64 protein-coding genes and 1 riboswitch (1 of these 65 only partly in view) are annotated in these 54546 nt (G+C 71.5%); of the genes, 39 read left to right on the top strand and 25 right to left on the bottom strand.

Features of this window, described 5'->3' with window-relative positions:
- The 7 genes from lepA to ACLQ29_RS30720 form a co-directional block, all read left to right on the top strand.
- Window positions 1-20 carry the end of a translation elongation factor 4 gene (gene lepA, locus ACLQ29_RS30750; RefSeq protein WP_425774878.1) on the top strand. 1858 nt of this gene lie to the left of the window's left edge, so the window shows 20 of its 1878 coding nt (coding positions 1859-1878); its start codon lies off the left edge, out of view; it ends in the stop codon at window positions 18-20.
- A gap of 531 nt (window positions 21-551) precedes the next feature.
- Window positions 552-836 carry a GlsB/YeaQ/YmgE family stress response membrane protein gene (locus tag ACLQ29_RS30745; RefSeq protein WP_425774877.1) on the top strand — a complete coding sequence of 95 codons (285 nt, stop codon included), beginning with the start codon at window positions 552-554 and terminating at the stop codon, window positions 834-836.
- A gap of 387 nt (window positions 837-1223) precedes the next feature.
- Window positions 1224-1478 (top strand): hypothetical protein, encoded by a 255-nt coding sequence (locus ACLQ29_RS30740; protein ID WP_425774876.1) that lies wholly within the window; start codon window positions 1224-1226, stop codon window positions 1476-1478.
- Between the two features lie 109 nt (window positions 1479-1587).
- The gene (locus ACLQ29_RS30735; protein WP_357077067.1) at window positions 1588-1872 is read left to right on the top strand and encodes a GlsB/YeaQ/YmgE family stress response membrane protein; all 285 of its coding nucleotides are present in this window, start codon (window positions 1588-1590) and stop codon (window positions 1870-1872) included.
- A gap of 248 nt (window positions 1873-2120) precedes the next feature.
- Window positions 2121-3407 carry a sugar ABC transporter substrate-binding protein gene (locus tag ACLQ29_RS30730; protein ID WP_425774875.1) on the top strand — a complete coding sequence of 429 codons (1287 nt, stop codon included), beginning with the start codon at window positions 2121-2123 and terminating at the stop codon, window positions 3405-3407.
- On the top strand, window positions 3404-4390 hold the full coding sequence (locus ACLQ29_RS30725) for a carbohydrate ABC transporter permease (protein WP_393375561.1): 987 nt from the start codon (window positions 3404-3406) through the stop codon (window positions 4388-4390). Before ACLQ29_RS30730 ends, ACLQ29_RS30725 begins: the two co-directional genes overlap by 4 nt.
- Entirely contained in the window at window positions 4387-5217 is an 831-nt protein-coding gene (locus ACLQ29_RS30720) for a carbohydrate ABC transporter permease (RefSeq protein WP_425774874.1), read from the top strand. The genes ACLQ29_RS30725 and ACLQ29_RS30720 overlap by 4 nt, the downstream gene beginning before the upstream one ends.
- Before the next feature lie 34 nt (window positions 5218-5251).
- Here ACLQ29_RS30720 and ACLQ29_RS30715 read toward each other — a convergent pair whose 3' ends face one another.
- Complete coding sequence (locus tag ACLQ29_RS30715; protein WP_425774873.1) at window positions 5252-5566, bottom strand: winged helix-turn-helix domain-containing protein; 315 nt, start codon at window positions 5564-5566, stop codon at window positions 5252-5254.
- Window positions 5563-6042 (bottom strand): hypothetical protein, encoded by a 480-nt coding sequence (locus ACLQ29_RS30710; RefSeq protein WP_425774872.1) that lies wholly within the window; start codon window positions 6040-6042, stop codon window positions 5563-5565. The genes ACLQ29_RS30715 and ACLQ29_RS30710 overlap by 4 nt, the downstream gene beginning before the upstream one ends.
- Before the next feature lie 134 nt (window positions 6043-6176).
- On the opposite strand from ACLQ29_RS30710, the gene ACLQ29_RS30705 reads away from it, so the two are divergent.
- Window positions 6177-6818: an MOSC domain-containing protein gene (locus ACLQ29_RS30705; protein ID WP_425761198.1), complete on the top strand. Its 642-nt coding sequence runs from the start codon at window positions 6177-6179 to the stop codon at window positions 6816-6818.
- Window positions 6819-6962: 144 nt separating this feature from the next.
- The gene (locus tag ACLQ29_RS30700) at window positions 6963-8153 is read left to right on the top strand and encodes a low temperature requirement protein A (protein ID WP_425761199.1); all 1191 of its coding nucleotides are present in this window, start codon (window positions 6963-6965) and stop codon (window positions 8151-8153) included.
- A 25-nt stretch (window positions 8154-8178) separates the two neighbouring features.
- Here the strand turns inward: ACLQ29_RS30700 and ACLQ29_RS30695 are convergent, their stop codons facing one another.
- The 3 genes from ACLQ29_RS30695 to ACLQ29_RS30685 form a co-directional block, all read right to left on the bottom strand.
- The gene (locus tag ACLQ29_RS30695) at window positions 8179-9360 is read right to left on the bottom strand and encodes a low temperature requirement protein A (protein WP_425774871.1); all 1182 of its coding nucleotides are present in this window, start codon (window positions 9358-9360) and stop codon (window positions 8179-8181) included.
- A 191-nt stretch (window positions 9361-9551) separates the two neighbouring features.
- Window positions 9552-10454, bottom strand: a complete 903-nt coding sequence (locus tag ACLQ29_RS30690) for a phytanoyl-CoA dioxygenase family protein (RefSeq protein ID WP_091409805.1) — start codon at window positions 10452-10454, stop codon at window positions 9552-9554.
- Window positions 10455-10676: 222 nt separating this feature from the next.
- On the bottom strand, window positions 10677-11537 hold the full coding sequence (locus ACLQ29_RS30685) for a hypothetical protein (RefSeq protein ID WP_425774870.1): 861 nt from the start codon (window positions 11535-11537) through the stop codon (window positions 10677-10679).
- Window positions 11538-11940: 403 nt separating this feature from the next.
- Between ACLQ29_RS30685 and ACLQ29_RS30680 the strand changes: the two genes are divergently transcribed.
- Window positions 11941-12705 carry an SDR family NAD(P)-dependent oxidoreductase gene (locus ACLQ29_RS30680; RefSeq protein WP_393375544.1) on the top strand — a complete coding sequence of 255 codons (765 nt, stop codon included), beginning with the start codon at window positions 11941-11943 and terminating at the stop codon, window positions 12703-12705.
- A 91-nt stretch (window positions 12706-12796) separates the two neighbouring features.
- Here ACLQ29_RS30680 and ACLQ29_RS30675 read toward each other — a convergent pair whose 3' ends face one another.
- Window positions 12797-13606, bottom strand: a complete 810-nt coding sequence (locus tag ACLQ29_RS30675; RefSeq protein ID WP_425774917.1) for an enoyl-CoA hydratase-related protein — start codon at window positions 13604-13606, stop codon at window positions 12797-12799.
- Between the two features lie 19 nt (window positions 13607-13625).
- Here ACLQ29_RS30675 and hemW point away from each other — a divergent pair, with 19 nt between their 5' ends.
- On the top strand, window positions 13626-14849 hold the full coding sequence (gene hemW / locus ACLQ29_RS30670) for a radical SAM family heme chaperone HemW (protein WP_425774869.1): 1224 nt from the start codon (window positions 13626-13628) through the stop codon (window positions 14847-14849).
- A 66-nt stretch (window positions 14850-14915) separates the two neighbouring features.
- On the opposite strand, the gene ACLQ29_RS30665 is transcribed toward hemW, so the two are convergent.
- Window positions 14916-15557, bottom strand: a complete 642-nt coding sequence (locus tag ACLQ29_RS30665) for a DUF4870 domain-containing protein (protein ID WP_425761204.1) — start codon at window positions 15555-15557, stop codon at window positions 14916-14918.
- A gap of 166 nt (window positions 15558-15723) precedes the next feature.
- Between ACLQ29_RS30665 and hrcA the strand changes: the two genes are divergently transcribed.
- The 3 genes from hrcA to ACLQ29_RS30650 all read left to right on the top strand — a co-directional run bounded on the left by hrcA (window position 15724) and on the right by ACLQ29_RS30650 (window position 18703).
- Window positions 15724-16746: a heat-inducible transcriptional repressor HrcA gene (hrcA, locus tag ACLQ29_RS30660; RefSeq protein ID WP_393375535.1), complete on the top strand. Its 1023-nt coding sequence runs from the start codon at window positions 15724-15726 to the stop codon at window positions 16744-16746.
- Between the two features lie 75 nt (window positions 16747-16821).
- On the top strand, window positions 16822-17967 hold the full coding sequence (gene dnaJ, locus ACLQ29_RS30655; RefSeq protein WP_172862226.1) for a molecular chaperone DnaJ: 1146 nt from the start codon (window positions 16822-16824) through the stop codon (window positions 17965-17967).
- 1 nt (window position 17968) lies between these two features.
- Window positions 17969-18703, top strand: a complete 735-nt coding sequence (locus ACLQ29_RS30650; RefSeq protein WP_425774868.1) for a 16S rRNA (uracil(1498)-N(3))-methyltransferase — start codon at window positions 17969-17971, stop codon at window positions 18701-18703.
- Between the two features lie 293 nt (window positions 18704-18996).
- Here the strand turns inward: ACLQ29_RS30650 and ACLQ29_RS30645 are convergent, their stop codons facing one another.
- A complete protein-coding gene (locus tag ACLQ29_RS30645; RefSeq protein WP_425774867.1) occupies window positions 18997-19290 on the bottom strand; it encodes a hypothetical protein in 294 nt (97 codons plus the stop codon).
- A gap of 357 nt (window positions 19291-19647) precedes the next feature.
- Here ACLQ29_RS30645 and ACLQ29_RS30640 point away from each other — a divergent pair, with 357 nt between their 5' ends.
- Both ACLQ29_RS30640 and ACLQ29_RS30635 read left to right on the top strand, forming a co-directional pair.
- Window positions 19648-20394 (top strand): DUF5753 domain-containing protein, encoded by a 747-nt coding sequence (locus ACLQ29_RS30640; protein ID WP_425774866.1) that lies wholly within the window; start codon window positions 19648-19650, stop codon window positions 20392-20394.
- Complete coding sequence (locus tag ACLQ29_RS30635; RefSeq protein ID WP_124820430.1) at window positions 20382-20576, top strand: DUF397 domain-containing protein; 195 nt, start codon at window positions 20382-20384, stop codon at window positions 20574-20576. Before ACLQ29_RS30640 ends, ACLQ29_RS30635 begins: the two co-directional genes overlap by 13 nt.
- Window positions 20577-20740: 164 nt before the next feature.
- Here ACLQ29_RS30635 and ppk2 read toward each other — a convergent pair whose 3' ends face one another.
- Both ppk2 and ACLQ29_RS30625 read right to left on the bottom strand, forming a co-directional pair.
- Window positions 20741-21652, bottom strand: coding sequence for a polyphosphate kinase 2 (gene ppk2, locus ACLQ29_RS30630; protein WP_425774865.1), 912 nt, complete (start codon window positions 21650-21652; stop codon window positions 20741-20743).
- Between the two features lie 72 nt (window positions 21653-21724).
- Entirely contained in the window at window positions 21725-22486 is a 762-nt protein-coding gene (locus tag ACLQ29_RS30625; protein ID WP_425774864.1) for an SDR family NAD(P)-dependent oxidoreductase, read from the bottom strand.
- A gap of 97 nt (window positions 22487-22583) precedes the next feature.
- Here ACLQ29_RS30625 and ACLQ29_RS30620 point away from each other — a divergent pair, with 97 nt between their 5' ends.
- The 7 genes from ACLQ29_RS30620 to era all read left to right on the top strand — a co-directional run bounded on the left by ACLQ29_RS30620 (window position 22584) and on the right by era (window position 28756).
- Window positions 22584-22943, top strand: a complete 360-nt coding sequence (locus tag ACLQ29_RS30620) for a histidine triad nucleotide-binding protein (RefSeq protein ID WP_124774517.1) — start codon at window positions 22584-22586, stop codon at window positions 22941-22943.
- Window positions 22944-23028: 85 nt separating this feature from the next.
- A complete protein-coding gene (locus ACLQ29_RS30615; protein ID WP_425774916.1) occupies window positions 23029-24396 on the top strand; it encodes a serine hydrolase domain-containing protein in 1368 nt (455 codons plus the stop codon).
- Between the two features lie 131 nt (window positions 24397-24527).
- Window positions 24528-25586 carry a PhoH family protein gene (locus ACLQ29_RS30610; protein ID WP_425774863.1) on the top strand — a complete coding sequence of 353 codons (1059 nt, stop codon included), beginning with the start codon at window positions 24528-24530 and terminating at the stop codon, window positions 25584-25586.
- A gap of 15 nt (window positions 25587-25601) precedes the next feature.
- On the top strand, window positions 25602-26075 hold the full coding sequence (gene ybeY / locus ACLQ29_RS30605; protein WP_425774862.1) for an rRNA maturation RNase YbeY: 474 nt from the start codon (window positions 25602-25604) through the stop codon (window positions 26073-26075).
- The gene (locus ACLQ29_RS30600; RefSeq protein WP_425774915.1) at window positions 26051-27475 is read left to right on the top strand and encodes a hemolysin family protein; all 1425 of its coding nucleotides are present in this window, start codon (window positions 26051-26053) and stop codon (window positions 27473-27475) included. The genes ybeY and ACLQ29_RS30600 overlap by 25 nt, the downstream gene beginning before the upstream one ends.
- Complete coding sequence (locus tag ACLQ29_RS30595; RefSeq protein ID WP_425774861.1) at window positions 27468-27854, top strand: cytidine deaminase; 387 nt, start codon at window positions 27468-27470, stop codon at window positions 27852-27854. Before ACLQ29_RS30600 ends, ACLQ29_RS30595 begins: the two co-directional genes overlap by 8 nt.
- Entirely contained in the window at window positions 27851-28756 is a 906-nt protein-coding gene (gene era, locus ACLQ29_RS30590) for a GTPase Era (RefSeq protein WP_425774860.1), read from the top strand. The genes ACLQ29_RS30595 and era overlap by 4 nt, the downstream gene beginning before the upstream one ends.
- A gap of 25 nt (window positions 28757-28781) precedes the next feature.
- Here the strand turns inward: era and ACLQ29_RS30585 are convergent, their stop codons facing one another.
- Complete coding sequence (locus ACLQ29_RS30585) at window positions 28782-29588, bottom strand: DUF4097 family beta strand repeat-containing protein (protein ID WP_425774859.1); 807 nt, start codon at window positions 29586-29588, stop codon at window positions 28782-28784.
- 102 nt (window positions 29589-29690) lie between these two features.
- Here ACLQ29_RS30585 and recO point away from each other — a divergent pair, with 102 nt between their 5' ends.
- From recO to ACLQ29_RS30560, 5 genes are all read left to right on the top strand, one after another.
- Window positions 29691-30557, top strand: coding sequence for a DNA repair protein RecO (gene recO, locus ACLQ29_RS30580; RefSeq protein ID WP_425774858.1), 867 nt, complete (start codon window positions 29691-29693; stop codon window positions 30555-30557).
- A 4-nt stretch (window positions 30558-30561) separates the two neighbouring features.
- On the top strand, window positions 30562-31374 hold the full coding sequence (locus tag ACLQ29_RS30575) for an isoprenyl transferase (protein WP_393375500.1): 813 nt from the start codon (window positions 30562-30564) through the stop codon (window positions 31372-31374).
- A 71-nt stretch (window positions 31375-31445) separates the two neighbouring features.
- Window positions 31446-31631 (top strand): hypothetical protein, encoded by a 186-nt coding sequence (locus ACLQ29_RS30570; protein ID WP_393375498.1) that lies wholly within the window; start codon window positions 31446-31448, stop codon window positions 31629-31631.
- Between the two features lie 309 nt (window positions 31632-31940).
- Window positions 31941-32141 carry a thioredoxin reductase gene (locus ACLQ29_RS30565; RefSeq protein ID WP_393375495.1) on the top strand — a complete coding sequence of 67 codons (201 nt, stop codon included), beginning with the start codon at window positions 31941-31943 and terminating at the stop codon, window positions 32139-32141.
- Entirely contained in the window at window positions 32138-32899 is a 762-nt protein-coding gene (locus ACLQ29_RS30560; protein WP_425774857.1) for a pirin family protein, read from the top strand. Before ACLQ29_RS30565 ends, ACLQ29_RS30560 begins: the two co-directional genes overlap by 4 nt.
- A gap of 804 nt (window positions 32900-33703) precedes the next feature.
- Here ACLQ29_RS30560 and gndA read toward each other — a convergent pair.
- Both gndA and ACLQ29_RS30550 read right to left on the bottom strand, forming a co-directional pair.
- Entirely contained in the window at window positions 33704-35146 is a 1443-nt protein-coding gene (gndA, locus tag ACLQ29_RS30555; RefSeq protein WP_425774856.1) for an NADP-dependent phosphogluconate dehydrogenase, read from the bottom strand.
- 104 nt (window positions 35147-35250) lie between these two features.
- A complete protein-coding gene (locus ACLQ29_RS30550; protein ID WP_425774855.1) occupies window positions 35251-35550 on the bottom strand; it encodes an MTH1187 family thiamine-binding protein in 300 nt (99 codons plus the stop codon).
- Between the two features lie 291 nt (window positions 35551-35841).
- Here ACLQ29_RS30550 and ACLQ29_RS30545 point away from each other — a divergent pair, with 291 nt between their 5' ends.
- The gene (locus tag ACLQ29_RS30545) at window positions 35842-36294 is read left to right on the top strand and encodes a hypothetical protein (RefSeq protein ID WP_425774854.1); all 453 of its coding nucleotides are present in this window, start codon (window positions 35842-35844) and stop codon (window positions 36292-36294) included.
- Window positions 36295-36531: 237 nt separating this feature from the next.
- Here the strand turns inward: ACLQ29_RS30545 and ACLQ29_RS30540 are convergent, their stop codons facing one another.
- The 3 genes from ACLQ29_RS30540 to ACLQ29_RS30530 all read right to left on the bottom strand — a co-directional run bounded on the left by ACLQ29_RS30540 (window position 36532) and on the right by ACLQ29_RS30530 (window position 39499).
- Window positions 36532-37332: an energy-coupling factor transporter transmembrane component T family protein gene (locus tag ACLQ29_RS30540; RefSeq protein WP_425774853.1), complete on the bottom strand. Its 801-nt coding sequence runs from the start codon at window positions 37330-37332 to the stop codon at window positions 36532-36534.
- Window positions 37329-38759: an ABC transporter ATP-binding protein gene (locus ACLQ29_RS30535; RefSeq protein WP_425774852.1), complete on the bottom strand. Its 1431-nt coding sequence runs from the start codon at window positions 38757-38759 to the stop codon at window positions 37329-37331. Before ACLQ29_RS30535 ends, ACLQ29_RS30540 begins: the two co-directional genes overlap by 4 nt.
- Window positions 38760-38905: 146 nt before the next feature.
- The gene (locus tag ACLQ29_RS30530; protein ID WP_425774851.1) at window positions 38906-39499 is read right to left on the bottom strand and encodes an ECF transporter S component; all 594 of its coding nucleotides are present in this window, start codon (window positions 39497-39499) and stop codon (window positions 38906-38908) included.
- Window positions 39500-39574: 75 nt separating this feature from the next.
- Window positions 39575-39679: riboswitch (TPP riboswitch) on the bottom strand.
- A 106-nt stretch (window positions 39680-39785) separates the two neighbouring features.
- On the opposite strand from ACLQ29_RS30530, the gene ACLQ29_RS30525 reads away from it, so the two are divergent.
- The 5 genes from ACLQ29_RS30525 to ACLQ29_RS30505 all read left to right on the top strand — a co-directional run bounded on the left by ACLQ29_RS30525 (window position 39786) and on the right by ACLQ29_RS30505 (window position 45019).
- Complete coding sequence (locus ACLQ29_RS30525; RefSeq protein ID WP_425774850.1) at window positions 39786-40616, top strand: alpha/beta fold hydrolase; 831 nt, start codon at window positions 39786-39788, stop codon at window positions 40614-40616.
- Window positions 40617-40645: 29 nt separating this feature from the next.
- Window positions 40646-41452 (top strand): aminoglycoside N(3)-acetyltransferase, encoded by an 807-nt coding sequence (locus ACLQ29_RS30520; RefSeq protein WP_425774849.1) that lies wholly within the window; start codon window positions 40646-40648, stop codon window positions 41450-41452.
- Window positions 41449-42198, top strand: coding sequence for a sugar isomerase domain-containing protein (locus ACLQ29_RS30515; RefSeq protein ID WP_425774848.1), 750 nt, complete (start codon window positions 41449-41451; stop codon window positions 42196-42198). The genes ACLQ29_RS30520 and ACLQ29_RS30515 overlap by 4 nt, the downstream gene beginning before the upstream one ends.
- Before the next feature lie 207 nt (window positions 42199-42405).
- On the top strand, window positions 42406-42909 hold the full coding sequence (locus ACLQ29_RS30510) for a DUF6328 family protein (RefSeq protein ID WP_425774847.1): 504 nt from the start codon (window positions 42406-42408) through the stop codon (window positions 42907-42909).
- A gap of 103 nt (window positions 42910-43012) precedes the next feature.
- A complete protein-coding gene (locus tag ACLQ29_RS30505; RefSeq protein ID WP_425774846.1) occupies window positions 43013-45019 on the top strand; it encodes an acyl-CoA dehydrogenase family protein in 2007 nt (668 codons plus the stop codon).
- 116 nt (window positions 45020-45135) lie between these two features.
- Here ACLQ29_RS30505 and ACLQ29_RS30500 read toward each other — a convergent pair whose 3' ends face one another.
- From ACLQ29_RS30500 to ACLQ29_RS30465, 8 genes are all read right to left on the bottom strand, one after another.
- Complete coding sequence (locus tag ACLQ29_RS30500) at window positions 45136-45303, bottom strand: hypothetical protein (protein WP_357244553.1); 168 nt, start codon at window positions 45301-45303, stop codon at window positions 45136-45138.
- A gap of 175 nt (window positions 45304-45478) precedes the next feature.
- Window positions 45479-46087: a hypothetical protein gene (locus ACLQ29_RS30495; protein ID WP_425774845.1), complete on the bottom strand. Its 609-nt coding sequence runs from the start codon at window positions 46085-46087 to the stop codon at window positions 45479-45481.
- A gap of 51 nt (window positions 46088-46138) precedes the next feature.
- A complete protein-coding gene (locus ACLQ29_RS30490) occupies window positions 46139-46537 on the bottom strand; it encodes a Fur family transcriptional regulator (protein ID WP_425774844.1) in 399 nt (132 codons plus the stop codon).
- On the bottom strand, window positions 46534-46833 hold the full coding sequence (locus ACLQ29_RS30485) for an ArsR/SmtB family transcription factor (RefSeq protein ID WP_355030824.1): 300 nt from the start codon (window positions 46831-46833) through the stop codon (window positions 46534-46536). Before ACLQ29_RS30485 ends, ACLQ29_RS30490 begins: the two co-directional genes overlap by 4 nt.
- 36 nt (window positions 46834-46869) lie before the next feature.
- Window positions 46870-47742 (bottom strand): metal ABC transporter permease, encoded by an 873-nt coding sequence (locus tag ACLQ29_RS30480; RefSeq protein ID WP_425774843.1) that lies wholly within the window; start codon window positions 47740-47742, stop codon window positions 46870-46872.
- A 3-nt stretch (window positions 47743-47745) separates the two neighbouring features.
- Window positions 47746-48507 carry a metal ABC transporter ATP-binding protein gene (locus ACLQ29_RS30475; protein WP_425774842.1) on the bottom strand — a complete coding sequence of 254 codons (762 nt, stop codon included), beginning with the start codon at window positions 48505-48507 and terminating at the stop codon, window positions 47746-47748.
- Window positions 48504-49445, bottom strand: a complete 942-nt coding sequence (locus ACLQ29_RS30470) for a metal ABC transporter substrate-binding protein (RefSeq protein WP_425774841.1) — start codon at window positions 49443-49445, stop codon at window positions 48504-48506. The genes ACLQ29_RS30475 and ACLQ29_RS30470 overlap by 4 nt, the downstream gene beginning before the upstream one ends.
- Before the next feature lie 54 nt (window positions 49446-49499).
- Window positions 49500-49757, bottom strand: coding sequence for a hypothetical protein (locus ACLQ29_RS30465; RefSeq protein ID WP_204941554.1), 258 nt, complete (start codon window positions 49755-49757; stop codon window positions 49500-49502).
- 29 nt (window positions 49758-49786) lie between these two features.
- Between ACLQ29_RS30465 and ACLQ29_RS30460 the strand changes: the two genes are divergently transcribed.
- The 3 genes from ACLQ29_RS30460 to ACLQ29_RS30450 all read left to right on the top strand — a co-directional run bounded on the left by ACLQ29_RS30460 (window position 49787) and on the right by ACLQ29_RS30450 (window position 52126).
- Window positions 49787-50128: an antibiotic biosynthesis monooxygenase family protein gene (locus ACLQ29_RS30460; RefSeq protein ID WP_425690065.1), complete on the top strand. Its 342-nt coding sequence runs from the start codon at window positions 49787-49789 to the stop codon at window positions 50126-50128.
- Window positions 50129-50152: 24 nt separating this feature from the next.
- Entirely contained in the window at window positions 50153-50632 is a 480-nt protein-coding gene (locus ACLQ29_RS30455; RefSeq protein WP_425774840.1) for a hypothetical protein, read from the top strand.
- A gap of 114 nt (window positions 50633-50746) precedes the next feature.
- Window positions 50747-52126: a glycine--tRNA ligase gene (locus ACLQ29_RS30450; RefSeq protein ID WP_425774839.1), complete on the top strand. Its 1380-nt coding sequence runs from the start codon at window positions 50747-50749 to the stop codon at window positions 52124-52126.
- Window positions 52127-52229: 103 nt separating this feature from the next.
- Here ACLQ29_RS30450 and ACLQ29_RS30445 read toward each other — a convergent pair whose 3' ends face one another.
- Window positions 52230-52493 (bottom strand): hypothetical protein, encoded by a 264-nt coding sequence (locus ACLQ29_RS30445; protein WP_425774838.1) that lies wholly within the window; start codon window positions 52491-52493, stop codon window positions 52230-52232.
- 340 nt (window positions 52494-52833) lie between these two features.
- On the opposite strand from ACLQ29_RS30445, the gene ACLQ29_RS30440 reads away from it, so the two are divergent.
- The gene (locus ACLQ29_RS30440) at window positions 52834-53160 is read left to right on the top strand and encodes a hypothetical protein (RefSeq protein ID WP_425774837.1); all 327 of its coding nucleotides are present in this window, start codon (window positions 52834-52836) and stop codon (window positions 53158-53160) included.
- 77 nt (window positions 53161-53237) lie between these two features.
- A complete protein-coding gene (dusB, locus tag ACLQ29_RS30435) occupies window positions 53238-54410 on the top strand; it encodes a tRNA dihydrouridine synthase DusB (RefSeq protein WP_425774836.1) in 1173 nt (390 codons plus the stop codon).
- Window positions 54411-54546: the final 136 nt, after the last annotated feature.

The raw sequence follows: 54546 nt of genomic DNA, 5'->3' as shown, positions 1-54546 counted from the left end.
AGGCCGCCGGAAAGAAGTAGTCACTCCCTGGTTGCGCTTGGGTTTCCGCGGGAGCCCACCCGGCTCCGGGGGTCAGGCTTGATCCCTGCGCCGGGCGGGCTCCCGCGGAAACCCGTGGTTGTCGCTGTGCGCCGGTGTGGCGGGGTGGCACCTGGCTGTGCGCCGGTGTGGCGGGCAGTACCTGGCCGAGGGCTGTCCCTTCGGTCCGGTGGGGGCGCCCTACGGGGCGGCGGCTCCGTGGGCCCGTCCCGGTGCGGCGCCTCTGCCCGGGGTCTGTCGGCCGGTCAGGGGTGCCGGTTGGTGCCGATGACTGTGGGGTGGCCGCCGGGTACGGAGAATTTTTCTGGCGCTGTCCTTGAGTGGACGAGTCGACGAAGTGGCCTCCTACCTGTGCGGATGTGCTTCCAGGTCAACCGACGCACCGATCAGGCATCGACGTCTGGCGTTGTTAATCGCGGTGAGTCGGTTTGGGTTTTCGGCGGGTCGGGCACTTAGCGGTCACGACAGGAAGCACACATCGTGTGTCGAACATTCTTTGAAGGAGGGCGACCGTGGAGTTCACCGTCTGGGGCATCATCACTGCGATCGTTGTTGGTCTCATCGTCGGCGCGCTCGGCCGCCTGGTTGTCCCGGGCCGGCAGAACATGCCGATCTGGCTGCACCTGCTGATCGGTATCGGCGCGGCCCTGCTGGGCACGGTGCTGGCGCGGGCCGTTGGCATCGCGACCGAGACGAGCGGCATCGACTGGGCCGAGCTGCTGGTGCAGGTCGTGGTCGCCGCGATCGCGGTCGCATTGGTGGCCGGCGTGGGTGGCCGCCGCCGAGTGACCCGGTAACACAGTGACCCGGTAACACCAAGAACCACAGCTCGTACCACCGCCACACAGTCGATGGGCGCCCGGCCGACAGGCCGGGCGCCCATCGGCGTTCGCCCGGCTGCGGCGGCCAGCCACCGCGCCCATCGAGCGTCCCCTGACGCGCTCCATCGGCATGCCCCGACGCGCAGGATCACCGTGATCGACTCGGGTTCCTTGAACTCGGGGTGTTCCGGTGGGGTTGATGCCGCGGTTTTAGTGGTGTCGTGTTGATCTCGTGGTGGAGCGCTGTGAGGGCGTCCGTGCGTCCCCGTTGGCGCTCTTGGCGCGTCGGATCGCTGTGATCGACTCGGTTTCCTTGATGTCGGGCCGACCTGGTGGGCCTGATGCCGCGACATCAATGAGTCCGTGTCGATCATGGGCGCGGTGGCGCGGTGGCGCGGTGGCGCGGTGGCGCGGTGGCGCGGTGGCGCGGTGGCGCGGTGGCGTGGTGGCGTGGTGGCGTGGTGGCGTGGTGGCGTGGTGGCGTGGTGGCGCGGTGGCGCGGTGGCGCGGTGGCGCGGTGGCGCGGTGGCCCGGTGGCGCGGTGGCCCGGTGGCCCGGTGGCGGTGGGCCTGGTGCGGGGGCGGTCGGTGGAACGTGCTCTTGTCGGCCAAACCGTGATCGTTTGGTGGCCGAAGTCGGTTTGGGATTTCCGTGGGGCGGGCACTTAGCGGTCACGACAGGAAGCACACACCTTGTGTGTCAGACATTCTTTTGAAGGAGGGTGGCCGTGGAGCTCACCGTGTGGGGCATCATCACTGCGATCGTTGTTGGTCTCATCGTCGGCGCGCTCGGCCGCCTGGTTGTCCCGGGCCGGCAGAACATGCCGATCTGGCTGCACCTGCTGATCGGTATCGGCGCGGCCCTGCTGGGCACGGTGCTGGCGCGGGCCGTTGGCATCGCGACCGAGACGAGCGGCATCGACTGGACCGAGCTGCTGGTGCAGGTCGTGGTCGCCGCGATCGCGGTCGCCCTGGTGGCCGGCGTCGGTGGCCGTCGCCGAGTGACCCGATAACGACCTGGCATCACCTGGCGAGGCAGCACCACAGTAGAACAGCACGACTGAAGGAGCGCCCGGCCGAGAGCCGGGCGCTTTTTCGTGCCATGTGTCCTACTTCAGCCCGATGTCGGAGCGTCGTTCGTCGGGCCGCTGCGATACGGTCGCCACGCTTCGATCAGTCCTGCCCACTGTCGTAAAGGAATTCTCCGTACTAGGGTGCGGCGGAGAAGGTTAGTTCCAGGCGGCGCGAGGGGAGAAGTGGCGTGAACAGGTGGAAGCGGTTGGCCCCGGTCACCGCCATGGTGGCCTCGGCCGCGATGGCGCTGACCGGCTGCGGGGGTTCTGGTGAGGACGCGGCCGACGACAGCAAGCTCACGGTCTGGATGATGGGCGAGGGCGGCGACGCGCAGAACGCCTTCCTCGATTCCGTCGAGACCGAGTTCCGCCAGAAGCACCCCGACACCGACGTGGTGGTGCAGTACATTCCCTGGCTCGAGGCGCCCAAGAAGTTCCAGGCCGCGCTCGCCGGCGGTGAGGGGCCGGACATCACCGAGCTGGGCAACACCGAGACCCAGGGGTGGGCTGCCCAGGAGGCGCTCGCCGACGTCAGCGGTCGGATGGGCGGCTGGGCCGACGGCAAGGACCTGCTGCCCGACCTGGTGCGCAATGCCCAGCTCGACGGCAAGCAGTACGGCGTGCCCTGGTACGCGGGTGTGCGCGCGATCTACTACCGCACCGACTGGTTCGCCGAGGCCGGCGTACAGCCCCCGAAGACCTGGGACGACCTGGTCACCGTGGCGAAGGCCGTGCAGGCGAAGAAGAAGGGCACCTACGGCATCGCCCTGCCGGGCAACTCCGAGCTGCCGTTCTACTCCTTCCTCTGGGGCGCCGGCGGCGAGATCGCCAGCAACCAGGGCGGCGCCTGGAAGTCCGGCTACACCACGCCGGAGGCACAGCGGGCCGTCAAGTTCTGGACCGACCTGGTGACCGTGCACAAGGTGGCCCCGCCGGCCGCGGCGGGCTGGAACGAGATCGACGCGCGTACGCAGTTCGCCACCGGCAAGGCCGCGATGGCGTTCGCCGGCAGTTGGCAGCAGAACGCCATCAAGAAGGACAACCCCGAGATCGAGAAGGTCTGGGGTACGTTCCCGATCCCCGGCCCGGACGGCAAGGCGGCACCTGGGTTCGCGGGCGGCTCGGACGTGGCGATCTGGAAGGACAGCGAGCGGCAGGACCTGGCCTGGGACTACCTGACCGTGCTGCTGAACAAGAAGAACTCGCAGAGCTTCGCGAGCAGCCTCGGCTTCTTCCCGGTCTACCAGGATCTGGTCGCCGGTGACACGTACGCCAAGGACAAGGTGATGGCGGCGTTCGCCACCACCATGCAGAACACCAAGCTCACGCCGCTCACCCCGAAGTGGGTGGAGGTCAGCCGGACGAAGACGGTGACCCAGGCGATGAACAGCTCGGTCATGAAGGGTCAGAAGACGGTCGAGAAGGCTACCGCCGACGCGGCCGGTGAGATGGAAAGCATCCTCAACGCCAAGTGACCACGCTGACCGAGGTGCCGGAGACGGCCGCCGCGCGGGAGACCCCCGCGCGGCGGCGTCGCCGGGTGGACCGCCTGCCCTACCTGCTGCTCCTGCCCGCCCTGGTGATCATCGGAGTGCTGCTGCTCTGGCCACTCGGCCAGGTGGTGGTGATGTCCTTCTACCGGCTCAACAGCGTCCGGCAACTGCGCGGCGACCGGGAGTGGCCGTGGGTGGGGCTGGGCAACTACGCCGACATTCTCTCCGACCCGTTCTTCCTGACCGTGCTGCGCAACACGGTGCTGTTCGCCGCGGCGAACGTGCTGCTCACGATGGTCCTCGGCACGCTTGTCGGGCTGCTGCTCAACCGGCTCGGCCGCAAGATGGCGACCTTTGTGGCCAGTTGCGTGATGCTCGCCTGGGCCACGCCGGCGCTGACCGGCACCATCGTGTGGAAGTGGATCTTCGACGACACGAGCGGCCTCGTCACGTGGCTGTTCAACGCGCTGCCGGACGGGCTCTCCAGCAGCCTGTTCGGTCGGAGCGACTGGACCGGCTACGGCTGGTTCAACTCGCCGCTGCTCTTCTTCGCCATCCTCACCCTTGTGGTGGTCTGGCACTCGTTCCCGTTCATCGCGGTGAGCGTGCTCGCCGGTCTCAAGAGCGTGCCGAGCGAGCTGCACGAGGCGGCCCGGGTCGACGGCGCCAGCCCGTGGCGGGTCTTCTGGAAGATCACCTTCCCGCTGCTGCGCCCGGTCTTCGGGATCCTGATCGTGCTCTCCACCATCTGGGACTTCAAGGTGTTCACCCAGCAGTTCGTCCTGGCCGGCGGCACCCAGGACCGGCCGACGTTCATGCTCGCCATCTACTCGTACGCCGAAGCCTTCTCCCCACCGCCGAAGTACGGACTCGGCGCGGCCATCGCCGTGATCCTCACGCTGATCCTGCTCGTGGTGACCGGCTTCTACGTACGGATGGTGCTCAGGCAGGAGGACGAGTCGTGAAGAAGGTCGCCCTCAACGCCGCCGGGTTGCTTGTCGCGCTCTTCGCGGCGTTCCCGGTCTACTGGATGATCTCGACGTCGCTGAAGCCCAGCGACGAGATCTTCTCGGCCACCCCGCAGCCGGTGCCGACCCACCCGACGCTGGCGCACTACCGGGAGATCCTGACCGGCAACCTGATCCCCGGGGTGAGCTTCTTCGACTTCTTCCTCAACAGCGCGCTTGTCGCGGTCTCCACGGTGGTGCTCAGTGGCCTGGTCGCGTTGTTGGCGGCGACCGCGGTGGCGCGGTTCCGCTTCAAGCTGCGGACCAGCTTCCTGATCATGCTGCTGGTGGTGCAGATGATCCCGCTGGAGGCGCTCGTCATCCCGCTGTTCCTGATGATCCAGCGGCTGGGGCTCTACAACACCCTGCCCAGCCTGATCCTCACGTACCTCGGTTTCTCGCTGCCGTTCGCGGTCTGGATGCTGCGCGGCTTCGTCGCCGCGGTGCCCAAGGAGTTGGAGGAGGCGGCGGCCATGGACGGCGCCAGCCGGGCCCAGATCTTCCGCCGGGTCCTGTTTCCGCTCGTCGCGCCCGGCCTGGTGGCCACCAGCATCTTCTCGTTCATCACCGCGTGGAACGAGCTGATCTTCGCGTTGACGTTCATCAACGACCAGGGCAGCTACACGCTGCCGGTGGCGATGACGTTCTTCTTCGGGCGCGACGACACCAACTGGGGTCCGGTGATGGCCGCGTCCACTCTGTTCACCCTGCCGGTCATCATCTTCTTCCTGCTGGTGCAGCGGCGGATGGTCTCCGGTCTGGTGGCCGGCGCCGTCAAGGGCTGACCCGCTGGCCGCGGACGACCGCCGGTTTCGGTGGTCAACCGCCGGGCAGGACGGTGAGCCCCGACCGGGCGACGATTTCCTGTAACGCCGCCACGTGCCCGTCGAACGCCGCCCGACCGGCGTTGCTCAGGGTCACCGAGGTACGCGAGCGCTTGCCCACGAAGCTCTTGCGGATCTCCACGTATCCGGCCTGCTCCAGCGTGGTGAGCTGCTTGGACAGCGCCGAGTCGGAGAGCCCGAGCTGCTCGCGCAGGTAGCGGAACTCCGCCCACTCGGTGGCGGTGAGCAGGCTCACCAGGGACAGCCGGGTCGGCGCGTGGATCAGCTCGTCGAACCGGGGAGTGCTCACCGGCCGCCGCCAAGCGGTCGGGTGGTCATCACCCGGCGAAGGTAGCGCATCAGCGGCAGCCCGGTGGCGGTCATCGCGCCGGCGGTGGTGGCCGCGCCGATCGTCGCGGGCCAGGCCAGGCCGGCCGCCTCGGCGGCGAACCCGGTGCCGAGGCTGAGCGCGACCAGGACGAGCACGTAACCGGCGATGGTGATCGCGCCGTGTACACCGATGAGGCTGGTGCGGACCTGGGCCCGGTGCCGCACCGCGACTCGGCCCACCACGGCGGCCAGGCCGATCGCGTACGCCACCGACCCGACCGCGACCAACCACGGCTGGCGGGTCTCCACGGCGGCGGTGAAGGCAACGATGAGCCCGCCCAACGCGGGCCAGTACCAGTGGGGGACGAGGGTGGCGGTGACCACCTGGTCGCGGCGGGCGCGGATCTCGGCGAGCGCGTCGGTGGCCGACGCGGGAGTGATGCCAGGCTCGGCCATGGCTGCTCCTTGAGAAGAAGGCAAGTGCTTGCCTGTTAGGCAAGTTGAACATTTTCTTGCCTAACAGGCAAGTGCTTTCCTCTTCGGGCAGCAGGAGGCGCTTCCTGGCCTCGACGCGCCGTTAGGCTGACGCCATGACGGGCAGGGTGGCAGCGGTGAACCTCGGCATCGTGACCGAGGCGCAGTGGGCCGGCGACGCGAGCGGTCGCAGCGGCATCGACAAGCGGCCGGTGGACGGCCCGGTGCTGGTCCGCGTCGACGGGGTGGTCGGTGACTTCGTCGGCGAGCGAGCCCATCACGGCGGTCCCGACCAGGCGGTCTACGCCTACGCGGAGGAGGACGCCGCCTGGTGGGCGGCCGAGCTGGGCCGCACCATCGGGCCCGGTGGGTTCGGGGAGAACCTGTCCACCTACGCGGTCGACGTGACCGGCGCGGTGATCGGCGAGCAGTGGCAGATCGGGTCCACCCTGCTCCAGGTCACCAAGCCCCGGACGCCCTGCACCACATTCGCCGGGTTCTGGGGCGTACCGGATCTGATCAAGCGGTTCACCGCGCGGGCGCTGCCCGGGGCCTACCTGCGGGTGCTGCGGGAGGGCGAGGTCGGCCCGGGTGACCCGGTCGAGGTGGTGGAGCGGCCCGCGCACGGTGTGACGATCGGCGAGGTGTTCCGCGCGACCAGCCTGGAGCCGGAGTTGCTGCCCCGGCTGCTCGACGCGGAGGACCTGCCGGAGCCGATCCGGGAGAAGGCCCGCCGTCGCCTCGCCTCCCGCGGTTGAGCGTGCTGCCGTGACGACACGCGGCCCTGCGGTTCGGGTCGGGGTAGCTGGCGGCCGGCAAGAACCCGAGGACGGGACCGGCGGCGCACGGTTGCCCGTATTGTCCCTACCGAGGGCGTGCGGCGGGGGGCCGGGTGAAGCGCGATGTCGACGGCGACGGACAGCGGTGCCGCGGCGGCACCCCCCGATCCGGGCCTGGAGCGTCCGGCCTTCCTGGAACTCTTCTTCGACCTCGTCTACGTCTTCGCGCTGATCACCCTGGCGACCGTCCTGGCCGACAACCTCAGTTGGACCGGCCTCGCCGAGACGGTGGTGCTGCTGCTCGGGTTCACGATGATCTGGGCGCTGACCGTCTGGGGGGCGGACAGCGTCGACCTGACCCGTCCGTCCGGGCAGGGACAGTTCATCTGGGTGGCGGCGGCCAGTCTGCTGTTGGCCGCGCTCGCGGCCGACGCGTACGGCGATCGGGCGCTGCTCTTCGCCACCACGTACGTGGTCATCCACCTGAGCACCTCGGCCTACCACGTCCTGGTCGTCTCGACCGGGAGACTGCCGCGTCGCAGCATCCGGATCCAGATCTGGGAGGCCGTCGCGGGCGTCGGCTGGATCGGTGGGGCGCTCGTCGGCGGTTCGGGGCAGTTGGCGATCTGGGCGCTCACCGTCGTCGTCGAGTACGGCGCAGCGGCGTTGGGCTGGCCGGTGCCGGGGATCGGCCACTCCCGGGCGCGTGACTGGCGGCTGGTCGGCGCCCGGGTGGCCGAGCGGTACCGGCAGTTCGTCATCGTCGCGCTCGGTGTCTCGATCTTCGTAACCGGAACGACCTTCAGCACCAGCGCGTACACCATGGAGCGCGGTTGGGCACTGCTCGTGGTGTTCACCACCGTCGTGTTGATGTGGCGGATCTACATCTACCGCGCCGGTGAGCTGCTGACCGACGCGATCGCCCGGTCGACGAACCCGGCGCTGCTCACCCAGTCCGCGGCGGCCACCCATCTGATCATGGTGGCCGGGATCGTCGGCGCGGCGGTCACCAGCCACCTCGTCGTGAGCCGCCCGTTGGGCGACACCCCGCCCTCGTGGGCGGCGGTCATCCTCGGCAGCCCCGCGCTGTACCTGCTCGGCCGGGGCGTCCTCGACTTCACCGTGTTCGGACGGATCTCCCGGTCCCGGCTGGCCGGTGTGGTGCTGCTGGCGTGCCTGGCGCCGACCACGCCTCTGCTGCCGCCGGTCACGGTCGCGCTGCTCGCCATGACGGTGCTGCTACTGATCGCCGTGGCGAACCTGGTGAGTACCCGGCGGCACGCGCGTGCGCCGGCACCGCCGATGCTGCGGTGACCCGGTACGCGGCGGCCCCGCGTCGTCACGGGGCGGCGGGCCGGACCGGGCGGTTCCGCCCGGCCAGCCCTTCCCCGACCAGGGTGAGCAGCAGGACCAGGTTCGTCAGCACCAGGGCGGTCAGGGGCGGGAGCAGGAGTGTGGCGGGCGCCAGCAGGGCGCACAGCACCGCGATCGCCAGCACCCGGGACCAGAGGGTCCGGCCGGTCACCACGGCGTCGAACAGGACGGTGCCGAGCAGGAACAGGGCCGGTCCGCCGAGGGTGGCGGCCATGACCTCGACCGAGGCGGGGCCGAACGGCCGGTCAATGACAAGCGTCGTGCTTGTCGAGACCAACACCACCCCGGCCACCATCACCAGATGGCTGTACGAGGTGGAGGTGCCGGGGCGGACCCGCTCCACGGTCGTGACGCTGGGCGGGGCGAGGATCCGCTGAACCCGCTGGAAGTAGAGCTGGAACAGCAGGACCGCGCTGACGAACGCGACGGCGCAGGTGGCCACCGGGCCGGCCGTGAACCCGCTGTCGGCCAGCCCCATCCCGATGCTCAGGATCAACTCGCCGAGCGCCACGATGAAGATCGCCCGGTGCCGCTCGGTGAGGTGCATGCCGGTGAAGATCTGGCTGGCGAGTTCGGTACGTCCCAGCCTGGGCGTCGGCCAGCCGATCCGGGCCGAGCCGAGGTCCACCGCCGCCGCGATCGACCAGAGCACCAGTCGAGGCGTCTCGTCCACGAACACACCGGCCACCCAGGGCGCCACCGTGATGCCGAACCAGAAGAACACCCGGATGCTCCTGGCCTGGATCGGGCGGTTCACCCGGGTGCCGGGGATCAGGACGGCGTCGCGGACCAGGTGGATGCCGAAGTACGCGGCGACGAAGAGCCACCCGTACCGGCCGAAGGCGTACGGCGTGGCGATCGCCATCAGCAGGGTGCCGAGCATGACCAGCAGGGCGGTCGCCTGGATGATCGGCAGCCGGGGGTTGAACAGGTCGGTGAGCCACGCGGTGAGCACCCAGACCCACCAGGCGGCCAGCAGGAGGACGGCGGTCTGCAGCGCACCGCGAACGGTGAGGTCGGTGGCCAGGCTGGCGGCCAGCCGGGAGAACATGAAGATGTAGACCAGGTCGAAGAAGAGCTCCAGGAAGGTCGGGTAGGCCGGCTCGCCCCGGCGGCGGAGGATCCGGGGAAGCGGAGCGGACGTCACTGCGACTGCCTCCCGTGCCACCCCGCGCCCTCCGGCGGGGGCGCCCCGACCTGCGCACCCGCCACGCTACCGACAGTGCGGTCTCCGGTGGTCGGGAACGGGCTCGGCCCGGGTGATCGGGCCCCCGCAGACACGAAACGGCCCTCTGCCGTGGTGCAGCGGTGGCAGAGGGCCGTTCTACGAGCGAAAGATCAGCGGAGCCAGGGGATGTTGCGGTCGAGCAGGCCGCGCTCCTTGAGCTCCTTGCGCAGCGGGATCTCGTCGTCGACGTACCCGTCCCAGTTGATGCCCCAGTAGTTGGCGGTGTGGGTGCCCTCACCGATCAGCTGGCGCTGCACGGGGGTGCGGTTGCGGTACCACTCGCCGTTCACGTCGGGGTGCAGCTCGTCCAGCGGACGGATCCACCGGTAGGTGTAACCGACGAAGAGCATCTTGCGGGTGATCGTCGACAGGTTCGTCGAGCGCGAGTGCCACTGCCGGCGGTCGAAGATGAAGGCGTCGCCCGGGTTGGCGGTGATCTCCACCGTGCCCTCCGGGTCGGGGTTCTGGACGGTGAGGTCCGCCGGCCGGGGCAGCGAGTTCTTCAGGTGGCTACCCGGGATGACCTTGGTGGCGCCACGGCCGGTCTCGGAGAGATCCGACAGCACGTACGCGACCTTCAGCGAGAACATCGGCCGGGGCAGGTTCGGGTCCATCGTCTCCGGGTCGGAGTTCTGCCGGTACCCGTCCTGGTGCCAACCCCAGTACGGCTTCTCCGGCTCGGCGGCCGGCGGGGTGACGTCCAGGTGGTTGTGGTGGGTGTAGATGTTCCAGCCGGCCAGCCCCCACATGTACGGGAAGGCGATCGGGTGGGTGAGCAGCTCGCCGAAGAGCTCGTCGCGCTCCAGGAAGCCCAGCAGGTGCAGGGTGCCGTCCTTCTTGGTGGTGCCCTTGGCCTGTTCCTCCGCGTAGACGCGGTCGACAGCCGCCTCCAGCGCCGCCCGGTGGTCCTCCGTCAGGACGTTGCGCAGCAGGAGGAAGCCCTGCTCGTGGAACTCCTTGCGGTCAGTGTCGCTGATCGGTTCGTAACCGGTCCGGTCGCCGTAATCGAACACCGTGTCGTACCCCTCCCCATGAGGTGAAACCTTTTCTGGCACAGGCCGCCGATCGTAACGCGATGGCCAAGCCGTCGGGGAGGGCGTGTTGCGCGTGGGGCCCCGGGCGGAACCCCTCGCAGCGGGAAGGCTGCGTTAAGTGAGATTTCCGTGATCGATAGAGGTCTTTACGGGTTTTTGTCCGATTGTGCGGTGACTGCCGGTTAAGAGATCCGGGGCCGGTCAGCCCTCGCCGAACACCTCGGCCACCACCTGGCCGGCGGATTTCTGCTGGCCGTCCGCCCGGACCCAGGTGCCGCCCCGGGCGGTCCACTCCAGGTCGCCGAAGCTGACCCGCTTCACCCCGTGGTCCTGGGCGTGCGAGACCAGCCAGTGCGCGTACCGCCAGCCGTCCCGCTGATCGCCCGGAGTCACCGTCAGGCCGGTCGGGTCGTTCGGGTCGAGGCCCTTCAACCCCCAGTCCAGCACGAGGTTGCGGGTGAGCTGCGCGGCGGCCGCCGCGCCATGCATCACCGGGGTACGCCCCACCGTGCAGGCGACCGCGCCGGTGGCATCGCCCATCAGTGCCCGGCTGAGCACCTCGGAGTCGCCGGCCCACTTCTGGTAGGCCTCCGGAAAGGCCGAGCGCTGCACCCGCTGGGCGGCGTCGGTGACGCGCATCTTCTCCCAGCCACGGACCTTCTTGAGCGCCGCGTAGAACCGGTTGGCCGCGTAGCGCGGGTCGCGGATCTGCGTCGAGGTGCCCCAGCCCTGACTCGGCCGTTGCTGGAACAGGCCGACCGAGTCGCGGTCGCCGTCGGCGAGGTTGCGCAGCCCGGACTCCTGGTACGCCGTGGCCAGCGCGACCACCACGGCCCGCTCGGGCATGCCGCGCTGGGCGCCGATCGCCGCGATGGTCGCCGCGTTTGCCATCTGGTCGGCGTCCAGGGCGACCCGGCCGTCGGCCCGCACGGTGCACTTGCGTGCCGCCAGGGGCAGTTGTAGACCGCCTCCGACCTGCCGTACGACGAGCCAGATCGCGATCACGGCGACGAGGATGAGGACCACTCCACCCGCTACGGCTGCCCGAGTTCGCACCCACACCCCCAGATCGACAAGTCCGCCAAGCGTACGTCCCTCTCGCGCCCAACGGGTCGTCCGAGCGGGTTCGGGGCTGGCTCGGCGACTCCGTCCCGGTTCGGGTCGGCTCCGCCGACGTGAACCGATCGAGGCATTCCCGCTGCGGGCGCGGTCTCACCTGCCCGTATCGCTCTCCCGCCCACCCTGGCTCAACGACAATCCAAGGCGTGTGGTGCCGGTTGTCGCTGGCTGGCTGGTGTGCGCCCGACGTCTCGGGTCGCCGGCCTGTCGTGCGGGTCACCGCCTCAGCCGGGCCGGGAAGTGGTTGACCGGTCAAGGAGTTACTACGGTTGACATGTCAATCGCTGGCCCGCCCGGTGGTACGCGAAACCGACCGGACCGGGGTCACGGAGCAAGGAGGAGTTCCATGGGAACGCTCGACGGCAAGGTTGTGCTCATCACCGGCACCGGCGGCGGTCTGGGACGCGTCGCCGCGCAGATCTTCGCGCGGGAAGGCGCGAAGGTCGTCGGGGCCGACATCCAGGTCGCCGGCAACGACGAGACTGTCGAACTCGTCCGAGCCGCCGGCGGTGAGATGACCGGCATCGCGCCTGTCGACCTCGCCGATCCGGAGCAGGTGCGGACGTTCGTCGAAGACGCCGCCGCGGCCTACGGCGGGCTCGACGTGGTCTACAACAACGCGGCCGCGCTCCGCTTCGGCCCGATGCCGGACTTCTCGGTCGAGGACTGGCGCTACACCATCACCGGTGAACTGGACATCCCGTACTTCGTGTCGAAGTTCGCCTGGCCGCACCTGGTCCAGCGGGGCGGCGGCGTCATCATCAACGCCGCCTCCATGGCCGGCATGATCGCCGGTCACGTCCCCCCGATGGTGGGTCACACCGCCGCCAACGCCGGCGTCATCGGCCTGACCCGACAGCTCGCGCTCGAGGGCGCGCCGCACGGGATCCGCGCCGTGGCGGTCAGCCCGGGGCCGATCATCAGCCCGGCAAGTGAGCGCGACCTGGGCGACAACCAGGCGGCTCGGGACGCGATCACCGGCAAGACGCTGCTCAAGCGGTTCGCTCAACCCGAGGAGGTGGCCGAGCTTGTGGTGTTCCTGGCCTCCGACCGGGCGTCGTACATCACCGGGGCGAACTACCCGGTCGACGGCGGCGCGACCGCCTGGTGAGCGGACCGAAGGGCCCGGGGACGCCACCGCACGCAGAAGGCGTCCCCGGCGGCCCGGTCCCAGCCGGCCCGATCACCGGCACCCCCGGGTCCTACCCGGCCTGATCACCAGAACCCGCGTCCAGAGCGGCCACCCATCGAGTTAATCGGTTTTCCCGGAAGGCCGTGACCCCCTCGCGTCCCTCGTCGGACAGGAAGTACCCGGTCGACAGGGCGGACAGCCGGGCCAGGTCGGCACGCAGCTCGGCGGCGCCCGGCCGGCGCAGCAACTCCTTCGCCCCGGCCAACGCGCCCGGCGCGCCACGCACCAGCGAGTCGCAGTAGCGCCGCACCACGTCGTCCAGCCCGTCCGCCGGCACGCTTGCCGTGACCAGGCCGATCTCGGCGGCCCGCCGGCCGTCGAAGGTGTCTCCGGTCAGATACAGCTCGGCGGCGGCGCGCGGGTGCAGTCGGGGCAGCACGGTCGCCGAGATCACCGCCGGGATCACCCCGATCCGCACCTCGGTGAACGCGAACGTCGCCTCGTCGGCGCAGACCGCCAGGTCGGCGGCGGCGATCAGACCCAGCCCACCGGCCCGCGCCGGCCCGCCCACCCGGGCCAGCACCGGCTTCGGGCACTCCCACAGCGCCGCGAGCACGTCACCGAGCATCCCGGCGGGCACCGCGCCGCTGGCGTACGCCGCGGCCGTCTCCTTCAGGTCCGCGCCCGAGCAGAAGACCGGGCCGGTGTGGTCCAGCACGATCGCCCGGACCGTCTCGTCGGCGACCGCGTCGCCCAGCCCGGCCAGCAGCTGGGTCATCAGGCCGGTGGAGAGCGCGTTGCGGTTGTGCGGGCTGTCCAGGGTGAGGGTGGTCACCCCACGGGCCGTGGCGACCCGCACGAGGACGTCGGGAGAGGTCATGCCGGGCACACTAGTGGCCATGCCCGGCCTCCTTCCAGATGGTGAGACCGTCCCCGTCGACGGATCGCTGCCCGCCACCGCCACCGCTGCGGTCGGCGCGCGCGGCTTCGGCGTGTACGTGCACGTGCCGTTCTGCGCCAGCCGCTGCGGCTACTGCGACTTCAACACCTACACGGCAGCGGAGCTGGGCGGCGGCGCCAGCCGCGAGGGGTACGCCGACACCGTGCTGGCCGAGCTGGCGCTCGCCGCCCGGGTGCTCGGCGACAGCCCGCCGCCCCGGGTCGACACCGTCTTCGTCGGCGGCGGTACGCCCACCCTGCTCCCCGCCGACGACCTGGCCCGCATCCTCGACGGCATCGACCGCACCTGGGGGCTGGCCGCCGACGCCGAGGTGACCACCGAGGCCAACCCGGAGTCGGTCACCCCGGAATCGTTGAAGCTGCTGCGGTCGGCCGGCTACACCCGGATCTCGCTGGGCATGCAGTCCGCCTCCCCGGGGGTGCTGGCGATCCTGGACCGCACCCACAGCGCCGGCCGGGCCACCGCCGCCGCCCTGGAGGCGCGCGACGCCGGGTTCGAGCACGTCAACCTGGACCTGATCTACGGGACCCCGGGGGAGCGGCCCGAGGACTTCGCCGCCTCGCTGGAGCAGGTCGTGGCCGCCGGGGTGGACCACGTCAGCGCGTACGCCCTGATCGTTGAGGACGGCACCCGGCTCGCCGCCCGGATGCGGCGCGGGGAGCTGGCGTACCCCAGTGACGACGTGGCCGCGGACCGCTACCTGGCCGCGGAGGCCGCGCTCGACGCGGCCGGGCTCTCGTGGTACGAGGTCTCCAACTGGGCTCGCACCGACGACGCCCGGTGCCGGCACAACCTGCTCTACTGGACCGGCGCGGACTGGTGGGGGCTGGGGCCCGGGGCACACAGCCACGTCGGCGGGGTGCGCTGGTGGAACGTCAAGCACCCCTCGGCGTACGCCAAGCGGTTGGCCGCGGGCGCGTCTCCCGGCCTGGCCCGCGAGGTGCTCACCGTCGACGAGACGCACATGGAGGACGTGATGCTGCGGCTGCGGCTGGCCAGCGGCCTGCCGTTGGCGGTGCTCGACGCCACCGGCCGGGCGGGCGCCGAGCGGGCCCTCGCCGGCGGCCTGCTGGCCGCCGACGAGTACGCGGCCGGTCGGGCGGTGCTCACCCTGCGCGGGCGGCTGCTCGCCGACGCGGTCGTGCGCGACCTGCTGCCCTGAGCCAGCCCCGCCGCCCCGGACCGGGGCAGCGGGGCGCCTACCGGCCGGGGGAGCGGCCGGAGGAGGTCACTTGATGAAGTTGACCGAGAGCGGGTAGCGGTAGAGCTGGCCCTCGTTGGCCTTGATGCCGGCGATGATGCCGAACACGGCACCGAGGATGAAGGCCGCCACGACCCCGAGGAAGCCGATCAGGATGCAGGACAGCACCCAGCCGACCAGGCCGACGATCGACCAGAGGAGCTGGAAGTTGAGCGCCGCCACGGCGTGCGACCGTACCGTCGGGGACTGGTTGCCGCGGGCCAGCAGCGCCACCAGCGGGCCGATCCAGCCCAGCACCCCGCCGCTGAGGATCATGCCGGCGGCACCGCCGAAGTGCGCGACGAGCGCCCAGGTCTTGTCCTCGTTGCTGGCAAAGCCGCCACCGGGGCCGCCGTAGGCGCCGCCGGTCGGATATCCGCCAGCCGGGTTGCCACCGGGCGGGTAGCCGCCGGGCGGCGGATAGCCCCCCGCCGGGGGGTAGCCGCCCGACGGCGGTTGGTCACCGGTGGGCGGCGGATAGCCACCGGCCGGGGGATAGCCGCCCGGGCCAGGCGCCCCGGACAGTGGTGCGGTGGGTGGCTCGGCCGACGGGTACGAGCTGGGAGAGGTCGGCTCCGGCGGGTAGTTGCCGGGGTCACCCGCGCCGGGAGGGCGAGGAGGTTCAGTCATGGGTGTCACGGTAGGGGTCCGTGGCAACGCCGCACCAGTGGGCGACCGTTGATCATCGCGCCGGCGGGTACGCCGACGTAGACTGGCACTCGTTACAGTCGAGTGCCAGGACGGCCCGGCCGGGCCCACGGCACCGGCGGCCGACGTGCGACAGGAGGTGCGGAGGATGGGTCTCGACGACCGAAAACTCGCCGTGCTCCGCGCGATCGTCGAGGACTACGTCTCCACCCAGGAGCCGGTCGGCAGCAAGGCGCTTGTCGAGCGGCACCAGCTCGGGGTCTCCCCGGCCACGGTCCGCAACGACATGGCCGTGCTGGAGGAGGAGGGCTACATCCGGCAGCCGCACACGAGTGCCGGCCGGGTGCCCACCGACCGCGGCTACCGGCTCTTCGTCGACAGGTTGTCCCGGGTCAAGCCCCTCAGCCCGGCCGAACGTCGGGCCATCGAGCGCTTCCTGGTCGGCGCGGTCGACCTCGACGACGTGGTGCACCGCACGGTGCGACTGCTCGCCCAGCTCACCCGGCAGGTGGCCGTCGTGCAGTACCCGAGCCTGGCCCGCTCCTCGGTTCGGCACCTGGAACTGGTGCCGATCTCCACCACCCGGCTGATGCTCGTCATGATCGCCGACACCGGGCGGGTGGAGCAGCGGCTGGTGGAGCTGCCCGGGCCGGTGCCCGCCGACAACGTCACCGACCTGCGCCGGCTGGTAAACGAGAAGCTCGCCGGCGCGCGGCTGTCCGACACGCCACCGTTGGTGCAGGCGCTCGTCGAGGAGGTGCCGTCCGAGCTGCGTCCGGCGATGACCACGCTCTCCACGGTGCTGCTGGAGACGCTTGTCGAGCGGCACGAGGAACGCATCGCCCTGGCCGGCACCGCGAACCTCACCCGGGGCGGCCTGCTCGACTTCCAGGGTTCGCTACGGCCGATCCTGGAGGCGCTGGAGGAGGAGGTCGTGCTCCTCAAGCTCATCGGTGAGACCGAGCCGAGCACGACCCGGGTGCTGATCGGCGACGAGAACGAGTTCGACAACCTGCGCGCCGCCTCGGTGGTCAGCACCGGGTACGGCCCGGGCGCCACGATCGTCGGCGGCCTGGGGGTGCTGGGGCCCACCCGGATGGACTACCCCGGCAATATCGCCACGGTGCGCGCCGTGGCACGCTACGTGGGCGAGTTGCTGGCCCAGAACTGACCAGTCAGGGCCGACGGCCGGCTGTTTGCCGCCGGATCGGCGCAACGCGAGACGAACATGAGGACACGGAACGCAGTGGCCAGGGACTACTACGGCATCCTCGGTGTGAGCCGGGAAGCCTCCGATGACGAGATCAAGCGCGCCTACCGCAAGCTGGCGCGCCAGTTCCACCCGGACGTCAATCCGGACCCGGAGGCTCAGGAGAAGTTCAAGGACATCAACGCCGCGTACGAGGTCCTCTCGGACGACCGCAAGCGGCAGATCGTCGACCTGGGTGGCGACCCGCTCGCCCCGGGCGGCGGTGGCGCCGGCGGCCCGGGTGGCCCCGGTGGCGCCGGCCCGTTCGTCGGTTTCCAGGACATCATGGACGCGTTCTTCGGCGGCGCGGCCGGTGGGGCGCGCGGCCCCCGTCCACGGACCCGGCCGGGCGCCGACGCGATCCTGCGCCTCGAACTCGACCTGCACGAGACCGCCTTCGGCGTCGAGGCCCCGATCACCGTCGACACCGCAGTGCTCTGCACCACCTGCTCCGGCGCCGGCACGGCCGCCGGCACCCACCTGGCGACCTGCGAGGCGTGTGCTGGTCGCGGCGAGGTGCAGTCGGTGCAGCGCACCTTCCTCGGCCAGGTGGTCTCCGCCCGGCCGTGCACCGTGTGCCAGGGCTACGGCACGACGATCCCGCACCCCTGCCCCACCTGCGCCGGCGACGGCCGGGTACGCACCCGCCGCTCGCTGACCGTCAAGATCCCGGCCGGCGTCGAGGACGGCATGCGGATCCGGCTGGCCCAGCAGGGCGAGGTCGGCCCGGGTGGCGGCACCGCCGGTGACCTCTACGTGGAGATCCACGAGCGGCCGCACGACGTCTACTCCCGCAAGGGCGACGACCTGCACTGTCGGGTCACCGTGCCGATGACCGCAGCGGCGCTGGGCACCCGACTCACCATCAAGACCCTGGACAGCGAGGAGACGGTCGACGTCAAGGCCGGCACCCAACCGGCCAGCACGCTGCGACTGCGCGCCCGGGGCGTGCCACACCTGCGCGGCACCGGCCGGGGCGACCTCTACGTGCACCTGGACGTGCGCACGCCGACCAAGCTCGACCCCGACCAGGAGAAGATGCTGCGCGACTTCGCCAAGACCCGTGGCGAGGAGGTCGCCGAGTTATCCAAGCAGGGCGGCTTCTTCTCCCGGATGCGCGACGCGTTCAACGGGCACGCCTGAGGTGTCCGCGCCGCTGTTCCTGGTCGAGGCGCTGCCCACCGGTGACGCGTTGACCCTGGACGGCCCGGAGGGGCACCACGCCGCCACCGTGCAGCGGCTGCGCGTCGGCGAGGAGTTGCTGCTCGCCGACGGCCGGGGTGGCACGGCCGCCGCCGTGGTCACCGCCGTCGGCCGGGGCAGCCTGGAGGTCACCATCACCTCCCGGGGGTACGCGGACGCGTCGGTCCCCCGGATCGCCGTGGTGCAGGGCATCGCCAAGGGCGACCGGGGTGAGCTGGCGGTGCAGGCGATGACCGAGGTCGGGGTCGACGAGATCGTGCCCTGGGCGGCGTCCCGCTCGGTCACCCAGTGGCGTGGCGACCGGGGCGTACGCGCCCGGGAAAAGTGGGTGGCCACCGCCCGGGAGGCCGCCAAGCAGGCCCGCCGGCCCTGGCTGCCAGTGGTGGCCGGCGCGCCGGACGAGTCCACCGCCACCGTCGCCCGTCGGATCGCCGGCGCTGCCGCCGCCTTCGTGCTGCACGAGGAGGCCGAGGAGCGGCTCAGCACCGCCGAGCTGCCGCCGGGCGGTGAGATCGTCCTGGTCGTCGGGCCGGAGGGTGGCATCGCCGCGGCCGAGCTGACGGCGTTTCGGGAGGCGGGCGGGCGCGTCGTCCGGCTCGGTCCAGCCGTGCTGCGCACCTCGACCGCCGGCGTGGCGGCGCTCAGCGTGCTCGCCACCCGCCTCGGCCGCTGGTGACCCCGACGCGTGCTCGGTCAGGGGCCGTGTAGTAGCCGGTGGAGAGGGCTAGCGGCGTTCGGCCCAGCCGACGAAACGCGGGGTCAGGTCCGGCAGTGTGGCGTTCGGGTTGAGCTTTGCCAGGTCCGCGGTCGCCTCCTCCTGAACCTTCGCCATGTGCACCAGCAGGCCCGGTCGATCCTGGCGGAACTCGCCAAGGAGGCGCAGCTTCGCGGCCGAGCAGGGCCAGAGAATTCCGCAGTTTGGGCAACGCCACGACGGGCGTAACGGCTTGTGCTCAGGCTCGCCGCGCATCAGGCGACCCCTATTGGGTTGCGGACGACCGGACGGCGTGCGGTCTTCCGGCCGGGCTGAGTCGGCGGGTCCTGCCAGACCAGGCCGGCGGTCATGACGAACAGTGTGCGACGCGCGACCGCGTCTCCGCGCGCCCCCAACTCGTACGCGTCAATCCACAACCACCCGTCATAGGTCGGCCAGTCCAACGGCCGGATCACGCGGACGAGGATCGGCCGCATGAACTGCACACTCGCGGCGCAGGTGAGGCGCAAGACGTCGCCCGTCTGGACCTTCCGCAGGGGCAGCGTCATGCGACCACCAACCAGCCGCGATCAGGGGCACGGTTGCTGAGGCTGACCGGCCAGATCGGAACGACGGTTCCCGGCGGCCACGGGACCGGCGGTTGCGTCGCCGGATCGGTCGGCGGGGCGGGCTGCGGTTCGGGTGGCTTGTTCGGCATGGGTGCTCCCACTGATCGTCGTTTTGGGAAAGGGCCGCCCCCGCGTGTGCTCGCCCACCAGGAGACGGCCCCGCACGAACGCGCCCGCCGGGTCTCGGGGTCCTACCGGCCGCGCCGTCTAGAGAGCACCTTGCCCATTGAAGCTGGACGGCTACACCACGTAGCTATACGTTCTGTAGACGTTGAAGACGTTCGCTCGGAGGTGGGTATGAATCAGGCGCTACGAGCTGCGCTGGCCGATACGGGTGAGACAGTAGAAAGCCTTGCCGAGCAGGTAGGCGTAGACCCGAAGACGGTGGCGCGCTGGGTCAACCCCGGCCGAGTCCCACACCCGCGCCACCGTGCAGCCGCAGCCGCTGCGCTCGGCCGCGAGACTGAGGACATTTGGCCGGACGTCTTGAAACGGCGGGAACCGCCATGGCTACGCCCGTGGGTGGAGACCGAGCTTCAGGCGTCCGCCCTGCGCGCCTTCCAGGTGGCGGTCATCCCCGGCTTGTTGCAAACCCCCGAATACGCCGCGGCGGTACTAGCCAGCGGGGTGCTCGACCCGGACGAGGTCGCGGACTACGTCGCGACACGGCTGCGCAGGCAAAAGGCGGTTCTCGACCGACGCAGGCCCCCGCTCTTCGTCGCGGTGATTGACGAATTCGCCCTTCGTCGTGGCGACCCCGAGATCATGAACCCGCAGCTAGACCACCTGGTAAAGATGGCCCAGCGACCGAATGTGCTCCTTCACGTGCTGCCGCTGGACGCGGGCCTCCATCCCGGGCAGGCGGGACCGTTCGTCATCGCCACAACCGAACACGGCGATGTCGCGTACCTCGACGACCAGGCTGCGGGAAGGCTGACCAACGACACCGCCGCCCTTTGGGCCACCTGGGATACGCTGCGCTCGGTGGCTCTCTCACGCCGCCAAACCATCGACTACCTAGAGGCAAGGTCATGGCTGATCTGACCGGCGCCCTGTGGCGCAAGAGCACCCGCAGCAGTTCCAACGGCGGCGACTGCGTCGAGGTTGCCGACAACCTTCCGGGCGTCGTCGCGGTGCGCGACTCGAAGGACCGGTCGGGTCCGGCGCTGACCTTCCCTCCGGCCGCGTGGGTCGCGTTCGTCGGCCAGGTGGCCGAGCGGTCGTAACCGCCGCTAGACATGGGCCCGCGCCCGTCCCCGATTGGGGGCGGGCGCCTCGCTTGGAGCCGGCGCGTTCCGTCCGGAGCAGTGCCAGCGTCGCCCGAGTGCGCACGTAGCGCATGGAGAACGGCTGTACGTCCTCGGCCGCTGGTGATCGGCCGGCGATCCGCTCAGGGGCGGGGAAACACCGGCACGACCTCTTCCTCCGGACGTAGGTCCAGCCCGGCCGGCCCGATGATCTGCGGATCGGGTGTGCCGACCACCTCGGGGTCCTTGCCGGTGTAGTCGAAGCGGTGCAGCACGTGCCGCATCGCCTCGACACGGGCCCGTTTCTTGTCGTTGCTCTTCACCACCGTCCACGGCGCGTCGGCCGTGTCGGTCCAGAAGAACATCGCCTCCTTCGCCTCCGTGTACTCGTCCCACCGGTCGAGCGAGGCGATGTCCATCGGGGACAGCTTCCACTGCCGGACCGGGTCCACCTGGCGGATCGCGAACCGGGTGCGCTGCTCGTTCTGCGACACCGAGAACCAGAACTTCACCAACCGGATGCCCGAGCGCACGAGCATCCGCTCCAGCTCCGGGGCCTGCCGCAGAAACTCCAGATACTCCTTGCGGGAGCAGAAGCCCATCACCCGCTCGACGCCGGCCCGGTTGTACCAGGACCTGTCGAACAGCACGATCTCACCGGCCGCCGGCAGGTGCGCCAGCCACCGCTGGAAGTACCACTGACCAGCTTCCCGCTCGTCCGGCTTCGCCAGCGCCACCACGGACGCGCCGCGCGGGTTGAGGTGCTCCATGAACCGCTTGATGGTGCCGCCCTTACCGGCCGCGTCCCGCCCCTCGAAGATGATCACCAGGCGCTCGCCGGACTCCTTGATCCAGTCCTGGAGCTTGAGCAGCTCGATCTGGAGCAGTCGCTTGTCGCGGTCGTACTCGTCGCGGTCCATCCGTTCGTCGTACGGGTAGTCCTCCCGCCACGTCTCCACGGGGGTGCCGTCCGGGCGCAGCAGGACGGGGTCGTCGTCGTGGCCATCGGCCACCTGATAGTCGGCGGTGAGGTCCAGCGGCGCGGTGTCGGCCATGTCGGTGAGACTTACCCGCCTCGTGCCGCAACCCACCCCCCTGGCCGGGTGATGTGGGCGGCTGTTCCGCCGTCAGCTACGCAGGTAGGAGGCGCCGTTGAGGTCGACGATCGTGCCGGAGGCCCACTCGGCCTGCGGCGAGGCGAGCCAGTGCACGGCGGCGGCGATCTCCTCCGGCTGACCCACCCGGTCGAACGGGCTCTGCGCCCGGATCGCCGCGCCCCGCTCGCCGTGCAGGTACTCGGTGGTCATGTCCGTCGCCACGAAGCCCGGCGCGACAGTGGCGACGGTGATGCCGTACGGCGCGAGCGCCACCGCCAGGGACTGACCCAGCGCGTTCAGCCCCGCCTTGCTGGCGCCGTACGCCGGCTGGTCCGGCTCGCCGCGGAACGCGCCCCGGGACGAGACGTTGACGATCCGGCCGCCCCGCTCGCGCATGTGCTGGGCAGCGCACCAGGTGACGTTGCCGGCACCGGTCAGGTTCGTCGCCAGCACCTGCTGCCAGCGCTGCTGCCACTGCTCGTAGGAGGCGCCGAAGACCGGGTGCGGATCGTCGCGGTCGCCGTACGTCCCGGCGTTGTTGACGAGCACGTCCAGCCCGCCGAGCAGCTCGGCGGCCCGGTCGACCATGGCCCGTACCGCGTCCGGGTCGGTGAGGTCGGCGCGGACCACCACGTGCCCGGCGCCGGGAAGCTGCGCCCGCAGCTCCTCGGCCGCGTCGGCGGAGTCGCGGTGGTGGATCGCCACCCGGTCACCACCTGCCGCGAACGCCGTCGCCACCGCCCGGCCGATGCCGCGCGAGGCCCCGGTCACGAGTACCGCTCGATCCGTCATGGCGGCCATCCTGCCTCAGCCGCCCCATCCCCGCGAACGGCCGGCGGCCCCTGCTGCGCCGGAGCGCCCCCGGCCCGTCAGTCCCTAGACTGCCCCGATGGGATCCGACTGCCTGTTCTGCCGCATCGTCGCCGGGGAGATCCCGGCCACCGTGGTCCGGGAGACCGACACCACGCTCGCCTTCCGTGACATCGACCCGAAGGCGCCGGTGCACGTCCTGGTCATTCCGAAGGAGCACTACGCCGACGTCGCCACGCTCGCCCAGGGCGACCCGGCGCTGGCCGCCGACGTGCTGGCCACCTCCGCCGCCGTGGCCGAGGACGAGGGCCTGCTCGGCGACGGTTTCCGGCTGATGTTCAACACCGGCGCGTACGGCGGGCAGGAGGTTTTCCACGTGCACGCGCACCTGCTCGGTGGCGCGCCGCTCGGCCCGATGCTCGCCCGGAACCTGGCGTGAGCGGCGGGCTTGGCGTGGAGCCGCGTGCCGGCGGGCGGCGAAGTGGAGCGGCGGCGTGACCGCGGGTTCCGGGGTCGACGCGCGGATGGACGAGCGCCTGGGCCGGCTGGTCCGCAGGGTGCAGGCCGACGCTCGGGTGCCGGCGGTGTCGGCGGCGCTGCACCGGGCCGACCGGCCGCTCTTCAGCTGCGCCGTAGGCGCGACCGGCACCGACAGCCCGTTGGGGCCGGGCACCCAGTTCCGGATCGGCTCGGTCACCAAGACCTTCACCGCGGTGCTGGTCCTGCAGTGCCGCGACGACGGGCTGCTGGACCTGGACGACCCGGTGGGCCGGCACCTGGACCTGCCCGCGCACGGCGAGCTGACCGTCCGCCGGTTGTTGTCGCACACCGCCGGCCTGCAACGCGAGCCGTTCGGTGACGTCTGGGACACCCTGCGCGCGCCGGACGCCGACCGGTTGGTGGCCGAGCTGGACCGGGCCGAGCGGGTGCTGCCGACGGCCCGGCGGTTCCACTACTCCAATCTCGGCCTGGCCGTGCTCGGTCACCTGGTCGCCCGGCTGCGCGGCGAGAGTTGGGCGCGGTCGCTCACCGATCGTGTCCTGACACCGCTGGGGCTGGCCGACACCAGCGTGACCCCTCGGCCGACGGCGGCCACCGGCTTCCTGGTCGACGCGTACTCCGACGAGGCACACCCCGAGCCGCCCACCGACTTCGGCGCGGTCGGCCCGGCCGCCCAGCTCTGGAGCACCGCTACCGACATGGCCCGCTGGGCGGCGTTCCTCGCCGACCCGGCCGCGCTGGATCCGGCCGGCGCGGTCCTCGCCGCCACCACGCTCGACGAGATGCGCTGGCCGGTGACCACCACCGACGAGACCCTCTGGGGCGAGGGATTCGGGCTCGGGCTGATCCTCGTCCCGCAGGGGGAACGGGTGGTGCACGTGGGGCACATCGGGGCGATGCCCGGTTTCCTCGCCGCCGTCTACGGCCGGCGAGGAGGCGACGGCACGGCCGGCGCGATGGGTGCCGCGGTGCTCGGCTCGTCCGGCACGGCGACCGAGGTGTTCGACCTGCCGCACCTGCTGCTCGCGGCGGCCGTCGAGCACGACCCGGCCGAGATCGAGCCCTGGCGACCCGGCGCACCCGCTCCGGCGGCCCTGCGGGGTGCGCTCGGCCGCTGGTGGGGTGAGGGCTCCGAGTACGTCTTCTCCTGGCACGACGGCACCCTGCGGGCGCAGGGTGCCGGCGACCCGGCCGGACGTCCGCCGGCGATCTTCACCCCGTTGCCGGACCGGCCGGACGTGTTCCGCACGGTCTCCGGTCGGGAGACCGGTGAGCTGCTGCGGCTGACCCGGGACGGGGCCGGCGCGGTGGTCCGGATGCACTGGGCGACGTACCGGTTCACCCGTCATCAGGAGACCTTCGACAGGTACGACTTCCGCGCCGGGAGTTGATCGCGGCCAGCGGAAATGGGCGCGATGCCGCCCACGTTGAACAGATACGATGGGTGTAACGTCCGCACGCCGTGCCAGCAGGGCCGGCGCCGAGATCGAGAGCAGGTGCGCAGGGCCCTTCGGCCCAACTTATGACCGGCACCCCACCTCCCGGCCCGCCCCGGGTGCAGACCAGGATCACCGTGCCCGACTCGAAGATCATGGTCAATCTGCTCGGCGCAGGCGACGAGATCCTCCGACTCGTCGAACGCTCGGTCAGCAGTGACGTGCACGTCCGCGGCAACGAGATCACCATCACCGGTGACCCCGCGGACAACGCCCTCGCCGAGCGAGTCTTCAGCGAGCTGCTCGAACTCATCGAGAAAGGCGAGACCCTGACCACTGACGCCGTCCGGCGTACCGTCGGCATGCTCGAGCAGGGCAGTGCCGAGCGGCCCGCCGAGGTCCTGACGCTCAACATCCTCTCCCGTCGCGGGCGCACCATCCGCCCCAAGACGCTCGGGCAGAAGCGTTACGTCGACGCGATCGACACCCACACCATCGTCTTCGGCATCGGCCCGGCCGGCACCGGCAAGACCTACCTGGCGATGGCGAAGGCCGTCCAGGCGTTGCAGGCCAAGCAGGTCAACCGGATCATCCTGACCCGGCCGGCGGTGGAGGCGGGTGAGCGACTGGGCTTCCTGCCCGGCACGCTCAACGACAAGATCGACCCCTACCTGCGCCCGCTCTACGACGCGCTGCACGAGATGCTCGACCCGGAGACGATCCCCAAGCTGATGGCCCAGGGGACGATCGAGGTCGCCCCGCTGGCCTACATGCGGGGCAGGACGCTCTCCGACGCGTTCATCATCCTGGACGAGGCCCAGAACACGACGCCCGAGCAGATGAAGATGTTCCTCACCCGGCTCGGCTTCAACTCCAAGATCGTCGTCACCGGTGACATCACCCAGGTGGACCTTCCCGGCGGGACCAGCAGCGGCCTGCGGGTCGTCCGGGAGATCCTGGAAAACGTCGACGACGTGCACTTCTCCCAGTTGTCCAGCTCCGACGTGGTCCGCCACCGGCTGGTGGGGGAGATCGTCGACGCGTACGCCCGCTGGGACGCCGAGCGGGAGAACCAGCAGGCGCAGGGCGTCCACGCCGTGCCCGGGCGACCCGCCCAGGGCGGCCGGGCCGGCCGCCGCCGCTAAAGCAGAGGAAAGCAGTTGTCCATCGAGATCGCCAACGAGTCCGGTGTCGAGGTTGACACCGACGCCGTGCTCGCCGTCGCCCGGCACGCCCTCGACGAGATGGGGGTCAACCCCCTCGCCGAGCTGTCCGTGCTGCTGGTCGACATCGACTACATGACCGAGCTGAACCACCGCTGGATGGGTGGCGACGGTCCGACCGACGTGCTCGCCTTCCCCATGGACGAGGGCAGCGTCGACCACGGCCCGGGGGAGTCCGCGCCGGCCGGTGGCGAGCCCGCCCTGCTCGGTGACATCGTGCTCTGCCCCGAGGTCGCGGCCAAGCAGGCGGCGACCGCCGGGCACGCCCCGGCCGACGAGCTGCACCTGCTCACCGTGCACGGGGTGCTGCACCTGCTCGGCTACGACCACGCCGAGCCGGAGGAGGAGCGGGAGATGTTCGCCCTCCAGGCCCGCCTGCTGTCCAGCTGGCGGTCGACCCGCACCCAGTGATGTCCACTCCTCCGTTACTGGCGGCCGGCGCCACCGCCGGCCTTCCCGACTTCCAGCTGATCGTCTTCGCGGCCGGCCTGGTGGTGCTGGCCGGCCTGATCGCGATGACCGAGGCGGCGCTCGCCGCGGTCTCACCGGCGCGGGCCGCCGAGCTGGCCCGCGACGGTGTGCGGGGCGCCCGTACCCTCCAGGCCGTGGCCGGCGACGTCGTCCGGCACCTCAACCTGCTCCTGCTGTTGCGGCTGCTCGCCGAGCTGACCGCCACCACCCTGGTGGCGCTCGTCGCGGTGGACAGCTTCGGCGCCGGCTGGCGGGCCGCGTTGGTGACCGCCGGCGCGATGACCGTGGTCAGCTTCGTGGTCGTCGGCGTCGCTCCGCGCACCATCGGCCGACAGCACGCGTACGCCGTGGGTCGTGCCGTGGCCCCGCTGGTCCGCTGGCTGGGCCGGGCGCTCAACCCGCTCGCCTCGTTGCTGATCCTGATCGGCAACGCGGTCACGCCGGGGCGCGGTTTCCGGGAGGGGCCGTTCGCCAGCCAGGTCGAGTTGCGTGAGCTTGTCGACCTGGCCGAGCAGCGCGGCGTGGTCGAGCACGGCGAACGTCAGATGATCCACTCGGTCTTCGCGCTCGGTGACACCATCGCCCGTGAGGTGATGGTGCCGCGTACCGAGATGGTGTGGATCGAGGAGGGCAAGACGCTCGCGCAGGCGTTGGTGCTCTTCCTGCGCTCCGGTTTCTCCCGCATCCCGGTGATCGGCGAGAGCGTCGACGACGTGCTCGGTGTGCTCTACCTCAAGGACCTGATCCGGCGCTCCCGTGGTGGGGACCCGGCGGCCGAGCAGTTGCCGGTGGCCGAGCTGATGCGCCCGGCGACCTTCGTGCCGGAGTCCAAGCCGGTCGACGACCTGCTGTCGGAGATGCAGGCGGCCCGCAACCACCTGGTCATCGTCGTCGACGAGTACGGCGGCACCGGCGGTCTGGTCACCATCGAGGACATCCTGGAGGAGATCGTCGGTGAAATCACCGACGAGTACGATGTCGAGCGCCCGCCCGTCGAACGTCTGACGGACTCCTCGGTGCGGGTGACCGCCCGCCTCCCGGTGGAGACCCTGGGCGAGATGTTCGACACCGAGCTGCCCACCGACGAGGTGGAGACGGTCGGTGGCCTGCTGGCCCAGTCGCTGGGGCGAGTGCCGATCCCCGGCGCGGAGGTCGAGGTCGCCGGGCTCCGGCTGCTCGCCGAGGGCACCACCGGCCGGCGCAACCGGATCGACACCGTCCTGGTCAACAGGGTGGAGCCGGGCCATGAGCAGGACACCGCGGGGCGCGGCGAGCACGCCGGCTCCGGGGACGACACGGACAACTACCGAGACGACGAGAGGCAATCCGCCGATGCCTGACACACCCGCCGCGCCCGCCGCCCAGCCCACCCCCACCGCGCCGGCACCCCTGAGCGCCGAGGACGCCAAGCTTGTCGTCCTGGCCCGGGGCGCCCGTGGCCGGGTCGCCGCCGTGGAGGGTGCCGCGGTCCGGGATCAGGACGGCCGGACGTACGCGGCGGCAAGTGTCGCGCTGCCCTCGCTGACCCTCACCGCGCTGCAGTTGGCTGTCGCGTCGGCCGTGGCGGCCGGGGCGAGCCGGCTGGAGGCCGCGGTGGTGGTGACCGAGGCGTCGACCCTGGACGGCGCCGGGCACCTGGCCGTGCGTGACCTCGCGGCGGACGCGCCGATCCACGTGGCCGCCCCGGACGGCACGGTCCTCGGCACGGTGACCGAGTGAGTCCCGTCCGGGATCCGGAGACCCGACCGTACCGGGCCGGGTTCGGCTGCTTCGTCGGCCGACCCAACGCGGGCAAGTCGACGCTCACCAACGCCATCGTCGGCACCAAGATCGCGATCACCTCGAACAAACCACAGACCACCCGGCACGTGATCCGGGCCGTGCTGCACCGACCGGAGTCGCAACTGGTCCTGGTCGACACCCCGGGCCTGCACCGCCCCCGTACGCTGCTCGGCGAACGCCTCAACGACCTCGTCCGGTCCACCTGGACGGAGGTCGACGTGATCGGCCTGTGCATCCCGGCCGACGAGCCGGTCGGGCGCGGAGACCGGTTCATCACGGGTGAGCTGGCCGAGCTGAAGGCCACGGTGCTGGCGGTGGTCACCAAGACCGACCTGGTCGACAAGCGCCGCCTGGCGGAGCAGTTGCTCGCGGTGAGCCAGATGGGGGAGTTCGCCGAGATCGTGCCGGTGAGCGCGGTCTCCGGGCACCAGGTGGACACCCTTGTCGACGTGATGACCAAATATCTGCCGCCGTCGCCGCAGCTCTACCCGGACGACATGCTGACCGACGATCCCGAGCAGGTGCTCGTCGCGGAGCTGATCCGGGAGGCCGCCCTGGAGGGGGTCCGGGACGAGCTGCCGCACTCCATCGCCGTGGTGGTGGAGGAGATGATCCCCGAGGGCCAGGTCATGAAGATCTACGCCGACCTGTACGTGGAACGGCCCAGCCAGAAGGCGATCGTGCTCGGTCACAAGGCGAGTCGGCTCAAGGAGGTCGGCACCAACGCCCGCCGGCAGATCGAGGAGTTGCTGGGCGGCCGGGTCTATCTCGACCTGCACGTGCGGGTCGCGAAGGACTGGCAGCGCGACCCGAAGCAGTTGCGCAAGTTGGGCTTCTGAGCGTCCTCGGCGGTAAGTCGGCCCGTCACCGCTGGCTGATGGTGACGTTGCCGCTGCCCGCCGAGCCGTCGAGCACCAGCGACGCGGCCGGGTCATCGGCGACGGTGACCCGGGCGTCGCCGGAGCCGGTGTTGGACCGGACCCGGTAGCTGCCCGCCGGCACCAGCAGCGTGACATCGCCGCTGGAGGCATGGGCGCGGGCCGCGGCGGGCTTGTCCAGCTCGACGTTGACATTGCCGGACCCGGCCTCGGCGTCGACCGCCCCGCCCAGCCGGCGCGCGGTGATGTCCCCGGAGCCGGCGCGCAGCCGGACCGCCCCGCTGGCCTCGCTCACGTCGATGTCGCCGGAGCCCGTCTCGACCCCGACCGTGCCGGATGCGCCGACGATCCGTACGTCGCCGGAGCCCAGCCGCAGATCGACGGTGCCGACCCGGGTCAGCTCGACGTCGCCGGAGCCGGACTCGCCCTGGAGAGCCACGCCCTCCGGCAGGGCCACCTCGTAGGAGATGCTGCACCTGTCGCCACAGTTGGTGTCCAGCACCAACTCGCTGCCCTTGATCTCGTACCGGGCATGGGGTTCGCCACCCTGGTAGCGCACCACCCGCTTGATCCGCGCCTCGCCGGCCGTGCCGTTGCCCCGGACGATCACGTCGCCCGCACCGGGCAGCACCCGGATGGTGGTGATCTTCGCCGCCTCGGTGTCGTCGTAGTCGAGCCGGCGCATGGCCAGGTTGTCGCACCCGGCGACAAGGATGAGGGCGGTTGCCAGGCCCAGCGCGACGGGCGCGGTGGCGCGCCGACGCACGGCGCTGGTGGTGGGGTGCGTTGCCATGACCAGCACGCTACGGCCGGTGACGTGCCGGGCGCATCGGGGTTCGTCCGCGCATCCACCCCGAACCAACCCTGATTTCACACCCCGAGGGAGAATGGCCCGATGGCCGGGTACCGCCGACAGCTCTACCGCGACGACGCGGTGGTGCTGCGTGTGCAAAAGCTCGGCGAGTCCGATCGGATCATCACCCTGCTCACCCGTCGGCACGGCCGGCTGCGCGCGGTGGCCCGGGGGATCCGCCGCACCACGAGCAAGTTCGGCGCCCGGCTGGAGCCGTTCGGCCACGTCGACCTCCAGCTCGCCGGCGACCCGAAGGGCAACACCGGCAGCTCGCTGCACACCGTCAGCCAGGTCGAGGGCATCGAGCTGTTCGGCAAGCGGTTCCTCGGGGATTACCCCCGTTACACGGCGGCCAGCGCGATCGCCGAGACCGCCGAGCGGCTGACCCCGGTCGAGCGGGAGCCGTCGCTGCGGCTGTTCCAGCTCACCGTGGGCGCGCTGAAGGCGCTGTCCCGGGGCGAGCACGCCACCACCCTGGTGCTCGACGCGTACCTGCTGCGGGGGATGGCCCTCGCCGGCTGGGCGCCGGCGCTCATCGCCTGTGCGGTCTGCGGCACCCCCGGGCGGCACCGCGCCTTCTCCGTGCCAGCCGGGGGCGCGGTCTGCCCGGACTGTCGGCCACCCGGCGCGGCCCACCCCGCGCCGGCCACCATCGACCTGATGTCCGCGCTGACCACCGGCGACTGGGTGCTCGCCGACGCCACCGACTCCGGCGTACGCCGGGAGTGCAGTGGGCTGGTCGCGGCTCACCTGCAGTGGCACCTGGAGCGCGCGCTACGCTCGCTGCCGCTGGTCGACCGGGGTCCCTCGGCGGCCGGCACGGCCTCGCCGCCGGACGGCGCCGGGGTCGTGGTGCTCCGGCCACGTGGCGACGTCGAGGCCGGGGCGGACGGCACGAACAGGGAGTGACCGAGTGATCCGATCGAAGAAGGCCGGCCGGCGCGAGCCGACGCCGCCGACACCGCACCCGTCCGGCGCCCGGCCGCCGGCGCTGCCCACCGAGGCGGTGCCGAAGCACGTGGCGGTGGTGATGGACGGCAACGGTCGCTGGGCCAAGGATCGCGGGTTGGCGCGCACCAAGGGTCACGAGGCGGGGGAGCACAGCCTCTTCGACACCATCGAGGGCGCGATCGAGATGGGCATCCCGTACCTGACGGCGTACGCGTTCTCCACCGAGAACTGGCGGCGCTCGCCCGACGAGGTCCGGTTCCTGATGGGGTTCAACCGGGACGTCATCCGTCGTCGCCGCGACCAGTTGGTCGACCTCGGCGTCCGGGTGGTCTGGTCAGGTCGGTCCGGCCGGCTGTGGAAGAGCGTCATCTCCGAGTTGCAGACGGCCGAGGAGATGTCCCGGGACAACTCGACGTTGACCCTGCAGTTCTGCGTCAACTACGGCGGGCAGGCCGAGATCGGCGACGCGGCCGCCGCGATCGCCCGCGACGTGGCGGCCGGGCGTCTGGATCCGGCCAAGGTCAACGAGAAGACCGTGGCGAAGTACCTCTACCACCCGGAGATCCCGGAGGTGGACCTGTTCCTGCGTCCCTCGGGGGAGGAACGGATCTCCAACTTCATGCTCTGGCAGTCCGCGTACGCGGAGTTGGTCTTCCTGGACACCCTCTGGCCCGACTTCGACCGCCGCCACCTCTGGTACGCGTGCGAGTTGTACGCGCAGCGGGACCGACGCTTCGGCGGGGCGCTGCCCAACCCGGTCGCCCCGGTGATCTGAGCCGACGCGCTTACGCTCTCGTCACCCTGGGTATCACAGTTGTCAGAAGCCACTGACGGAGGTGAACCCACATGATCCAGAAGCGCATTGCCCAGTGGGCGGTGATGGCGGTCGCGGTGCCCCTGGCGGCTGCCGGCGCCCGCCGACTCAGCCACACCCTGGAGACCCGGCGTGGTCCCTCCGGGATGACCCGGTTGCTCACCAAGGGCGCGGACCTCGTGCGTCCCCAGAAGGCCAAGCGGCGCCGCTTCTTCTGATCAACCCTCGCCCGTCCCCGGCGCCGCCCGCACCCCCCGGTGCGGGCGGTGCCGTCTATCCCACCCCCGGCGTGCCCCCCGCCCCGCCCTGCCCCGGTTGATCATGGAGTTGTGGTGGCCGAATCAGGCGTTTATGCGGCTTACGTCCACCACCACAACTCCATGATCGACCCGGCCGGGGGTCGGGCGCACGGCCGGGGCGGGGTCGGTTGTTTTGGGGTGCCGCGGAAATGGGGCCGGGTAGGGTCCGAGAGTGGCGGGACGACGGCGGTGGGGGTGGCTGTGCGGGATCTCCGGTACAAAATGATCATGGCGTTGAACGCTGCGGATCTGGGGGAGCCGATCTGTGCGCAGGTGGCCGACATCTGTGCCGAGATCGCCGAGCAGCACTGCGCCGAGTTCGGTCACACGCCGCAACTACGCACCGGTGAGATCGCCGAGCTGGCCACCGGCGAACCGGCCCTGACCTGGGCGCCCACGACCCCCGACACCGCACGGCGGGCCTGGTGACCGCTCCCGCGCCGTCGGTCGAGGTGCGTCGCGCCGACGACCGCTTCGCCACCCGGATCTCCTGGCTGGACTCCAAGCACTCGTTCTCGTTCTCCCGGCACTACGACCCGGCCAACACCCACCACGGTCTGCTGCTCGTCAACAACGACGACGTGGTACGCCCGGGGGCCGGGTTCGAGACCCACCCGCACCAGGACATGGAGATCATCACCTGGGTGCTGCGCGGCTCCCTGGTGCACCAGGACTCCACCGGCCACTCCGGGGTGATCTATCCGGGCCTGGCCCAGCGGATGAGCGCCGGCACCGGCATCCTGCACTCGGAGAAGAACGACGCCTGGCGACTCAACAACCAGGAACCGCACACCGACCCGGTCCACTTCGTGCAGATGTGGGTGCTCCCCGACGAACCGGGCGTCGACCCCGGCTACGAGCAGTTGGAGATCGACGACGAGCTTCTCCGCGGCGGCCTGGTGCCGATCGCCTCCGGAATGGACCGCTACGACGGCGCGTCCGCGATCCGGATCCGTAACCGGTACGCGACCCTGCACGCCGCCCGGCTCACCCCCGGCGACGAGGTCACCATCCCCGACGCGCCCTTCGTGCACCTGTACGTGCCCAACGGCACGGTGACCCTGGAGGGCAGCGGCCCGCTCGGCACCGGCGACGCGGCCCGGCTCACCAGGACCGGCGGCCGGCGGGTCACCGCCGACGAACCGGCCGAGATCCTCGTCTGGGAGATGCACGCCACCGTCACCTGACCGACGCCCCGGCCGGGAGGCGCGCACCGCCCTGCCCCAAGATCTCGCTCGAACCAGGACGTCAACGCCGTTGTGTTAGGGCGAGCGGTTGTTCGTCAACGGGCAGTGTCTCGCCTTTCATGCTGGTGTGCCGGGGTGGTCTTGTGCGTCGACCCAGGTTGATCGGCCAGGGGTGCGTGGGGTGCCGGTCGGCGGGGCGGGCTCTGCGTGTCCGGGGGTGGTCGGGGGCCTTTGCTCTGCACCCGCGGGTGCGACGGCTATGGTCTGTGACCGGTGCTTATTGGGGTGCAGAGCAAAGGGGGGCGGCTCGTGCACCGTGCCTGACGGGGCGGTTGGTGATCGAGGTCGTGCCGGGCCGGCCGCAGCGCCAAACGCAACCACGTCGAGATCCAGGACAACACCGTTGCTGTAGGCGGGACCATTGCGCGTCAACCGCGCCGCGTCGCCGGTCACGACGTTGTGGCATGCGGCAGAGCGCCCATAAAGGCCCCAAGCTCGGCACCAGGATGAGGTGATTGCCGGGTCCGGACTGCCTACGCTCCGCGATCTTGCACTTTCTGTCCCGACAGAGGGGGCATGTCACCTATATGGACAACCGAAACTGCAAGATCGGCGCGAACTTCTCGCGAGACACGCCCTGATCTAGCTGCACTCCCCAGGAGTCCCGTTATCCAGCACGTGTTGACCTGCCGGCCACGGCACCAACGCAACGGCGTTGACATGGATGTAGTGGCCTCCCCACGGGCGGAAGGCCACTACATCATGGATCGAGCACGATCACGGTGCCGCGGGGCGCCGCGCCGACTACGCCGGGGACTCGGTGCGCTCGCCGGCCCAGGTGGTGTGGAACGAGCCCTCGCGGTCCACCCGCTGGTAGGTGTGCGCGCCGAAGTTGTCCCGCAGGCCCTGGATCAACGCGGCGGGCAGGCGCTCGGCGCGCAGGGCGTCGAAATACGCCAACGACGAGGAGAACGCCGGCGTCGGCACACCGGCGCGGGTCGCGTCGGCCACCACCCGCCGCCAGCTCGGCACGCCGGCGGCGACCGCCTCGGCGAAGTATGGCGCCACCAGCAGCGTCGGCAGGTCCGGCTTCTCGTCGTACGCCTCGCGGATCCGGTCCAGGAAGCGGGCCCGGATGATGCAGCCGCCCCGCCAGATCGTGGCCGTGCCGCCGAGGTCGATGTCCCAGTTGAACTCCTGGCTGCCGGCGCGGATGTGGTCGAAGCCCTGCGCGTACGCCACGATCTTGGAAGCGAGCAGCGCCCGCCGGACGTCCTCGACGAACGCGTCCCGGTCGTCGACCTGCCACTGCTCACCCGCGTCCGGGAACGCCCGCCGCGCCGCCTCCCGCTGGTCGACATGCCCGGAGAGCGAGCGGGCGAAGGTCGCCTCGGCGATCCCGGTGATCGGAATGCCCAGGTCCAGGGCGCTCTGCACGGTCCACCGGCCGGTGCCCTTCTGCTCGGCCCGGTCCTGCACGATGTCGACGAAGGCCCGGCCCGTCGTCGCGTCGGTGTGCGCGAGCACATCGGCGGTGATCTCGATGAGGAACGACTCCAACTCGCCGCCGTTCCAGTCGCGGAAGATCTCCGCGATCTCGGCCGGCTTCGCGCCCAGACCGGCCCGAAGCAGGTCGTACGCCTCGGCGATGAGCTGCATGTCGGCGTACTCGATGCCGTTGTGCACCATCTTGACGAAGTGCCCGGCGCCGTCCGGCCCGACATGCGTGCAGCACGACACACCGTCGACCTGGGCGGCGATCTTCTCGAACATCGGACCGAGCTTGGCGTACGACTCGGCGGAACCGCCGGGCATGATGCTCGGCCCGAGCAGCGCGCCCTCCTCGCCACCGGAGACGCCGGTGCCACTGAAGTGCAGCCCCTGCGCGCGCAACGCCTCCTCCCGACGGCGGGTGTCGGCGAAGTGGGCGTTGCCGCAGTCGACGATGATGTCGCCCTCCTCCAGCAGCGGCACCAACTCGTCGATCACCGCGTCGGTGGGCGCACCCGCCTTGACCATCACGATCACCGCACGGGGTCGCTCCAGCGACGCCACGAAATCGGCCATCGTCTCGCCGGGCACGAACGTGCCCTCGTCACCGTGCTCGGAAACCAGGCTGCGGGTGCGTTCCGGCGACCGGTTGTGCACCGCCACCGTGAAGCCGTTGCGGGCCAGGTTGCGGGCCAGATTCCGGCCCATCACCGCCAACCCGGTCACACCGATCTGCGCCGTCGCCTGCTCAGCCATTCGTGCCGCCACCTCTCGCCGTCGGACTTGCGTGCTAGGACCGTATCGCGGTGCGGCGGAACGTGGGCGTGTCGTCTCGACAGCCGGTTATCGGCAAATGATCCTCAGCTCTGCCGGGCCAGGTGATCCTCCACGTGTGCCACCTTCGCGGTGAGCGCGTCCGTCACCCCCGGGCGGATGTCGGCCTTGAGCACCACACTCACCCGGGGCGCCTGCGCGGCCACCACGTCGACAGCCCGCTTGACGACAGCCATCACCTCGTCCCACTCACCCTCGATCGTGGTGAACATGGCGTCGGTGCGGTTGGGCAGGCCCGAGTCCCGGACCACGCGTACCGCCTCGGCGACCAGGTCACCAACAGACTCACCGACACCGAGCGGGGTTACCGAGAACGCGATAAGCATGCCGCCGATGGTGCCAGGAAAATCGGCTGCGCCGACGGACGACCAGCCGATAGTGTGCGGGCATGCGCTACTGACGCCCCTTCTCCGAGCCGGCCCGCCGCCCCGCGTCGCGGTCCGTGCGCTCCTGGGCGTCCCGCATCCCACCCGCAGTTCGGCGGCGCTGGCCCTGCCCGACCCCCGGTGAGCAGTCCCTCTCCCGTTCGACCGTCGCGACGCGGCGGTCGCCAGCCGATCCGACCGACCGCCGGAACGCGGGACCGGCCGAGCCGGTCGGCACCGAAGGAGGCCCGGATGCCTGCCAGGCGCAATCCGAAGAAGTCCCGTACCCCGAGAGCGACGCCGCTCGGCGTGGACCCGGCGGCCGGTCCCGGCCCGCTCCCACCCACCCGCCCCGACCTCGACCCCGCGGTCGAACCGGTGCTGCTGGTCGAGCCGGCCCTGCCTGCGGCGCTGGTCGAGCCGGCCCTGCCTGCGGCGCTGGTCGAGCCGGCCCTGCCTGCGGCGCTGGCCGACCCGGCGATGCTGGTGAAGTCGGCTCTGCCGGCGGCCGTCCCGGACGAGGCGGCCCCGCCGGTCGACGTGCCGGCGGCGGTCGACGCGCCGACGGTGGGAGATCTGCCCAAGCCAGCCGGGCGACCGAAGGCACCGACGGCCGGGCCACCGCAGGGTGGCGGCAACCGCTCCGGCGGTGGCCGTAGCCAGCAGACCGGCCAGGCCCGCCGCTACGCCTTCCGCCGCAGCTGATCGAGCCACCCCGCCGCGCCCCGCCCCGCGATCTTGCACTTTCTGTCCCCGCATCACCGGCATATCGGGATGAATCAACGACAGAAAGCGCAAGATCGACGGGGGGTGGCGCGTGGGCGCTGGGTCGTGACAGCAACATCAGGGATGTAGTGGCCTCGCTGGACATGGAGGCCACCACATCCCTGATGTTGCGTGGATCTGCGGGCGGGCGGCGGGCGGCGGGCGGCGGGAAGCGGGTCAGCTGATCAGGGGGCGGAAGGTGCCGACCAGGACGCTTGTCGTGAGGGCTGCGCCGGCCAGCACGGCGGCCCCGGCGATGAGGAGCGCGTCGGCGTAGGTGAAGCGTTGGTGGCGGGCCACGGTGCGGGGCGTGCCGGCGTCGAAGCCCCGGGCGTCCATCGCGACGGCCAGGCGGGTGCCCCGGCGGATCGCGCCGACGAGCAGCGCGAACGCGGTGGAGGCGAACAGTCGCAGCTTCGTGACCGGGTTGCGTCCCGCGTCGACGCCGCGCGCGCGTCGGGCCATGCTGATCATCTGCCACTCCTGACCGAGCAGCGGCACCAGGCGGAACGCGGCCAGCGCCCCGATGGCGAACCGGGCCGGCGCCTTGGCGTTCTGGATCAGCGCGTCGGCCAGGTCGGTGGGGTCGGTGGTCGCGAAGACGATCACGCCGGGCAGGGCCACCGCGAAGACACGCAGCACCAGCCCGAGCGCGGTGAGCAGCACGCCGGTGCTCACCAGGACCGGTCCCGCGTCCAGCAGGACCCGGCCGGACCGGTCGGCGGCGAAGAGCGTCAGGGTGACCAGGATGCCGGCGGCGCTGAGCAGCAGCGGCCAGGCCCGCCGGGCCAGCACCCGGTAGCCGATGCCGAACAGCGGCAGCACGGCGAGTTCGAGCGCGATGGCGATCGCCGGTGCCAGTGGGTCCAGGGTGGCCAGCAGGGTGAACGAGAAGACCAGCGCGGCGGCGACCTTCGCCACCGGGTTGCGGCGGGCCAACGGCGCGTCCGGCGCGGCGACCGGCTCGATGCTGATCATCGGTCGTCGTCCGGAGCGCGCCGCAGGGTGACGGTGCGGTCGGCGAGCGCGGCGACGAAGTCCGTGTCGTGGGTGACCGTGACCACGCCGTGCCCGGCGTCGCGCAGGTCGGCGAAGAGGTCGACCAGCTCCCGCCAGGTCCGTCGGTCCTGGCCGAAGGTGGGTTCGTCGCAGATCAGCAGGCGTGGCGCGGTGGCCAGGGCGGTCGCCACACTCAGCCGCCGCGCCTCACCACCGGAGAGGGTGTACGGGTTGGCGGCGGCGAGGTGGACCAGCCGCAGCCGTTCCAGCAGCCCGCTCACGGTCTTCCTGACGGCCTCCTCGGGCTGACCAATGCGGCGTGGCCCGAGCGCCAGCTCGTCGAAGACGGTGCTGGTGACGAACTGGTGCTCCGGGTCCTGGAAGACCGACCCGATCCGCCGGGCCAGCGCGGGTGCCCGCCACCGGTGCGGGGGAGTGCCGTGGTCGGTGCCGGCCAGCTCGACGGATGCGGTGAGCCGTCCGGCGCCCGGCCGGAGCAACCCGCCGAGCAGGAGCGCCAGTGTGGACTTGCCGGCGCCGTTGGGTCCGCGTACGGCGAGTGCCTCTCCGGCGCGTACCGCCAGGTCGGTGGAGCCCAACCGGGGCGGCAGGCCGAGCCGGTCGGCGGTGAGCAACAGGTCCCCGGGCGCGGCGGTGGCCGGTCGGGGCGCGATGGGGTGACCGGGCACCCAAACCCCCTCGTCGGCCAGCGCGGCACCGTGGGCGGCGAAGACGGCCTCCGGGGTGCCGTCCGCGCGGACTCCGCCGCCCGGTTCCAGGACGACGACCCGGTCGACGAGCGGCAGCGCCTCGGCGACCCGGTGCTCGACCAGGATCAGCGTGGTGTCGGCGTGCAGCGCGCCGGCCACCGCCTCGCGGACCAGGTCGGCCCCGGCCGGATCGAGGTTGGCGGTCGGCTCGTCGAGCAGCAGCAACTCGGGACGCAGCGCCAGCGCGCCGGCCAGGGCGAGGCGTTGCTGCTCGCCGCCGGAGAGCGCGGCGGTGGGGCGGTCCCGGGGGTACGGGAAGCCGACCCGGTGCAGCGCCTCGTCCACCCGGGGCCAGATCTCGTCGGTCGGTATGCCGCGGTTCTCCAGCCCGAACGCGACGTCGTCGCCGCAGCGCGCCATCACCAGTTGGGTCTCCGGGTCCTGGAAGACGATGCCGACCCGTTCCCGTCCCTTGCGCGGGTCGAGCCCGTCGATCTCGACGGTTCCCTCCTGCTCACCGGAGTCCTCGGGAAGCAGCCCGGCCAGCGCGCTGAGCAGGGTGCTCTTACCGGCCCCCGAGGGCCCGAGCAGCAGAACCCGCTCCCCAGCCTCGACCCGCAGATCAACCCCGCGCAGAGCCCAGGCCCGCCGCCCCGCATGCCGCCACCCAAACCCCCGCACCACTACCCCGCCCACCAATCCCCCTCCCCTCTCCTGTCCGCCCCACCCCACCCCACCCCACCCTCACCCTGCACGGTCGATCATGAGGTTGACGGTGGTTCTGAAGATCCATCCGCCCGTCAACCTCATGATCGACGCGGCCGGGGCGGGGTGGGGGTGGGTCAGATGAGGGCGCGTTCGCGGCCGGCCGGGAAGCGGTCCAGGACGCCGGTGTTGGCCAGGGCCCGGGTGAGCAGCCAGCCGCCGACGCCGGCGATCACGGTGGCGCTGACGATGGTGATCAGCGCGTACGGGATGCGGTAGTTGACCAGCGCGGTCTCGACGTTCCAGACGAAGAAGTCGAACAGCGCGGCGCTGAGACCGGTCAGCGCGCCGGCCAGCATCGCGGTCGGCAGCCGGAACGACCGGTACCGGAAGGCGGCGAACGCCAACTCGGCGCCGATACCCTGCACGATGCCCTGCGGGATCACCGTGCCGGCCCACTGGCTGCCCAGCAGCGCCGAGAGGATCGCGGCCACCGTCTCGCAGTAGAGCGCGGCGCCGGGCTTGCGGATGACCAGGCCGCCGAGCACGGCCGGCATCAGCCACACGCCGTAGAGCAGCGTCTGCGCCGGTGGAAAGAACACGAACGCGCCCTCGGTGGCGCTCCAGACCAGGCCCCAGGCCCAGAAGATGACGCCGAAGGCGACCGCGATCACCGAGGCGACCACGATGTCGATGGTCCGCCAGCGGGCGGTGTCGGTGGTGGATTTCATGTGTTACTCCCAGTTCTGCGTGCGAACCAGGAGAAGACGCACGCCGCGCGTCCGGTGGCACCGGACGGCGGCGCGGCTGGAGGTCGACCGAACTCCCTGCGCTGGCATTACCCAGATCAGGTTCGAGGGTCTGCGGGCGTGCCCGCACTCTCAGCGCTGTGCGCTCCCCTGTCGGATGTGAAGTTGTCTCGTCGACGCTAACACCGACCAGGGGTGCCAGCCCAGCAGGGCATCCGTGCCGCTCGGCAGTCAGCCAGCCACACACCGGCTGGGTAGGCTGACGATCATGCGGGTCGACGCGCGAGGTCTCACGTTCGAGGTAACCGCCGACGGTCCGTCGGATGGCGTACCCGTCCTGCTGCTGCACGGCTTCCCCCAGCACAGCGGCGAGTGGGACGACGTGGTGCCCGCGCTGCACGCGGCCGGGTTGCGGACGTACGCGCTCGACCAACGCGGCTACTCGCCCGGCGCGCGGCCGACGGCGGTGGCCGACTACCGGATCCCCGAGTTGGTCGCCGACGTGGTGGCGGTGCTCGACGCACTGGGGTTGGACGCCGTGCACCTGGTCGGCCACGACTGGGGCGCGATCGTGGCCTGGGCGGTCGCCGCCGGGCACCCCGACCGGGTCCGCACGCTGACCGCCGTGTCCGTGCCGCATCCGGCCGCCATGGCGTACGCCCTGGCCAACGACGGCCAGCAGAAGGCCCGCTCGTCGTACATCACGTTGTTCCGTAAGCCGGGCACGGCGGAGCGGGTGCTGCTGGCGTGGCACGCGACCGCGCTGCGCAAGATGCTCGGCGGGGTGGGCGACGGGCCCCGGGTGGACCGCTACGCGGACCCGATGCGCGAGCCGGGGGCGCTCACCGCCGCCCTGAACTGGTACCGGGCGATGTCCCGCGCCGACCTGGCCGGTGTCGGCCCGGTCGGGGTGCCCACCACCTACGTCTGGAGTGACGGGGACGTCGCCATCGGCCGGACCGCCGCCGAGGCGTGCGCGCCGAACGTCACCGGGGCGTACCGCTTCGTGCGGTTGCCAGGTGTGAGTCACTGGATTCCGGACACCGCGCCGGGCCCGCTCGCCGAGGCGATCCTCGCTCGGGCCGACGGAACGGCCTGAGCCGTGCGGGTCGGTCAGGGAGGGGCACCGTGACGACGAACACCAGCGGTCCGGGCACTCGCCGTTCGATCGCGGCGCAACTGCGCCTGCTGGGCGTACGCCCCGGGGCCACGCTGTTGGTGCACGCCGCGCTGCGTCCCCTGGGGTTCATCTGCGGCGGGCCGCACGCGGTGGTGCTCGCCCTGCGCGACGCGCTCGGCCCGGACGGCACGATCGTGGTGCCCACCCACACGCCGGACAACAGTGACCCCGCGCAGTGGCGCAACCCCCCGGTGCCGGCGGACTGGTGGCCGCTGATCCGTGCCGAGATGCCGGGCTTCGATCCGGCGGTGACCCCCAGTCGATACATGGGCGCGGTCGCCGAGACGGTTCGCGGCTGGCCCGGCGCCCTGCGCAGCGTGCATCCGCACGTGTCGTTCGCCGCGCTCGGGCCGGCCGCCGAGCAGGTGGTGGCCGGGCACGGCCTGGCCGACATGCTGGGTGAGGGCTCCCCGCTGGCCCGGCTCTACGACCTGGACGCCGACGTCCTGCTGCTCGGCGTGGACCACAGCGTGAGCACGTCGCTGCACCTGGCCGAGTACCGCTGCCCGGGTTCACCCCGCGAACGGGTGGGTGCCGCGGTGCGGACCGGCGACGGTGGCCGGGAGTGGGTGTGGTGGCAGGACGTACGGCTCGACGCGGACGACTTCGCCGTGTTGGGCGAGGACCTGGAGGCCACCGGGGCGGTTCGTACCGCACCTGTCGGCGCTGGGACCGGCAGGTTGATGCGCCAGCGGGCGGCTGTCGACTTCGCGGTGCGCTGGCTGGACCGGAATCGGACGACGGAGGACGCATGACGGTGAGTGCCGAGGCCTACCTGGCCGTGGTGACCGAGACGATCGGCCGGGTGGCCGCCAGTCAGCGGGAGGCGGTGGGGCGGGCCGCCGACCTGATCGCGGACGCCGTCCGCGCCGACGGGGTGGTGCACGCGTTCGGCACCGGGCACTCCGAGGCCCTCGCCATGGAGATCGCCGGCCGGGCGGGCGGTCTGGTGCCGACCAACCGGATCGCGCTGCGCGACCTGGTGCTGCTCGGCGGCGAACCGGCCGATCGGCTCGGCCCGCTGCTGGAACGGGACCCGTCGGTGGCGCACCGGCTCTACGAGTTGGCGCCGGTGCGGCCCACCGACGTCTTCGTGCTCGCCTCGAACTCCGGGGTCAACGGCGCGATGGTGGAGTTCGCCACGCTCGTCAAGGCACGCGGGCACGGCCTGGTGGCGATCACCTCCGCGCAGCACTCGGGCCGGATGACCTCCCGCCACCCGTCCGGGCGCAAGCTGGCCGACCTCGCCGACGTCGTGCTCGACAACGGCGCTCCGTACGGTGACGCGACGCTGCCGCTGCCCGGCGGCGGCGCGGTCGGCGCGGTCTCCTCGATCACCGCGGCGCTGCTGGCCCAGCAGGTGACCGTGGAGGTGGTGGCCCGGCTGCTGGCGGTGGGGGAGCGGCCGCCGGTCTACCTGTCGGCCAACATCCCGGACGGCGACGCGCACAACACGGAGCTGGAGGCCCGGTACGCCGGTCGGATCCGACGCGGGTCCTGAGGCCGTCGCGGGGCGGGCGCCTCGCCGCACCTCCGTGGCCGACGGGCGTCGCCGGCCGTTCCGGCGTCGACTCGGTCGACCGCTGACGTGTGAACCGGTGATGAACAACGGATGTCGTGAACCCGTTTCGCGCTCAGCCGGGTGGGGCATTGGCGTTGCTGCCGGCGGCCGGGACCGCCGGCAGTAGCGTCGCACCGGAGGTAGCGCGTGTCCAAGGAGACCGAGAAGCAGCGTTGGCAGCGTAATTTCGCCGACCTGTTGCAGGAGTTGCGGGTCGCACAGACGGGCGTGCAGATCCTCTTCGCCTTCCTGCTCACCCTGCCGTTCAGCAACGGGTTCACCGAGACCACGGAGTTCCAGCGGGACGTCTACATCGTCGCGCTGCTCGCCGCGGCCGCCGCCACCGCGATGATCATCTCGCCGGTGGCGTTCCACCGGGCGCTGTTCCGGCAGGGGCGCAAGCCGGAGCTGGTGCGCTTCGCGCACCGGATGGCCACCGGCGGTCTCGCCTTCATGCTTGTCGCGATGGTCAGCGCGGTGCTGCTGATCACCGACTTCGTGCTGGACCGGCCGATCGCCTTCCTGCTCAGCGCGCTGACCGGGCTCTGGTTCCTGACGTTCTGGGTCGCCCTGCCGTTCGCCCGCCGCAACTGGGGCGAGGACGACATCGACGACGAGGACGACGACCCGGACGAGGTCGCCGGCCGCTGATCGAGCAGTTCTCCACCGAGCGCTACCCCTGGGTAACACCCGGGGGTAACGTGACAGTAGTCGCACACGTCGAGCAGCCGCACCGAGGTTCGAGGGGGCAGCCGTGACCACGACACAGGACGGTCGACAAGCACCGGACGGACCGGATTCCGTAACCACCCCGCAGACCGCCGGGGCCGCCGCGCCGCTGCCGGCAGAGGCCGGGCAGGTCTCGGAGAAGGAGGCCCGGCGGGTCGCCGAGGCCGCCCGCGAGTCCGCCTGGGACCGACCCAGCTTCGGCAAGGAGTTGTTCCTCGGCCGCCTCCGCCTCGACCTGATCGACCCCTGGCCCGAATCCGATCCGGACGACGTGGCCCGCGCCGAGGAGTTCCTCGGTCGGTTCCGCGCCTTCCTCAGCTCCGAGGTGGACGGCGCGGCCATCGAACGCGACGCGTCCATTCCGGACTCGGTGTTCCACGGCCTGGCCGACCTCGGCGCGTTCGGCATGAAGATCGACCGGAAGTACGGCGGGCTCGGGCTGAGCAACCTGCACTACTGCCGGGCGCTGATGCTGGCCGGCTCGGTCAGCCCGGCCATCGGCGCGCTGCTCTCCGCACACCAGTCGATCGGGGTGCCGCAGCCGCTGAAGATGTTCGGCACCGCCGAGCAGAAGCAGCGTTTCCTGCCCCGGCTCGCCGCCGGCGAGGTGTCCGCGTTCCTGCTCACCGAACCGGATGTCGGCTCGGACCCGGCCCGGCTGGCCACCGTCGCCGAGCCGACCGAGGACGGCACCGGCTACCGGCTCAACGGGGTGAAGCTCTGGGCCACGAACGGCATCGTGGCCACCCTGCTTGTGGTGATGGCCCGGGTGCCCGCCACCGAGGGGCGCCGGGGTGGGATCACCGCGTTCGTGGTGGACGGGGACAGCGCCGGCATCACCGTCGAGCGGCGCAACGAGTTCATCGGCCTGCGCGGCCTGGAAAACAGCCTCACCCGGTTCCACGACGTGTTCGTGCCCGCCGAGAACGTCATCGGCGGCGAGGGTAAGGGGCTGAAGATCGCCCTGACCACGCTGAACACCGGTCGCCTGTCGCTCCCGGCGATGTGCGTGGGCGCCGGCAAGTGGGCGCTGAACGTGGCCCGGGGATGGGCCGCCGACCGGGTCCAGTGGGGCCGGCCGGTGGGCGAGCACGAGGCGGTCGCGCAGAAGCTCTCCTTCATCGCCGCCACCACCTACGGCATGGAGACCATGCTCGACCTGTGCTGCCTGCTCGCCGACGACGACCGCAACGACATCCGGATCGAGGCCGCGCTGGTCAAGCTCTACGCCAGCGAGATGGCCTGGAAGATCGCCGACGACCTGGTCCAGATCCGCGGCGGGCGCGGCTACGAGACGGCCGACTCGCTGGCTGCCCGCGGCGAACGCCCCGCCAACGTCGAGCAGGTGCTCCGCGACCTGCGCATCAACCGGATCTTCGAGGGCTCCACCGAGATCATGCACCTGCTGATCGCGCGGGAGGCGGTCGACGCCCACCTGTCGGTGGCCGGCGACATCATCGACCCGGACGCGGGGCTGGGCCGCAAGGCACGCGCCGGCGCCCGAGCCGGCGCCTTCTACGCGAAGTGGCTGCCCACCCTGGCCGTGGGTCGGGGGCAGAGCCCGTCGGCGTACGGCGAGTTCGGGCCGCTCGCCGCGCACCTGCGCCAGGTGGAGCGCTCGTCGCGCAAGCTGGCCCGGTCGACGTTCTACGCGATGTCCCGCTGGCAGGGAAAGATGGAACGTAAGCAGGCGTTCCTCGGCCGTGTGGTGGACATCGGCGCCGAGTTGTTCGCGATGTCCGCGGTCTGTGTCCGGGCACGATCCGAGCGGGACAGCCGCCCGGAAAATGTCGAGCTGGCCGACCTGTTCTGCCGGCAGGCGCGGGTGCGGGTGGACGCCCTGTTCTCGGCCCTCTGGGACAACACCGACTCGGTCGACACCGCCGCCGCGAAGCGGATCCTCGCGGGCCGCTACGCGGGCCTGGAGGAGGGCGTGATCACCCCGTCCGACGAGCTGCCCTGGGTGGCCGGCTGGTCGCCCGGCCCGTCCACCGCCGAGGACGTCCGCCGCCGCATCCCACCGAAGCCGTGACCGCGCCGCCCGTCGTCAGGCTGGGCGGTGGCCGTGCCGTCGGGCGTCAGGTCGGGCCCTGGTCGCGCCGTCCGGTGCCACTGCGGGTCGGGCCGGCGCGGTGGTGACGCTGCGGGTCAGCTGGCGATCGCCCAGGCCAGCACCGCCGCCAGGATCAGTCCGTTGAGCGCCGCCAGACCCAGGTACGCCGCGGAGGGGATCTTCTTGCCCCGACGGACGAATGAGACCAGGACTGCGGCGTAGCCGAGCAGCAGGACGGCGATGACGACCAGGAAGTAGAACACCCGAAGACCTTAACGGTCCCCGCCGCGCCTACCGAGGTGGCGCGGCGGTCGGCACCGCCGCTGCCATGACCGCGGTCACCGGCTGAGCGCCGGTCGCCGACGCGAGTGGTGGTCGGCGGCACCTGTGGTCGGCGGCCCCTGTGGTCGGCGGCCCCTGCGGTCGCGGGACGTCGCGTCAGCGGGTCCGGCCGCGCAGGCCGAGGTGGCGTAGCTCCAGCGCGGCCAGCGCGTCGACTGTCTGGTCGTCGCCGCGCCGCCACGCCTCGGCCACGTCGGGGCCGAGCCGGGTCAGCCGGCCCAGCGGCTGGGTGGCCAACGCCCGCAGGGCGAGCAGGTCCCGGCCGGCCGGCCCGGCGGCCAGCTTCGCGGCCGACCCCGCCCGGCGCATCCAGCGCAGCCGCAGGGGCAGCCAACCGAACAGCACAAGGCCGAGCGGGAAGATCAACACCGCGATGGCGAGGGCGAGGGCGAGCTGGTCGACCAGGTGCTGCTGGTCGCGGCCGGCGTCGGCGAGCCCCCGGGCGGCGTCGGCGGCCCGCTGGAAGGGCGCGGTCAGCTCGTCGCCGACAAGCGGCACCCGGCGGACCTTGCCGCCGGCGTCGGCGAGGTTGTCGGCGAGGCCACTGCCGGCACCCTCCAACTTCTGCCCCGGTACGGCGAGCTTCTGCACCAGGTCGTGCAGCCACAGCGCGCCGCGGATCGCCGCGTACACCCAGGCGACGACGAGCAGGTCGGTGAGCAACTGGCGGGCGGCGGTCGGAAACCGATCGGCATAGATTTTCACGCCGGACAGCGTGTCACGAACCGAGCGCTCCCGGCAGGGCCGGATCAACGGTCAGGGGGCACAGGTGGGGCAGGTGCCGAAGATTTCCAGGGTGTGGCTGACGTCGGCGTAGCCGTGCTGCGCGGCGACCCGGTCGGCCCAGCTCTCCACGGCGGGCCCGGCCACCTCCACGGTGTTGCCGCAGACCCGGCAGACCAGGTGGTGATGGTGCCCCTCGCTGCACCGGCGGTAGAGGTGCTCGCCACCCGGCGGTCGCATCACGTCGATCTCGCCGGCGTCGGCCAGCCCCTGCAGAGTGCGGTAGACGGTGGTCAGGCCGACCCGCTCGCCGCGCTGGCGCAGCATCGCGTGCAGGTCCTGGGCGCTGTGGAAGCCGGCCATCTCGCCCAGCAGCGCACTCACCGCCGAACGCTGCCGGGTGTTGCGCACCGCGGCGCCGTTCTCGCTCATGATCCCTCCCCGGCGTGGCTGACCGCGTCCGCCACGATGTGCGCGACGTGCTCGTCGACCAGGCTGTAGGCGATCTCCCGACCTCGACGGGAACCCCGCACCACCCCGGCGCCGCGCAGCACCCGCAGATGCTGGGAGACCAGCGGTTGCGCGGCGCCGAGTTTGTCCACCAGCTCGTGCACGCAGCGTTCGCCGCTGGCCAGCTCGCTGACAATGGCCAACCGGATGGGCGCCGACAGGGCGCGGAGCAGTTCGCTGGCCCCGTCGAACCCCTCGTAGCCTGTCGCGCTGGTCATTGCGCAACGGTACCCATTACCGCGACGGCTCGTGGATCAGGATCGGCCCAGCACGACCTCGTGCGGTTCCGCTGCCGGCGCGGGGGCCGGCGTCGACCGCCTGCGCAGCGTCCGCCAGACCCCACCGGCGACGGCGACCGCCAGGAAGGAAGCGATCGCCACCAGCACCACCGAGGCGCCCGGCGCGGTGTCCGCCGTGGCCGCCACCCAGACACCGGAGCCGGCGGCGAAGAGCCCGAGTGCCATCGCGGCCGTCATGGTGCTGCGGAAACCCCGGGTGACCTGCTGGGCGGTGGCGACCGGCACCACCATCAGCGCGCTGATCAGCAGCACCCCGACGGCCCGCATCGCGATGGTCACGGTGACCGCGGTGGAGACCGCGATCAGCAGGTTCAGCGTGCGCACCGGCAGGCCCGAAACCCGGGCGTACTCCTCGTCGTGGCTGACCGCGAAGAGCGCCGGGCGCAGCGCGATCATCGTGACCAGGATCGCCGCGCCGAGCACCGCGATGGTGATCACGTCGGCCAGGGAGGTGGTGATCAGCGACCCGAACAGGTAGGCGTTGAGGTTCGCGCTCGTCGCGTCGGAGAGGCCGACCAGCAACACGCCGCCCGCGATGCCGCCGTAGAAGAGCAGGGCCAGGGCAAGATCACCGGAGGTACGCCCACGGGCGCGGACCACCTCGATGGCGATCGCGCCGGCGGTGGCGACGAGCACCGCGACCAGCACCGGCGAGCGGTTGAGCAGCAGGCCCGCGCCGACGCCGGTCAGCGCGACGTGGCCGACACCGTCGCCGATCAACGCCAGTCGGCGCTGCACCAGGTAGATGCCGAGCGCCGGCGCGGCCAGGCCGATCACCAGCGCGCCGATCAGGGCATGCTGCATGTAGGAGTACTGGAACAGTCCCATGGGTCAGTTGCTCCACAGCCCGGCGGGCTCGTCGTAGCAGTGCGGGTGCACGTGGTCGTGGTCGGGCTCCGCGTGATGGCCGGCCGGGTCCGGCACCGCGCCGTCGTGCGCGATGCGACCCTCGTGCACCACCACCGCCCGACTGATCACCGGTCGCAGGGGGCCCAGCTCGTGGGCGACAAGCAGCACCGTCCCGCCACCGGCGACGAAGTCGCGCAACGCGGCGGCGAACGCCTCCTGGCTGGCCGCGTCGACCCCGGCGGTGGGCTCGTCGAGGACCAGCAGCTCCGGTTGGCCGGCCAGGGCGCGGGCGATCAGGGTGCGCTGCTGCTGGCCGCCGGAGAGCGTGGCCACCGGGTCACCGGCCCGGTCGGCGAGCCCGACCGCGAGCAGCGCGGTGTCGACGGCGGCACGGTCGGCGCGACCCGGCGGGCGGAACACCCCCCGGCGGGCCAGCCGCCCGGAGGCCACCACCTCACGAACGGTCGCGGGCACCCCGCCGCCGGCACCCAGCCGCTGCGGAACGTACCCGATGCGCGCCCACTGCCGGAATCGGCGCAGCGGCCGGTCGAAGAGGGCGACCGAGCCGGCGCTGAGCGGCACCAGCCCCAGCACGGCGCGGATCAGGGTGGACTTGCCGGAGCCGTTCGCACCGAGCACCGCGACCACCTCGCCGGCGGTCACGGTGAGCGAGATGTCCCGGAGCACGGGGCGGCCGTCGTAGCCGACCACCCCGTGCTCGACGGTGATGACAGGTGAGGTCACGAGCAGCCCAAGGCCGTCTGCAGGGTCCGCAGGTTGGTACGCATCACCGAAAGGTAGTCCCCGTCGCTGCCGGCGGCGAGCCCTTCGATCGGGTCCAGCACGGCGGTCTTCGCGCCGACCTGACCGGCGATGGTCTCGGCGACCTTCGGGCTGACCAGGGTCTCGAAGAAGATCGTGGTGGCGTGGTGCTCCTTCGCCTCCTCGATCGCGTGCGCCAGCCGCTGCGGCGAGGGCTCGACGTCGGGGCTCAGCCCGGTGATGCCGACCTGGTCGAGCTTGTAGCGGTCGGCGAGGTAGCCGAACGCGGCGTGGCTGGTCACGATCTCCCGTCGCTGGCAGGTCGCCAGGCCGTTCCGGAACTCGCCGTCCAGGGCCGTCAGGTCGGTGCGCAGCGCCGCGGCGCGGGCGGTGTAGTCGGCGGCGTGCTCCTTGTCGGCCTTGCCGAGCCGCTGGGCGAGCTGGTCACCGATGGCGGCCAGCCGGGTCGGGTCGAGCCAGACGTGCGGGTCCTTGCCGGCGCCCTCCTCGGGGTGCTCCTCCTCGCCCTCGTGGTTGTGCCCGCCGGCTGTCGCGTCCAACAGCGGCTGCACGCTCGTCACGTCGAACGCCCGGTCGCCACCGTTCTGCGTGACGGCGTCGTCCACCGCCGGCTGGAAACCCTTCAGGTAGACGATCAGCTCGGCCTCGCTGACCTGGCCGACCTGGCTGGGGTTGAGCTCCAGGTCGTGCGGTTCGGCGCCGGGCTTGGCCAGGTTCGTGACCCGGACCGCGTCGCCGCCGATCCGCTCGGCCAGGAACTGCAGGGGGTAGAACGCGGCCACCACGTCGACCCGTTTGGGGTCGGCGCCGCCGGCGCTGGTGGAGCAGCCGGCCCCGGCGCCCAGGGCGAGCAGGGCGGTCGTGGCGGCCAGGACACGGAAGGTGGTGCGGTTGCTCATGTCGTCAACTGTCCGTGGCAACGATAATGATTGTCAAAAACGCATGATTGCATGTCAGAGCAGCTTCGCGAGGCCCACCGTCACCAGCAGGGTCAGCATCACCAGTCGAATCAGCCGGGTCTGCGGCGCCTGAACCGCCCAGGTCGTCGCCAACAGGGCGATCAGGACCGCGGCGAGCGCGAGCGTCAGCAACCCGCCGACCACCCCGGGCGTGAAGAACGCCACCAGCACCACCACCAGGGTGAGCAGGAACACCGACGTCGGATTCGCCCCGGCCAACCGAGCCAGCAGAGGGCGCTGCGTACGCTGCATCCCACAGACTCTACGAGGAGGGACCCCCGTTGCTGGTGACCAACCGGTTCGTGGTTGACATCGATGTCGCCGACGACTTCACCGAACGGGCGCACGCCGCCCTCACCGCGCTTGCCGCCCGCCCCGGCTACCTGCGCGGTCAACTGGTCCGGGCGCTCGACGACCCCCGGTACTGGTCGCTCGTCACCGAATGGGAGTCGGTCGGCACCTACCGCCGGGCACTGGGCGCCTTCGAGGTCAAGGTCAGCGCCGTCCCGCTGCTCGCCGAGTCGGTCGACGAGCCCTCCGCGTACGAGGCGCTCGCCACCGCCGCCCCCGGCGGGGCCGTGGTCGTCGCCGAGAGTGATCGGGCTGCGGGTCCTTACCGCTGAGCCGCCGGACACTACGCTGCCCCTATGACCGCACCCGCCCCGCCACCCGGTCCCGGCGTGGCTCCGCCGTTCGCCGCGCCGCCCACCGAGGGCCGCCGGACTCGGCTCTGGATCGGCCTCGGCATCGGCGCGCTCGCCGTGGTGCTCTGCTGTGGCGGGGGCGGCAGCGCCGTCATCGGCCTGGCCGTGACCGGCGTGCAGGCGGTCGGGGAACAGGCCCGCACCGTGACCGGTGACTACTACCAGGCGCTTGTCGAGCGAGACTACGGGCGGGCGTACGAGCAGCTCTGCGACGACGCGCAGCGGCGCGAGTCCCAGCCCGAGTTCGAACGGCGTGCGGCCGCCGAACCGCAGGTCACCGCGTTCCGGCTCGGTGAGGTCGACGCCATCAACCTGACCGTGCCGGTGGACGTGAGCCTCGCCGGCGGCGACCGGGAGCAGCAGCAGGTCAGCCTCGGCCGCGACGGGCAGACCGGCGGCGTGGAGGTCTGCGGGGTCAGCTGACCCGCCCCCGGTATTCTGCTGGGCTCAGGGCGGCGGTGGTCGTACCGTTGTCCCGGACCGACCGAATCATCCACATCTCGCCCCCGCCGACCGCCAGCCGGCGTAGGAGGAAACATGCCAGCCGACCGTATCGATGCCGTCGTCAGCCTTGCCAAGCGTCGAGGCTTCGTCTTCCCCTCCAGCGAAATCTATGGAGGCACCCGATCGGCGTGGGACTACGGCCCGCTCGGCGTGGAGCTCAAGGAGAACGTCCGCCGGCAGTGGTGGAAGAACATGGTCCAGCAGCGTGACGACGTGGTCGGCCTCGACTCCGCCGTGATCCTGGCTCGCAAGGTGTGGGAGGCGTCCGGCCACATCGCCGAGTTCGTCGACCCGCTCACCGAGTGTCAGTTCTGTCACAAGCGCTTCCGGGCGGACCACCTGGAAGAGGCGTACGCCGAGAAGCACGGCAAGCCGCTGACCTCGCTCGCCGAGCTGAACTGCCCCAACTGCGGCAACAAGGGCACCTTCACCGAGCCGAAGATGTTCAACGGCCTGATGAAGACCTACCTGGGCCCGGTGGAGAGCGACGAAGGGCTGCACTACCTGCGCCCGGAGACCGCGCAGGGCATCTTCGTCAACTACAAGAACGTGGAGACGGTCGCCCGGAAGAAGCCGCCGTTCGGCATCGCCCAGACCGGCAAGTCGTTCCGCAACGAGATCACCCCGGGCAACTTCATCTTCCGGACCCGCGAGTTCGAGCAGATGGAGATGGAGTTCTTCGTCGAGCCGGGCACCGACGAGCAGTGGCACGAGTACTGGCTCCAGGAGCGCTGGAACTGGTATCTCGACCTCGGCCTGTCGGCGGACAATCTGCGCCTCTACGAGCACCCCAAGGACAAGCTGTCGCACTACTCGAAGCGGACGGTGGACATCGAATACCGCTTCCAGTTCGGCGGCACCGAGTTCGCCGAGCTGGAGGGTGTCGCCAACCGCACCGACTTCGACCTCTCCACGCACAGCAAGCACTCCGGCGTCGACCTGTCGTACTTCGACCAGACCAAGAGTGAGCGCTGGATGCCGTACGTCATCGAGCCGGCCGCCGGTCTGACCCGCGCGGTGCTCGCCTTCCTGCTCGAGGCGTACGACGAGGACGAGGCGCCGAACACCAAGGGCGGCGTGGACAAGCGCACGGTGATGCGGTTCGACCCACGGCTGGCGCCGGTCAAGGTGGCGGTGCTGCCGTTGTCGCGCAACGAGGCACTGTCGCCCAAGGCGAAGGACCTCGCCACGCTGCTGCGCAAGCGCTGGGTGGTGGAGTTCGACGACTCGCAGGCGATCGGTCGCCGCTACCGCCGGCAGGACGAGATCGGCACCCCGTTCTGCGTGACCGTCGACTTCGACACGCTCGACGACAACGCCGTGACGGTACGCAACCGGGACACCATGGCCCAGGAGCGGGTCTCCCTGGACGAGGTCGAGCGCTACCTGATCGAGCGCCTCCCCGGCTGCTGACGTAACTCCGAAGGCCCCCTCCCGACTGCGGTCGGGAGGGGGCCTTTTGGTGGCCTGACCAGGGGCGGGACACGTCGGCGACTCGCAGGCCGATGAAATTAACTCAATGCCATCTTTCGATATCTTGGGTTTCGATCGGAAGAAGGTGGGATGACATGGCTAAGCGGCTTTCCGTCCTCCGTTTGACCGCTGCGGCGGCGATCGTCGCGGGGCTCCCGGCGCTCTCGGGCTCCACGGCCCACCACACCGGCGTCCGGCCTGCCCGTGCCGAGGCTGCCGCCCAGGCCGCGCCGCCGCCGAACGCGTCCTCGGTATGGCACGGGTCGACCGGCGCGGTCGCCACGGCCACGTCGGGCACGTCGGGCACGTCGGGTCCGTCGGGTCCGCCGGGTCCGTCAGGTCCGTCAGGTCCGTCAAGTCCGTCGGGCACGTCGGGTCCGGCGGGTCCACCGGGCACGTCGGGTCCGCTGGGTTTGCCGGCCACGCCGGGTCTGCCGGCCACGCCGGGCCCGTCGGCCACGCCGGGCCCGTCGGCCACGCCGGGTCCGCCTGGAGTGCCGGCCGCGTCGTCCGCGTCGGCCGTGCCGGCCGCGTCGGGGACGCCGGCGGCGTCGTCCGTCGGAGGGATGATCGAGGCTGGCCAGGGGAGGCTCGAGCCACCGGTCGCATCCCGCCGCGCCCCCGCGCGGAGCGCGCCCCCGCGGCCCGTGACACGTCTCACCCCCGTCACGGCGATCCACTCGCAGGCCAAGATCGACAGCGGAGCGCTTGTCACCTGGACGACCTCGCCGACGTGCCTCCTGGCGGGGCACGACACCATGGGGTGGGCGTGGCTGGACGACCTCCCGGCCGGGAGGGTGGTGCGGGTCGTGTCGGGGCCGTGCGCGGGCACCTACCAGGTGGTCGGGCACCGGTGGCAGCCGCGCAAGGGCGGCGCAATGCCGCACTGGGCGAGCCGGTACGACCTCGTGCTCCAGACCTGCACGGGGAAGAGCGGGACGGGCTTCAGCACCGCCCGACGGCTGGCCCGGTAGGCCCGGCCCCCGGGGCGTCGACCCGAGCGCCCCCCGCGCCCGGCAAAGGGGGAGGAACCCCTCCGTATACTTGCCGGGTGAGTGATGTCGCGGTGGCGGCCGGACGCCCGTTGACCCTCGGTGGCTACCAGGTGTGGCCGCCGGTGGTGCTCGCGCCGATGGCCGGGATCACAAACGTCGGCTTCCGCCGGCTCTGCCGTGAGCAGGGCGGCGGCATCTACGTCTGCGAGATGATCACCACCCGGGCGCTCGTGGAGCGGAACCCGAAGACCCTGCACATGATCGCGTTCGGCGACGACGAGAAACCGCGCAGCCTCCAGCTCTACGGCACCGATCCGGAGATCACCGCCGCCGCTGTCCGGATCGTCGTGGAGCGCGACCTCGCCGACCACATCGACCTCAACTTCGGCTGCCCCGTACCCAAGGTCACCCGGCGCGGTGGCGGCGCGGCGCTGCCGTGGCGGCGCCGGCTCTTCGCCCGGCTGGTGCGGGCCGCGGTGGACGCCGCGGCGCCGGCCGGGGTGCCGGTCACGGTCAAGATGCGCAAGGGCATCGACGACGACCACCTGACGTACGTCGAAGCCGGGCTCGCCGCCCAGGAGGCCGGCGTGGCCGCGGTGGCCCTGCACGGGCGGACGGCGGCGCAGCGCTACTCGGGCACTGCCGACTGGGACGCGATTGCCACGTTGAAGCAGGCCCTCGACGTGCCGGTGCTCGGCAACGGCGACATCTGGGAGGCCGACGACGCGCTGCGGATGGTCGCGCACACCGGGGTCGATGGCGTGGTCGTCGGGCGTGGCTGCCTGGGTCGGCCATGGCTCTTCGCCGACCTGGAAGCCGCCTTCAACGGCCGGTCGGAACGGCGACTGCCCACCCTCGGCGAGGTGGCGGTGGCCATGCGCCGGCACGCCGAGCTGCTTGTCGACCAGTTCGTGGCCGCCGCCCGCAACCCCACCCGGGGTGAGCGGGACGGCTGCGCCGATTTCCGCAAGCACGTCGCCTGGTACCTCAAGGGCTTCCCGGTCGGCGGCGAACTGCGCCGCTCGTTGGCGATGATCGAGAGCCTGGCTCAGCTTGACGACCTGCTCGGCAAGCTCGACCCGACCGAACCGTTCCCGCTGACCGCCCTGGGTCAGCCCCGCGGGCGTACCAACTCGCCGGGCAAGGTCTTCCTGCCGGATGGTTGGCTGGCCAGTCGCGACGACGACGCCGTCCCCGAGGGTGCCGAAATGGACGACTCCGGCGGCTGAGCCCCTGGCCGCCCAGATCTTGGGCACTTTCCGTTAACGGAAAGTGCCCAAGGTTTTCGGTGTGTGCGGGTGTCAGCTGGTGGCGTAGCCGCGGGTGGCGATCCAGTCGGCGAGGTGCTCGACGCTGATCTGGTAG

The sequence above is a fragment of the Micromonospora sp. DT228 genome (genome assembly GCF_049841595.1).
Lineage (GTDB): Bacteria > Actinomycetota > Actinomycetes > Mycobacteriales > Micromonosporaceae > Micromonospora.
This window is presented reverse-complemented; position numbering and strand designations above follow the sequence as displayed.

Coding starts and splice junctions, on each gene's coding strand:
- ACLQ29_RS30710 (WP_425774872.1), bottom strand. CDS start 6,042: ATGGCCGAGCCTGGCATCACTCCCGCGTCGGCCACCGACGCGCTCGCC.
- ACLQ29_RS30705 (WP_425761198.1), top strand. CDS start 6,177: ATGACGGGCAGGGTGGCAGCGGTGAACCTCGGCATCGTGACCGAGGCG.
- ACLQ29_RS30700 (WP_425761199.1), top strand. CDS start 6,963: ATGTCGACGGCGACGGACAGCGGTGCCGCGGCGGCACCCCCCGATCCG.
- ACLQ29_RS30680 (WP_393375544.1), top strand. CDS start 11,941: ATGGGAACGCTCGACGGCAAGGTTGTGCTCATCACCGGCACCGGCGGC.
- ACLQ29_RS30675 (WP_425774917.1), bottom strand. CDS start 13,606: ATGACCTCTCCCGACGTCCTCGTGCGGGTCGCCACGGCCCGTGGGGTG.
- hemW (WP_425774869.1), top strand. CDS start 13,626: ATGCCCGGCCTCCTTCCAGATGGTGAGACCGTCCCCGTCGACGGATCG.
- ACLQ29_RS30665 (WP_425761204.1), bottom strand. CDS start 15,557: ATGACTGAACCTCCTCGCCCTCCCGGCGCGGGTGACCCCGGCAACTAC.
- hrcA (WP_393375535.1), top strand. CDS start 15,724: ATGGGTCTCGACGACCGAAAACTCGCCGTGCTCCGCGCGATCGTCGAG.
- ACLQ29_RS30645 (WP_425774867.1), bottom strand. CDS start 19,290: ATGACGCTGCCCCTGCGGAAGGTCCAGACGGGCGACGTCTTGCGCCTC.
- ACLQ29_RS30640 (WP_425774866.1), top strand. CDS start 19,648: ATGAATCAGGCGCTACGAGCTGCGCTGGCCGATACGGGTGAGACAGTA.
- ACLQ29_RS30635 (WP_124820430.1), top strand. CDS start 20,382: ATGGCTGATCTGACCGGCGCCCTGTGGCGCAAGAGCACCCGCAGCAGT.
- ppk2 (WP_425774865.1), bottom strand. CDS start 21,652: ATGGCCGACACCGCGCCGCTGGACCTCACCGCCGACTATCAGGTGGCC.
- ACLQ29_RS30625 (WP_425774864.1), bottom strand. CDS start 22,486: ATGACGGATCGAGCGGTACTCGTGACCGGGGCCTCGCGCGGCATCGGC.
- ACLQ29_RS30620 (WP_124774517.1), top strand. CDS start 22,584: ATGGGATCCGACTGCCTGTTCTGCCGCATCGTCGCCGGGGAGATCCCG.
- ACLQ29_RS30615 (WP_425774916.1), top strand. CDS start 23,029: ATGGACGAGCGCCTGGGCCGGCTGGTCCGCAGGGTGCAGGCCGACGCT.
- ACLQ29_RS30610 (WP_425774863.1), top strand. CDS start 24,528: ATGACCGGCACCCCACCTCCCGGCCCGCCCCGGGTGCAGACCAGGATC.
- ACLQ29_RS30595 (WP_425774861.1), top strand. CDS start 27,468: ATGCCTGACACACCCGCCGCGCCCGCCGCCCAGCCCACCCCCACCGCG.
- ACLQ29_RS30585 (WP_425774859.1), bottom strand. CDS start 29,588: ATGGCAACGCACCCCACCACCAGCGCCGTGCGTCGGCGCGCCACCGCG.
- recO (WP_425774858.1), top strand. CDS start 29,691: ATGGCCGGGTACCGCCGACAGCTCTACCGCGACGACGCGGTGGTGCTG.
- ACLQ29_RS30570 (WP_393375498.1), top strand. CDS start 31,446: ATGATCCAGAAGCGCATTGCCCAGTGGGCGGTGATGGCGGTCGCGGTG.
- ACLQ29_RS30565 (WP_393375495.1), top strand. CDS start 31,941: ATGGCGTTGAACGCTGCGGATCTGGGGGAGCCGATCTGTGCGCAGGTG.
- gndA (WP_425774856.1), bottom strand. CDS start 35,146: ATGGCTGAGCAGGCGACGGCGCAGATCGGTGTGACCGGGTTGGCGGTG.
- ACLQ29_RS30550 (WP_425774855.1), bottom strand. CDS start 35,550: ATGCTTATCGCGTTCTCGGTAACCCCGCTCGGTGTCGGTGAGTCTGTT.
- ACLQ29_RS30545 (WP_425774854.1), top strand. CDS start 35,842: ATGCCTGCCAGGCGCAATCCGAAGAAGTCCCGTACCCCGAGAGCGACG.
- ACLQ29_RS30540 (WP_425774853.1), bottom strand. CDS start 37,332: ATGATCAGCATCGAGCCGGTCGCCGCGCCGGACGCGCCGTTGGCCCGC.
- ACLQ29_RS30530 (WP_425774851.1), bottom strand. CDS start 39,499: ATGAAATCCACCACCGACACCGCCCGCTGGCGGACCATCGACATCGTG.
- ACLQ29_RS30525 (WP_425774850.1), top strand. CDS start 39,786: ATGCGGGTCGACGCGCGAGGTCTCACGTTCGAGGTAACCGCCGACGGT.
- ACLQ29_RS30515 (WP_425774848.1), top strand. CDS start 41,449: ATGACGGTGAGTGCCGAGGCCTACCTGGCCGTGGTGACCGAGACGATC.
- ACLQ29_RS30490 (WP_425774844.1), bottom strand. CDS start 46,537: ATGAGCGAGAACGGCGCCGCGGTGCGCAACACCCGGCAGCGTTCGGCG.
- ACLQ29_RS30485 (WP_355030824.1), bottom strand. CDS start 46,833: ATGACCAGCGCGACAGGCTACGAGGGGTTCGACGGGGCCAGCGAACTG.
- ACLQ29_RS30480 (WP_425774843.1), bottom strand. CDS start 47,742: ATGGGACTGTTCCAGTACTCCTACATGCAGCATGCCCTGATCGGCGCG.
- ACLQ29_RS30470 (WP_425774841.1), bottom strand. CDS start 49,445: ATGAGCAACCGCACCACCTTCCGTGTCCTGGCCGCCACGACCGCCCTG.
- ACLQ29_RS30465 (WP_204941554.1), bottom strand. CDS start 49,757: ATGCAGCGTACGCAGCGCCCTCTGCTGGCTCGGTTGGCCGGGGCGAAT.
- ACLQ29_RS30455 (WP_425774840.1), top strand. CDS start 50,153: ATGACCGCACCCGCCCCGCCACCCGGTCCCGGCGTGGCTCCGCCGTTC.
- ACLQ29_RS30450 (WP_425774839.1), top strand. CDS start 50,747: ATGCCAGCCGACCGTATCGATGCCGTCGTCAGCCTTGCCAAGCGTCGA.